This is a genomic window from Pedobacter psychrodurus, from assembly GCF_004331735.1.
Taxonomy (GTDB): domain Bacteria; phylum Bacteroidota; class Bacteroidia; order Sphingobacteriales; family Sphingobacteriaceae; genus Pedobacter; species Pedobacter psychrodurus.
Window position 1 is genome coordinate 1 of the sequence record NZ_SJSO01000024.1, and the last position, 57,671, is coordinate 57,671.

36 protein-coding genes (1 of these 36 running past the window's edge) are annotated in these 57,671 nt (G+C 38.9%); 3 read left to right on the forward strand and 33 right to left on the reverse strand.

The genetic code is table 11. The features are described 5' to 3' along the window. Positions 1-238, forward strand: a 238-nt coding sequence (locus tag EZ456_RS21160; RefSeq protein WP_165501332.1) for a transposase, incomplete at its 5' end; no start/stop codon positions are given. Between the two features lie 223 nt (positions 239-461). Here EZ456_RS21160 and EZ456_RS21165 read toward each other — a convergent pair. The 22 genes from EZ456_RS21165 to EZ456_RS21270 form a co-directional block, all read right to left on the reverse strand. Beyond that, positions 462-1,424: an acetyl-CoA carboxylase carboxyltransferase subunit alpha gene (locus EZ456_RS21165; protein WP_131533612.1), complete on the reverse strand. Its 963-nt coding sequence runs from the start codon at positions 1,422-1,424 to the stop codon at positions 462-464. A 605-nt stretch (positions 1,425-2,029) separates the two neighbouring features. Further along, positions 2,030-3,589 carry a S10 family peptidase gene (locus EZ456_RS21170; RefSeq protein WP_131533614.1) on the reverse strand — a complete coding sequence of 520 codons (1,560 nt, stop codon included), beginning with the start codon at positions 3,587-3,589 and terminating at the stop codon, positions 2,030-2,032. Positions 3,590-3,721: 132 nt separating this feature from the next. After that, a complete protein-coding gene (locus EZ456_RS21175) occupies positions 3,722-4,114 on the reverse strand; it encodes a hypothetical protein (protein WP_131533616.1) in 393 nt (130 codons plus the stop codon). A 26-nt stretch (positions 4,115-4,140) separates the two neighbouring features. Then, positions 4,141-5,202 (reverse strand): DUF5007 domain-containing protein, encoded by a 1,062-nt coding sequence (locus EZ456_RS21180; protein ID WP_131533618.1) that lies wholly within the window; start codon positions 5,200-5,202, stop codon positions 4,141-4,143. A gap of 10 nt (positions 5,203-5,212) precedes the next feature. After that, positions 5,213-5,914, reverse strand: coding sequence for a fasciclin domain-containing protein (locus tag EZ456_RS21185; protein WP_131533620.1), 702 nt, complete (start codon positions 5,912-5,914; stop codon positions 5,213-5,215). Between the two features lie 11 nt (positions 5,915-5,925). After that, a complete protein-coding gene (locus EZ456_RS21190; protein ID WP_131533622.1) occupies positions 5,926-7,377 on the reverse strand; it encodes a RagB/SusD family nutrient uptake outer membrane protein in 1,452 nt (483 codons plus the stop codon). Positions 7,378-7,388: 11 nt separating this feature from the next. Beyond that, the gene (locus tag EZ456_RS21195) at positions 7,389-10,538 is read right to left on the reverse strand and encodes a SusC/RagA family TonB-linked outer membrane protein (protein WP_131533624.1); all 3,150 of its coding nucleotides are present in this window, start codon (positions 10,536-10,538) and stop codon (positions 7,389-7,391) included. A gap of 406 nt (positions 10,539-10,944) precedes the next feature. Next, on the reverse strand, positions 10,945-13,284 hold the full coding sequence (locus EZ456_RS21200; protein WP_131533626.1) for a family 20 glycosylhydrolase: 2,340 nt from the start codon (positions 13,282-13,284) through the stop codon (positions 10,945-10,947). A 228-nt stretch (positions 13,285-13,512) separates the two neighbouring features. Further along, complete coding sequence (locus EZ456_RS21205) at positions 13,513-15,093, reverse strand: SusD/RagB family nutrient-binding outer membrane lipoprotein (RefSeq protein ID WP_131533629.1); 1,581 nt, start codon at positions 15,091-15,093, stop codon at positions 13,513-13,515. A 19-nt stretch (positions 15,094-15,112) separates the two neighbouring features. Further along, positions 15,113-18,388 (reverse strand): SusC/RagA family TonB-linked outer membrane protein, encoded by a 3,276-nt coding sequence (locus EZ456_RS21210; protein WP_225876590.1) that lies wholly within the window; start codon positions 18,386-18,388, stop codon positions 15,113-15,115. A gap of 186 nt (positions 18,389-18,574) precedes the next feature. Further along, the gene (locus tag EZ456_RS21215; protein ID WP_131533633.1) at positions 18,575-19,642 is read right to left on the reverse strand and encodes a FecR family protein; all 1,068 of its coding nucleotides are present in this window, start codon (positions 19,640-19,642) and stop codon (positions 18,575-18,577) included. A gap of 804 nt (positions 19,643-20,446) precedes the next feature. Then, positions 20,447-21,001, reverse strand: coding sequence for an RNA polymerase sigma factor (locus EZ456_RS21220; RefSeq protein ID WP_131533635.1), 555 nt, complete (start codon positions 20,999-21,001; stop codon positions 20,447-20,449). A gap of 61 nt (positions 21,002-21,062) precedes the next feature. Beyond that, entirely contained in the window at positions 21,063-22,997 is a 1,935-nt protein-coding gene (locus EZ456_RS21225; protein ID WP_131533637.1) for an alpha-amylase family glycosyl hydrolase, read from the reverse strand. A 175-nt stretch (positions 22,998-23,172) separates the two neighbouring features. Beyond that, entirely contained in the window at positions 23,173-24,549 is a 1,377-nt protein-coding gene (locus EZ456_RS21230; RefSeq protein ID WP_131533639.1) for an MFS transporter, read from the reverse strand. Positions 24,550-24,684: 135 nt separating this feature from the next. After that, positions 24,685-26,367, reverse strand: a complete 1,683-nt coding sequence (locus EZ456_RS21235) for an alpha-amylase family protein (protein WP_131533641.1) — start codon at positions 26,365-26,367, stop codon at positions 24,685-24,687. Positions 26,368-26,549: 182 nt separating this feature from the next. Further along, a complete protein-coding gene (locus tag EZ456_RS21240; RefSeq protein WP_131533713.1) occupies positions 26,550-28,868 on the reverse strand; it encodes a glycoside hydrolase family 65 protein in 2,319 nt (772 codons plus the stop codon). Between the two features lie 125 nt (positions 28,869-28,993). Further along, a complete protein-coding gene (gene pgmB / locus EZ456_RS21245) occupies positions 28,994-29,680 on the reverse strand; it encodes a beta-phosphoglucomutase (RefSeq protein ID WP_131533643.1) in 687 nt (228 codons plus the stop codon). Between the two features lie 93 nt (positions 29,681-29,773). Next, complete coding sequence (locus EZ456_RS21250; protein ID WP_131533645.1) at positions 29,774-31,708, reverse strand: glycoside hydrolase family 13 protein; 1,935 nt, start codon at positions 31,706-31,708, stop codon at positions 29,774-29,776. A gap of 72 nt (positions 31,709-31,780) precedes the next feature. Beyond that, a complete protein-coding gene (locus EZ456_RS21255; RefSeq protein ID WP_131533647.1) occupies positions 31,781-32,779 on the reverse strand; it encodes a SusE domain-containing protein in 999 nt (332 codons plus the stop codon). A 12-nt stretch (positions 32,780-32,791) separates the two neighbouring features. Next, positions 32,792-34,396, reverse strand: coding sequence for a RagB/SusD family nutrient uptake outer membrane protein (locus EZ456_RS21260; protein WP_131533649.1), 1,605 nt, complete (start codon positions 34,394-34,396; stop codon positions 32,792-32,794). Between the two features lie 12 nt (positions 34,397-34,408). Beyond that, a complete protein-coding gene (locus EZ456_RS21265; RefSeq protein WP_131533651.1) occupies positions 34,409-37,381 on the reverse strand; it encodes a SusC/RagA family TonB-linked outer membrane protein in 2,973 nt (990 codons plus the stop codon). Between the two features lie 432 nt (positions 37,382-37,813). After that, positions 37,814-38,827, reverse strand: coding sequence for a LacI family DNA-binding transcriptional regulator (locus EZ456_RS21270; RefSeq protein WP_131533653.1), 1,014 nt, complete (start codon positions 38,825-38,827; stop codon positions 37,814-37,816). A 298-nt stretch (positions 38,828-39,125) separates the two neighbouring features. On the opposite strand from EZ456_RS21270, the gene EZ456_RS21275 reads away from it, so the two are divergent. Continuing rightward, the gene (locus EZ456_RS21275; RefSeq protein WP_131533655.1) at positions 39,126-39,485 is read left to right on the forward strand and encodes a response regulator; all 360 of its coding nucleotides are present in this window, start codon (positions 39,126-39,128) and stop codon (positions 39,483-39,485) included. A gap of 342 nt (positions 39,486-39,827) precedes the next feature. Here the strand turns inward: EZ456_RS21275 and EZ456_RS21280 are convergent, their stop codons facing one another. Beyond that, positions 39,828-40,181 (reverse strand): DUF6717 family protein, encoded by a 354-nt coding sequence (locus tag EZ456_RS21280; protein ID WP_131533657.1) that lies wholly within the window; start codon positions 40,179-40,181, stop codon positions 39,828-39,830. Positions 40,182-40,294: 113 nt separating this feature from the next. Here EZ456_RS21280 and dinB point away from each other — a divergent pair, with 113 nt between their 5' ends. After that, on the forward strand, positions 40,295-41,347 hold the full coding sequence (dinB, locus tag EZ456_RS21285; protein ID WP_394343148.1) for a DNA polymerase IV: 1,053 nt from the start codon (positions 40,295-40,297) through the stop codon (positions 41,345-41,347). A gap of 662 nt (positions 41,348-42,009) precedes the next feature. Here the strand turns inward: dinB and EZ456_RS21290 are convergent. The 10 genes from EZ456_RS21290 to EZ456_RS21335 form a co-directional block, all read right to left on the reverse strand. After that, a complete protein-coding gene (locus tag EZ456_RS21290) occupies positions 42,010-44,484 on the reverse strand; it encodes a glutaminase family protein (protein WP_131533661.1) in 2,475 nt (824 codons plus the stop codon). Between the two features lie 210 nt (positions 44,485-44,694). After that, positions 44,695-45,540, reverse strand: coding sequence for a PKD domain-containing protein (locus tag EZ456_RS21295; RefSeq protein WP_131533663.1), 846 nt, complete (start codon positions 45,538-45,540; stop codon positions 44,695-44,697). A gap of 12 nt (positions 45,541-45,552) precedes the next feature. After that, positions 45,553-46,995 carry a PA14 domain-containing protein gene (locus tag EZ456_RS21300; RefSeq protein ID WP_131533665.1) on the reverse strand — a complete coding sequence of 481 codons (1,443 nt, stop codon included), beginning with the start codon at positions 46,993-46,995 and terminating at the stop codon, positions 45,553-45,555. A gap of 30 nt (positions 46,996-47,025) precedes the next feature. Further along, positions 47,026-48,729 carry an alkaline phosphatase family protein gene (locus EZ456_RS21305; RefSeq protein ID WP_131533667.1) on the reverse strand — a complete coding sequence of 568 codons (1,704 nt, stop codon included), beginning with the start codon at positions 48,727-48,729 and terminating at the stop codon, positions 47,026-47,028. A gap of 30 nt (positions 48,730-48,759) precedes the next feature. Continuing rightward, positions 48,760-50,379 (reverse strand): DUF5008 domain-containing protein, encoded by a 1,620-nt coding sequence (locus tag EZ456_RS21310; protein ID WP_131533669.1) that lies wholly within the window; start codon positions 50,377-50,379, stop codon positions 48,760-48,762. Positions 50,380-50,410: 31 nt separating this feature from the next. Further along, on the reverse strand, positions 50,411-51,160 hold the full coding sequence (locus tag EZ456_RS21315) for a hypothetical protein (protein WP_131533671.1): 750 nt from the start codon (positions 51,158-51,160) through the stop codon (positions 50,411-50,413). 24 nt (positions 51,161-51,184) lie between these two features. Next, complete coding sequence (locus EZ456_RS21320; protein WP_131533673.1) at positions 51,185-52,708, reverse strand: RagB/SusD family nutrient uptake outer membrane protein; 1,524 nt, start codon at positions 52,706-52,708, stop codon at positions 51,185-51,187. 11 nt (positions 52,709-52,719) lie between these two features. Then, the gene (locus EZ456_RS21325; protein ID WP_225876591.1) at positions 52,720-55,869 is read right to left on the reverse strand and encodes a SusC/RagA family TonB-linked outer membrane protein; all 3,150 of its coding nucleotides are present in this window, start codon (positions 55,867-55,869) and stop codon (positions 52,720-52,722) included. A 21-nt stretch (positions 55,870-55,890) separates the two neighbouring features. Beyond that, positions 55,891-56,979, reverse strand: coding sequence for a DUF5007 domain-containing protein (locus EZ456_RS21330; protein ID WP_131533675.1), 1,089 nt, complete (start codon positions 56,977-56,979; stop codon positions 55,891-55,893). A gap of 37 nt (positions 56,980-57,016) precedes the next feature. Next, positions 57,017-57,671: the 3' portion of a fasciclin domain-containing protein gene (locus EZ456_RS21335; RefSeq protein WP_131533677.1), read on the reverse strand. It continues 455 nt past the right edge of the window; only the last 655 of its 1,110 coding nucleotides appear in the window; its start codon lies off the right edge, out of view — the gene reads right to left on this strand; the stop codon is at positions 57,017-57,019.

Genomic DNA, 57,671 nt, shown 5'->3' on the forward strand with positions numbered 1-57,671 from the left:
AGGTAAAACCAGGGTACACCGGATGGCTAATAAAGAGCTTAAAAGATTGCTGCATATGTGTGCATTATCTCTAATTCAACATAATGCGGAATTCAAAACATATTATAATAGAAAAAAGGATGAAGGGAAGCATAGCATGAGCATAATTAATGCTGTTAGAAACAAGATAGCACTAAGAGTTGCTGCAGTTATAAAAAATCAAGCCAGCTATAAAAATAACTATAATATGGCTGCTTAAAATTTGTTTTTATCATAACAATCATGCTGATCCGATAGCTATCGGATTTATTTCAGCATCTATCATGCTACAAAGACCCTGAAATAAATTTACTCCGTAGCTTTCCGCTTCGCTACAGGTCAGGGTGACGAATCTGGTAGTATCCTTAAAAGCTGTGGGTTTATTCACAAAAAAATCCCGTTCAGCATTGCCAAACAGGATTCAAATTTATTTTAGTTAATGATTATTCGTTTACAACACCCATCGCACAGAATTTATCAATTCTTTGTTCGATCAGTTTATCCGTTTTTAGTTTGCCTAAAGCAGCTAAATCTTTAATAAGGTAGTCTTTTAAAGTTCTGCCCATTAACTCTGGATCTTGATGCGCACCTCCAAGTGGCTCTGGAATAATGCCATCGATTAGTTTGTTGCCAAACATATCATCAGAAGTTAATTTTAGGCACTCAGCAGCTTTCTCTTTAAAATCCCAGCTTCTCCATAAAATAGATGAACAAGATTCAGGAGAGATTACCGAGTACCAGGTGTGCTCTAACATATAAACTTTATCGCCGATACCAATACCCAAAGCTCCTCCGGAAGCACCTTCACCTATTACAATGCAGATAATAGGTACGCGTAGAATAGACATTTCCAATAAGTTTCTGGCAATAGCTTCACCTTGTCCACGTTCTTCTGCCTCTAAACCAGGGTAAGCACCCATAGTATCGATAAAAGAAACAACCGGTTTATTAAATTTTTCAGCCAAACGCATTAAACGTAATGCTTTGCGGTAACCTTCTGGGTTGGCCATACCGAAATTGCGGAACTGACGCTCTTTAGTATTTTTACCTTTTTGGTGACCAATAACCATTACCGTTTGACCATTTATAGAAGCAAAACCGCCAATAATTGCTTTATCGTCTTTAACCGTTCTATCGCCATGCATTTCAATAAAATCATCACAGATCATATTGATGTAATCGAGGGTTTGCGGGCGATCGGCATGACGGCTCATCTGAACCTTATTCCAACCGGTTAAATTTTTATATAAGTTATTGGTAGTTTCATCTAATTTACCATCAAGCTCGTCTAAAGTGGCAGACATATCTACCTTAGTTTTTTCGGCAACTTGCTTAACCTTTTCTATCTGCTGAACTAAATCGGCAATAGGTTTTTCAAAATCGAATGATGTTTTTATTTGCTGCATAATTGAACCACAAAAATAAGTAATTATTTTTAGTTTGTAGTGAACAGTTTTTTGTTTGCAATTTTGAAGGGAATAAATCTCTTTAGCGTATAGGCAAATCAGCATTGCAAATAAACCATTTATTCTTTCCCTTTTTTGATTTGGAAAGCAATTACAGTAGTTTTTCGGTTACGGCACCCCCGCCCCCGTTTCTGCCGATAGAAAAATCGGCATCTCACTCCGGTCGGGTTTAGATTACGTCTGTTCTTGCAACTATGAGGGGTTTCCGTGCCACCGTCCTAACCTATCTAGCCCTGATTGAAGCGGCATACTTTTTTATAGCACTAACTTCAAATATCCTGTCATGCTGAGGCACGAAGCATCTCTCTCCTATGAAAAAGATGCTTCGTGCCTCAGCATGACACCAACAATAAAAAAGATATAGCTGCAAAGCAGGACTAACGATAATCAATACACTGCAAAGCGCTCCAAACAAATCGAAAATTACTTTTAAGAGTTCGCAACTAACTAGCGCGGTGCGAAGAAATCTTTGAGCGATTTATTTGGATTCGATTCAAAGATTTCTCCATGTCGCTACGCTTCAGTCGAAATGACGTATGAATAAATTAAAATTTCGCAGCCTCGCCTGCTTTTGGTAAGGCTTTTTTGATAAACTCACGAATATGGTTATTCGCCGTTTTAAGATCATCTTTACGTAAATACATCATGTGCCCACTCCGGTAACCTTCCCAACTCATACGGTCTTGCAGTTTGCCTGCAGCATCTAACTGCCACATGCTGTATTTCGCGTTGAAATAATCGCAGGCACCATCGTAATAACCCGATTGCACCAATAAATGCAGATACGGATTTTGAGCCATGGCCTGACGCAAGTTATCGCCGGTCTGGTCGCCGGTTTTGTCCCATGGGTAAACGGAACCGAACATATTGTATTTTAAATCGGTTTTATAATTCAGCTCATTACGGATGTACATATTGATGGCTGGCGTAAAGGAATGCAACCAGGAAGTTAATTCTGCATTGTAATCTGGTCCTTCGCCAGCACTCATTTTATCGATGCCACGATAACGCGAATCTAACCTGCCAACAGTAAAGCCTTTATCTCTCAATAATTCTTTCCAAAAGAAATCGGTTGGTACGTTGAGGTTATAATCTAAAATTACTTTTTCTGAAAGACCAGAGTAACGGGCCATTTTTACGGCAATGGCTTTCTTTTTGTCAGCAGTTAACATCCCACCCTGCGAAATAGCAGGGATTAGCTCATTAATAGTAAAACTTTCAACTTCTGGAAGCATCGCCGTTAAATCTTTGCCTTGTAAATCGGCCGCCAGGGCTTTATGGTACCAGGCTGTAGCTGCAAAATACGGCAAACGCAAAGCTGCATCAACAGGACCGCTACGTTCAATGCCGAGCTCTGTTGGTGAAACCAATACCACACCGTTTAAATACATCCACTGGCTGTTCTGCAGCTCTAAAGCCAAGCCCGAAACGCGTGTGGTACCATAACTTTCGCCAATTAAAAATTTTGGAGAGGCCCATCGGTTATTGCGGGTTACAAAAGTATTAATCCACTCGGCCAGGTATTTAATATCGGCACGTACACCAAAAAACTTATTTGTAGGAATATCTTTACTCACCGCCCTCGAATAACCTGTATTAACCGGATCGATGTAGATAATATCGGCAACATCTAAAATAGAATATGGATTTTCTTTATAACCATAAGGCTGCACGGGATAACCTTCGTCATCAATATTCAAAACCACAGGACCGGTATAGGCGATGTGCATCCAAACTGAAGCTGAACCTGGGCCGCCGTTAAAAGAGATTACTAAAGGTCGCTTATCACGATTTTGCACATCGCTGCGTTCGTAATAAGTATAAAATAAGCCTGCAATTGGTTTTCCATCTTCATCCCAAACCGGTAATGTACCTGTAGTGGCCTTGTATGGAACTGCCTTGCCATCGATATTTACAGCATGATTGGTCACTACCGAACTCTCCACTTTAATGGTTCTTTCGTTTGCCGAAGATTTAGGTTCGTCTTTAACGGTAACCTGGGTAGTGGTTACGGTTTCTTTAGATTGGCTTTTTCTTGGTCCCTGTTGTGCATATGCAAAAACGCTTATGCTTAAAAATGTAGCAAGTATAAATCTGAATTTCATTGTTTTGGTTTGGTTTCTAAATATCAAACTATTGTGCCGTTTATCAAAAAGCGCATTAGAAATGTTACTATAAAAGAAAAAGTCTTGGCGTTTGCCAAGACTTTTTTATTCAATTTATATCGACGTTCAGGATTAACCAATTAGCGTTTCTGCCGAGGCACTATATATTTGCCAACCTATAGAAGTGTTCCCGGTAACGGTAACGTATATATAGTATTCGTATGTACCATCAGAAATGTACCCTTCAAATTTATCAACGTTAATAGTGCCTCCGGAATGAGAAACACTTGTTAAGTTAACCGTGCCAACACCTTGTATGGTAGCCACAATATTGGTATACAGCTGGCCTGTATTATACTGGATACTGGCAACTCCTGGCACACTATTATCTGCAGTAAAATCTTTTGTAACAACTATTGGTGGAAGATGCTTTTTTGTGCTTTTCGCTGCATCCGATTTAAAACTGCTAAATAAACAAATGGCGGTTGCCATTAAAAATACAAAATAACGCGTTGTTGTTTTCATGTTTTTAAGATTTATGGTTTTAGGATTTATTTTTTGGTTGCTGCTAAAATAATCTCGTATAGATATTTACCTGGTCTGTTTATCCTAGTATTAAACCTAACGTTTAACTTAACCGGTCTTTTGCTCCAAGTACCATAAGGCAATTGCGAAGGTGGGCCCCAAGTTGCAGCACTCGCTGTATCTATTGAAGCAATATTGTTGGCATTAAGCCTATAGTAACAATTTATACCATTGCTTTGCGTATCCCAGTAAAGTGCTGGGAAAGGGCTTGTTGCATAATCGTACAATACTGCAGTATCGGTAACTGTAGTTTTATAGGCAAAAGTAGCCAACGATTTAAGATAACTATTTCCACTTGGCCTTAGCTTATATTCGGAAGGTGTAAATAAGGCGCCATTTTTATCTTTAAACTTAAGTACCACCTGATTTGGAAAATCGGCAATCCGTTTAATTTTTAACCAAGCGGTGGTTGAACGGCCGATTGTAGCATCAATCCAATCAGCGTCATAGGCAAATCTTACTGCCGTCTCGCTATTTGCTTCAACGGCTAATGCATATGGTGCATTAATGTATTCATACTCAACTTGCGGAGCAAGAATTATTGTACAGATATTATTGTAAACTTTGGTACCATTTGGGTTTTCAACCTGAATATCTAATAGATATTCTCCCGGAGGGATATTGTTACTCCCCTCGTTAAAAACCATCTGACCACTCACTGGCGCAACTTCAAAAGGTGTTTTTTTAACCCTCGATCTTTTTGCATTGATTAAAGCAAGTGTAGTATCGGTTCTAGGATCATAGGGTAGTTTCCATATGTCTATTTCGTATTCCTTGAAAAATTCTTCTGCACGCTTACCTGTTGCTTTGTTACGAACATTTAGCAAGGTTACTTTAAATGGCGGTGTAGATGCATCAGGAATTAAACCTTGCGAAAGGTAAAATGAGCCTGCATTTACCCTTAAAGGATTTGAAGAATAACGCAGGTAATCGCTTAAAAAACCTTCTTTTACTTTTTTACAGGCATTAAAGCCTATCCCAGCAATGATAAGGCACAATATGCCTCCGAATAAATATATCTTTTTCATAAAAATTGCTTTAAAAATCTTTTACTTTAAATGTCCATGGATGTGAGTTGCTCAGTACATGAACAATACCGTTTGTGGTTTCGATACCTGATGTTTGGCAAACAGTACTTCTATCCAATAAGCTTTCATCACCGCTTGGATCTTCCATTTTACCATTAACCATAACATCTCTGTCGCCTAAAACTTTTATAAAATAAACCAGTTTGGCATCGTTGGTTATAATCCCATCTACCAGGTAGCCAGTTGTTTTGGTATAGGATATAATGAAACTTTCGGCAGGAGCAACAACAGAATGATGGATCTTACCTTCTTCGGTAAGCTGTGCGTACGAAATTTTACCTTTAAAAACGTAGATACCCAACGAATCGCGGAGCATTGCAGGTGTAAAATATTTAAATAGAGAATCCAATGTATATTTTTTGTTCTCATCAATCTGACGGGCTTCGTCGCGTTTAATGTTCAGAAAATTATTAATTGAATAATTGTTTGGAACAAAGAAAGTAACATTTCCATTTATTACGTCTTTTAAACCAGCCTTATCAATTACCATCAGGGTGGTATCGAAAACTTTTTTAGGATGTGATTTCAGGAAATCGTAGGTATTAAAATTCACCTTTGGGTTACTTAGTCCGCCATCAATAATGCCGTTTCCTTTTTTACAACTAATGAATACGGCCATAGCTGCAAAAATTATAAATATGTATTTTTTCATGTTGTATCTTATTAGTATTTACCTTTCCAGAATTCGGTTTGGTTAATGAGGTTATTGTTCTGAAGAATGCTGTTAGCAATCGGCCATCTCCAGCCTTTAAGTGCTTTTCGGGCATCAGTAAGCCAAATCGGACTACGATTCATCCTTACACCATCAAAGAAATTCTGACCTTCGCCGGCAAGTTCACGAACGCGTTCGTTCATAATATCGATTTTTAAAAGGTTGCCCACAGCACTGCTTCCACCTGTATTGGCTCTCACCCGAACAACATTTAGAGCTGTTTTTGCCTCAGTATCTCTTGTTAATGCATTTAATGCTTCTGCTTTTAACAGATACATATCTGCCAGGCGGTAAATGATCAGGTTACTTTCGATATAAGGTTCTGTAGGGGTTTTGTATCCAACATCGCTGTATTTTATTAAAAGATCGATATCGGCACTGCTGCTATAACCATAAAATTTCTCTAACCTTACATCTGCTGTATTAGGGTATATATTAAACAGGAAATCCGAATTGATGTAGTATAATGGCTTGCTGAAACTATTTGTATAAGGTTCCATTAAAGTCTGAAAACCGATACCACCATAGAAGTACGCTTCCTTTTTTGCATTAGAAGAAGGAATTACAAAAATATTCTCTTTCGAATTTGCATTTTTAAACGGCATTCTGATATTATCTGCTGTTTCCAGTCCATAGGCATCAACCCTGTTGATAATCGAATCGGTATAGGCTAGTGTTTTGGCATATTCATGACGCCAGGCAGTTACGTGGGCCAATAAGCCTAAAGCAGCTCCCTTATTTGCCCTTACCCTTTGGTATTGAGCTGTACCTTCAAAAGTCATCAATGCCGAAGCTTTACCCGCATCGCTAATGACCTGATCGGTAATTTTTTCTTCGGGCGATTGCGCCAGAAGCTTAATCTGTTCGGCAGTATAAATAGGTTCGTTTTGCAGGGGTACTTCTCCCCAAACCCTTGCCATATAGAAATAGCATAAACCACGTAAGAAATAGGCTTCGCCAACTATATAATTTTTGGCTTTGGCACCTCCTGCAAATGATGCATCTGGTATTGATGGTGTTTTATCGATCACCAAATTACAAACGTTTATTACCTTATACCAGTTGGTCCAGGTGTGTGCACCACCTTCGCGATAGTAAACCGCGTTTAAACCACCATTTACATAAGGGCCCTGCATGTTGGTATCATCTGTTTTAAACTCGCCATACGGTAAGTCGCCCCAAATAAAGAAGGCATTATCGGTATACAAACTTGTTCTTAAAAGTCCATATGCGCCGCTTATGGCACCCTGAGCATCTGCTTCAGTTTTCCAGAATTTATCATCATAAGTTGCATTATCCAATTCATTATCTAAAGCCTTTTTACAGGATGGGGCTATGAGTATGATCAGTAGTGTGGCCATTACCAGCAAACTACTTCTTGTTTTTTTATATTTCGTTTTCATCTGCTTAATTTTTAAAATTCTACCTGGATACCTAGTGTGTATTTTTTCGGGATGGGATATCCATCACCAAAATCGTAGCCCTGGGCATTTACAGCTTCGGCATCAATTCCAGAGAATTTCTGGAACATCACCAGATTATCTGCCATGGCGTAAAGTTTTAGGCGGTTAATGCTAAGTTTTTTCATCCACGGATTACTTTTTGGTACAAAATCATAACCCAGGTTTACGTTCTTTATCCTTACATACCAGCCTGGTTCTACATAAAAAGTTTGATTACTTCTGAATACATATAAGCCTGCAAAAGGATTTAAGGCAGGAAAAGTTGCATTATCACCTGCCGCTCTCCAGTAATTATATTGTTCATAATCGCCAATAGATGCTCTTGCCAGGTCTTCTGGATTACCATAAAACAATCCGTTCGATAATCTTTGTGCCAGGGTATTGTTCACAATAGTTCTGCCCAAAGTAAAAGTGGTGAAGATCGACAAAGAGAAGTTTTTATACCTGAAAGCATTGTTAATACCCCCTGTGGCTTTCGGATTTGGATCGCCATAAAAGGTAATATCGTTTTCACCATTATTATCAGATATTTTGTAATCTCCGCTAATGTCTCTCCATTTTGGCATCCCTAAAATCAATGTTCCCCATTTGGTACTTCCTACCTGCCCGGTATACGGATTTACCAACAGGTCGTTTATGGAATTAATTACCCCATCGGTAATATACATTTGATACATATTTAACGGCTTACCCACAACATAGATAGTACCGTTGCTGTACAAATCGCGGTTTCCGTTTGGAAGTGCGGTAACAATGTTTCTATTGAATGAGATGTTAATAGAAGGGCTCCATTGAAAAGCAGATTCAGGTTTAAAAACCCTACCAGAAATTTGAAATTCAAGTCCTGAGTTTCGAACACCAGCAGCATTACTCAATGATGTACTAAAGCCCGACGTTTCAGGAACCAATACTTTTAACATTTGCCCTGTTGTGTTTCTGATATAAGCATCAGCGGTTATACTTAGGCGGTGTTTGAAGAGATCTACATCAAGGCCGATGTTGGTTTGTGAAGATTCTTCCCATGTTAAGTTATTATTGGTTAACTTATTAAAGTTTGGATAAATTACAGGAACGCCATCGTATGTTCCGGCGCTACTACCGTTGTAACCTGCCCCACCCAGCGAAAAGCTGTTATAACGGTCGTTATCGCCAATACTGGCTTCATCACCACTCAAACCCCAGCTAAACCTAACTTTTGCCAAATCGATCCACGAAATATTTTTCATGAAATTTTCTTCTGTTGCTACCCAAGCTGCAGAAAAAGATGGAAAAACTGCCCATCTATTATCGCGCCCAAATCTTGATGAAGCATCAGCCCTGAGATACGAATCGAAAAGATATTTTTCTTTATAATCGTAATGCGCACTACCAAAGAAAGATAGTTTTGCATATGTAGAATGATCGGATCCTCCACTCAGATCACCTTGGGCCACACCCGATACAACTTTTATATTATCATTCGGGATGCCCTCACCAGCAACAGATAACGATTGGTTATCACGGCTCTCGAAAGCCTGACCAGCAAGAAAATTGATATTGTGGGTTTCGTTGATGCTAAAATTATATAACAGGGTATTGGTGATCAAATATTTTAACCCTTCACTAAAACCAGAATACGCATAGGCTCTGCCGTTGTATTCGCTTCTGGCCGGACTAAAAAAATCGCGTTTGGATGAACTATAGTTAATTGCACCTTCAGTATTAAAAGAGAGATTTTTAACAATATTGTAAGTGAGTTTGGTTACAATACTCACATTATTATCGGCATTGCTGTTCCGTACCGTTTCGTAGGGTGCCTCTATATCGGCCCTATCCTGATCGGACAAGTAAAATAAAGAAGAAGGCATACCAACAGGATTAATCTTGAAAGCATTGCGGTAGCCTTGTTCTTCTGGACGGACTCTGCCAACCATTCTTAATCCTCTACTTAACCTTAACGAGGTTTGCATCTGGAATTTCTCGCTAAAGTTTGCGCCTAAATTGGCGTTTATTGAATAACGTTCATAACCGGTGGCTTTAATAATTCCCTTTTCATTGTAATGGCCAACACCAACGCGGTAATTGAATTTTTCACTCCCTCCTGAAACGGCTAAATCCTGATTAGATACTGTTCCATTTTGATAAAATAAATCCTGCCAATTGTTATTGTTGTTAAATGATGGATTTAAACTGTCTGTCAACATAATCGGAACCTGGTTTCTGATCTGCGTTGGATTTCCATAATTGTAGATCAGGTCCAGCTTCCTCCTTCTCTCTTCAGCCCCGATAACCGTTTCCAAAAAATCTGGCTTTTTAACTATTCCATAATAGGTATTAAAGCTTACTTTTGGAACCCCTGCAATACCTCTTTTGGTTTTGATCAGGATAACTCCATTTGCACCCCTCGAGCCATAGATAGCTGCCGCCGATGCGTCTTTTAACACATCTATAGATTCTACGTCGTTTGGATTTAGAGAGGTTAGAAAGTTGGTTCCGGTTTGCGTAAAGGCTTCAACTTCATCTTCAGATATTGGTAAGCCATCTATCACATAAAGTGGATTACTAAAAGCCCGGTCGCCATCAAATTCTCCTGCAGACATAATCCTTGTATTTCCGCGCACCATTAAAGAGGTACTCACACCTGGCTGTCCAGTAAAATTCTGAACGTTTACACCCGGTAATTTACCTTGCAAAAGTACATCAACACTTGCTGCTGGTAGATTTTCAATATCCTTACTGGTTACTGTTGAGAGCGCAGCGGTAGAGTTTTTCCGTTTTATCTGTTGGTATCCCACCACAAGAACATCAGTTAGTGATTGTTGATCGGGATTAAGGCTGACGTTAATTTCGCTGCGCCCGTTTACCTGAACTTCTTTTAGCTTATAGCCTACGTAGCTAAAAATCAGTACAGCATCATTCCCCGCAGTAAGGTTGTAACGCCCGTTACCGTCGGTACTCACAGTTGTTGTTGCGTTTTTTACTCTTACTGATACGCCAGGTAATGATTGGCCATCATCGGCCCCCTTGACAATTCCGGTTATTTTTAACTGAGCAGCTACGGATGTAGCGGCCAGTAGAAAAACGACAAAAAAGCCGATTTTTCGGATGTAAAATTTGGTCATAGAAATTTATTTTGTTGAGATTAGTTGCTTTATAGTAATTGTTACAACAAGTGTAACAAGTGATTATTTGAGGACGTTTGTTTGTTAGTTACCTAAAGATAAGGTCAAAAAAATAACATTTTCCACCAAAAGAATGCGCAAACGTTTGATTTCTATTGAATAAAAACAGCCTAAAATACCACCTAAAAACATAGTAGAAAGCTATTTAAGGTATATTTTGAGGAATTACTACAAGATTCGAAACAGAATTTCTGGTGAGTTTTAAATTGACGCAAAATGCAGCACAAACGTTTGCTTAAAACATTAATTAAAAATGCGGAGAACAAAAAAGCCGACACTGCATATAACAATGTCGGCTGGTAAAAACTGATTTAATCGAGACGGGTTATAGTTTAATTTTTTTTTATCATTTTAAGGCCAAAATCTCTTTATCTGATAACACCTTGTTCCAAACTTGTAATTCATCTAACTTTCCTTTAAATCCACCGATTATTTGAAGTGGAAAAAACAAAGTTTCCGATTTGCGTACTTTCGTTTTGTCTTTATCTGTAAACACGATCCAGTTATCATACAATCGTTTTTCTAGTTTGCCATTTACGTAAAGACTAGTGCCTTTATTGGTTCCGGTTATAACTATATGTGTCCAACTGTTATCAGGCAAAGCATATCCAAAATCGATATCATAACCTTCTCTCGAAAATCCAAGTTTGCCTGTACCTGTTTGTTTTAATTTTACAGTTGCGTTAGGCGATTTGAATAGCACCGCACCATCCGAATTGTTATTGGCAGGATTTACCCAAAAAGAAACCGTATAATTATATCCTATTTCTGTGTAAGGTAACCTGGCATAACTATCTTTTCCTGAAAATGATAAAGCATTGTTTGAATATCCTTTTGCGTAAACAGCGCCAGTAGTTTTGATTTGATTGTCCTTTTTATCAAAATTAAATTGGGCTATAAATGGCGCATCGTTTTTAGAAAGTTTTCCACTGATGTTTAGCGATGGTCCCTCTCCTATCTTTTTGCTTAAAACATTAAAATCATCGAACTTTAAAGTTGGATTACTTCCTCCCCACATCTTTTGTGCTAATACCTGCATTGCTGGGAATACCCTGTCGTGTACATCCTTTTCCGTAATCCCATTGCCCACAATATCATTCCACACGGCAAAAGAACCACCTAATATAGTAGGATCGCCAGGTTGAAACTGAACGTTTCCAATCATCGAAGGTGTCCATTTATTATAAAGATTTTTAGTATTGAGGTAATCGTAATAATAGCCCGCTGCTGGTACAATATACAACCATCCATCAGGCGTACTAATTTGCTTATACCCCAATTTCTTCATTTCAATAGGATTGGCATAACCGTTATACCAGGTATTCATCACCACGTTTTCTACTTTTACAGGAGTAGTGCCCTTTGCATGTGTTAACGCTCCCCAAAGCCTAACATCTTTCCCAAAACCTTCTACATATTTAATCATGCGATCGGTAAAAGCCCTAAAAACTTCTGCATCTTTTTTAGCATATTCATCTGTACCAATGTGAACCGCTTTACCTGTAAACACTGGCGTGCTACCAGAAATATATTCTTTAAATACATTTTCCATAACCGTATAACTAAGTGGGTTATGGAGATCAAGATGGTCCATACCATATGCTTTACTGCCAATTTCGGGAACTACTTTGGTAAAGGCCAGCGCATGTGCGGGTGCATCAATTTCTGGAATAATTCGAACTGCATAGTCATTGGCTAACTCTTGTAAACCTATAAATTCCTTTTTGGTATAGGAACCATCTTTTGCTGTTAATCCTGGATAGGTTGTATTTTCTAAACGGAAAGCCGAATAGGTATCGGCCCAATTATCGTTGAAGTATTTTTTAAAGCCATTATCATTTAGGTGAATCTGAAAATCGTTCATTTTGTAATAAGACATGAATTTCACATAATCTCTTAAAAACTGCAGGCTAAAGAACTTACGGCCTACATCGAGCACAAATCCGCGCACCTTAAACTCTGGATAATCTCTTGCTAATCCTTTTGGAATGGCATTTTTCTGTTCCAGTAGTTGCAATAGCGTTCTCGTTCCCCAGAACAATCCCTGATATTTTACCGCACTAATGGTAACATATTCATCCGTATTAAAGTAATAACCTTCTTCGCCAATGCTTTTATCTTTTGCGTTTAAGGTTAAAAAAACATCCCCTTTCTTAGGCTTACCTTTCACAATCAACAGGTTAAAACCTAACAGATCTTTCAGCTCTTGTTTTAAAATATTTGCAGCGCTCTGCAACTGTTTTTCATTCTCGGCGTTTAAAACGATTCTGCTAGAGGCTGCTAAAAAGAATTCGCCTTTGGCACCGTGCCATTCGCGTAAAGCAGGAATTACAAAAGGTTGTGGGTTAATACCTCCATCAGGAAATTTGCCTGGAACAACGATCTGTTTAGCTACATCATACTTTATCGTATCACTTACCTGACTAATCAGCTCGAAGTACAAGTTCACATTTGTTGCAACCAATGGAGTAGTTATGCTTCCAGATTCATCAATAATTGGTGTGCGATTACTTCCTTTGAATACCAGCGAATAACCTTTCGGACTTTCGGGGAAAACAACTTTCTTATCGCCAGCTTTTATCTCTTTAACATTAGGCACCGATTGAATAACTGTGCTGTCGGTTTGACCGAATAAAAGACTTTGAGCAGTGATAATGAAACCAATAGTAAATAGAATGCTTTTCATGTGTAAATAATGAATTATTATAATTAGCGTTTAGCGTATTCCGTTAAGCACATTACAGTTTTAATACTGAAGATGATGCGCTTATGAGCTAAAGATAAACTAAACTTCTTTATACGCTCAAGTAAGCTTTGCGCAAACGTTTGATGAAAATGCAGTAGAAAACAATAGAACAAAAAAGCCGACACTGCATAAGCAATGTCGGCTGGTAAAAAACCGGGATGATAAAAATTATTTATCCCACCAAACTTTTCCCACTAGCTTATCGCCTCCGGGAACAGCGGCCGATGCAGCTTTATAGTTTACTGCATTAGTAACGCCTTCGAAAAGCGGATAAGGAAACCGACGTGGAATTGAACCGCCAGTATTGGTATTTGGATATACAATAGGTACTAGTGCCGGAATACCTGTTCTTCTCCAGTTCGACCAGGCTTCATAAAAATCGAGCATGGTAATGGTGTGCGCCCAATATTGAGTACCGATCATTTCTAAACCATTGGCCGCTACATATGGATGGGCCGTTAAATAAGCCGCAGCATCTGTTCCACTTACAGCCATTGATGCATCGTATTGAGAAAGATAGGTCATTGCAGACGTCACCCCAGCATTATAATGCGTAGCTGCCGAACCTCCAATACCATAACGTTGTGCCGCTTCTGCCCAAAGCAATTCGGTTTCTGCATAGGTAAGGATAAAAGTATTGCCATCTCTTTTTAACATACCTGGGTTTGGAGAAGAATAATCGGTAAAATCAGTGTAAGAAGCATCCTGACGAACATCTCTGCCTGCAATACCACTTAAATCTTTACCATTTGGCATCCCTTTTTGTACCGCAGGGTTTGTAACGAAAGCAGGGTTCTGAACCTTGGTTCCATCGGTTAAATATAATTTGGTTACCGCTACCTTGCCCAAACGAGGGTCGTTATTCGTTTTTAAATAATTGATGAAGGTACTGCTCCACCTGGTGTAATAGTTCTCCTGACCACCATCGCCCAATAAAACCTGTGCGTTTCTGTTCTGTGTTACACGGGCACCATTGCTATCATGTTTAAACAAAGCGTTATCCGCATCACCAGTCATGGTTTTACCAACTGCTTTGTTGATATAAGTTTGCGCTAAAGTGGCGTCGGCCTTGGTTAACCTCATTGCCATGCGTAACATTAAACTATTTCCAAAACGTTTCCATTTTGCAATGTCGCCAGCAAAAACAAGATCGCCTGTTACGTTATCACCACTGGCATTTAAGGCAGTACTAGCCTCATCAACCTCTTTTAACAAATCGGTATAAATAGCTTGTTGTGCATCGTATTTAGGATATAAATTTGCAGTATAGTATCCTCTTCCTGCATCAAAATAGGGTATATCGCCATATAAGTCCGTTAATCGCTCAAAAATAAGGGCTTTCCAGATCCTACCCATCTGGTAAACGTTATTATACTGGGTTTTTCCTTTGGTAAACTCAACTAAATCTGCAGCATATTTAACCTGATCGGGATAAGCTTTTTCCCAATATGCGGCCGTATAACCTTCATTAAGCATATATTTATCACCTGCCCAATAACCAATTACCGACGACATGCCTTGCATCATGGTAGATGCATAGATTAAATTCCCCCGCCAGGTTTCGTAAGCAAAATCGATGCTTCCGGTATAATTTAACTGAGCTGTAGATAAAAGAAAGTTTGGATTGTATTGCTCTTGTCCAACTGATGTTGGATCTGTATTAATTTTTTCAAAGTCTTTGGTACAACCAGCTATCAGGGCTAATCCAGATAATAAAAGTGGTACGTATAATTTTATGATCGTTTTCATTTTAAATTCGTTTAAAGGATTATAACTTAACACTTAAATTTAAACCGTAGGTGCGCACTGGTGGTACTCCACCCAGCTCCATACCCGGAATGGTTGCATTATAGCTCGATTCAGGATCGATGTTGTCTGTTTTCTTCATCAGGATGAATAAATTACGGCCAACAAAACTCACATTTAAACCTTTAATCTTATTATTGAATATTTTTCCAGGGAAATTATAGCCCAGAATAACTTGTCTGAATTTGATAAAACTTGCATCCTGAACAAACTGTTTTGATACATTATTGGCAAAAGTGCTGTAATAATTTGCTGCATTTATGCCTAAAGCATCGCGATTTTCTAAAGTAGCCTGGTGCAAACCAAACACATAACCATAATAATCCGTTGCAGAGAAAATTTTACCGCCCCATTTACCATCAATCAGGAATGAAAAGTTAACACCTTTATAGTTAAACTCGTTATTCCAACCGGCAGTCCACTTATTATAGGCCGAGCCATAAGGTTTCAACTCCCCTCTTTCAGGAATACCATTGGTGTCTTTTATAATATTACCGTTGGCATCGTATTTATAATCGTAAGCCATTACCTGTGCAATAGCCAATCCTTCTAAATTTTGTAAAAAACCTACGTTACTTCTTGAAGTTGCCAATGGTTGTGATGCAGTTCCTGGAGCTAATGTAATTACCTTGTTATCGTTATAAGATCCATTTACACTAGATGTCCAGCTGAAATCTTTATTCTTTAAAACAACGCCCGATACTAAGGCTTCAACACCACGGTTTTGCAACTTGCCAATATTTAAAAATGCCCCGTTATAACCGGTTGTGGTTGAAGTAGGAACGGCAAGGATTTCATCTTTCGATTTTTTGTTGTACCAGGTAAAATCAACACTAAGGCGATCACCAAAAAACCTCATCTCTGTACCGATTTCCAGCTCACTGGCACTTGAAGCTTTTAGTGTAGCGTTTGGGATTGCAGCATTCACAATATTTCCGAGCGAGCTACCATTAATGGTTTCACTGCGCAAATTATAGTAAAGCTGTGTTTGGAAAGGACTAGTTGCCTGACCAACGTTTGCATAACCTGCCCTTAATTTACCAAAACTCAAAAAAGACGGTTTCCATAATTCTGTAAAAACAAATGAACCACTTATGGATGGATAAATCGTATTTAATTTATTATCTCTTCCGGGTGTTGCCAAGGTAGAAAACCAATCGTTACGCGCGCTTCCTGTTAAATATAAAATATCTTTATAGGTTACTTCTAACGTTCCATAAACGGATTGTGTTTCCTGATCGGTCTGATAAACTCCAACTGCTTTCCCCCCGGTATTAGCTAAATTATAAACACCAAAAATCTGGAAAGATCCACCGGTATTGGTGGTTCCTGCACCTTTGGTGCGGCGGTAACTTGCACCAAAATTAGGGGTAATTGAAAAATCATCTATTTTAAAAGATTTACCAATTAATGCATCCACATTGATATCGGAGAATTTACTAATCTGTTCGGTATAACCTCCGTCGGCATCATAAGCTGTACCAGATGGCGTAACTGCAACGTAATTATCATTATAAGAATCTCTACCGGCACGTGCTTGTAAAAACAATCCATTATCGAAGGTATATTTTGCACTAATAGAACTCAATAAACGTTCTCTTTTGGTATTGTGAATAAAATCATAAGCAGCAAACCAAGGGTTGGTAGCGTAGGTATTACCTGTATTGTATGAAAGCTCAGTTCCATCAGGTTTTTTACCAGGCTTTAGCGTTTCAATATTTACACTGGTTGGTAAAAATGCTGCATTATAATTGGCATTACCTGCACCATCTGAAACCATTGGTCTATTTTTGGCCTGTTCTAAAATATAGTTGAAACGTGCATCGATAACTAAGTTCTTTATTGGATCGAAAGTACCCGATAGCGTAAAATTTTGTCTGTTTAAGCCAGAGTTAGGCACAACCGATCTATTGGTTAAATCACTTGCCGATAAGCGCATTACTCCACCAGTAAACGATTTGTTTAATGCCAGGGTATTTGTAAAAGTTCCTCCCGTTCTATAAAAATCTTCAATGTTATCCTCTTGGGCAGAATAAGGTCTGCTTACCCCATCAAACTGAACCACATTAGAACCATCTAATCTGGCACCCCAGCTCGAACTTCCGGTAGAAGCAGCAGCCAATTGCGTCGCCGGTTTCTGGCCATTTACCCCTTGCCCGTATATATATTGCCAGTTGGTTCTATCCATAACCTGTTCGGCAACATAATTACTGCTAAACTCAATATTGTTCCCTTTCCCGCTTTTTGTGGTGATTAGAATTACGCCTGCTTTTGCTCTATTACCATAAAGCGCTGAAGCTGCGGCACCTTTAAGTACCGAAATACTTTCAATATCATCAGGGTTTAAGTTACTAATCGCATCTCCTAAATCGGGTGCATTATCGTATTGACCTCCATTGTTGCCAATACCAATTGTGCTGCCAAAACCAACTGGCGCACTTTCCATCGGAATACCATTTACGACATATAATGGCTGACTTGATGGGCCTAAGCTGGATACACCACGAATAGTAACGTTTGTTGCGGCTCCGGCACCACCCGAAGTACCTGCAATATCTAAACCTGCTACCTTACCCACCAAAGAGTTGGTAATGTTATTTTCACGGGCCTGCGTTAAGGTTTCGCCACCAATTTGTGTAACCGAATAACCTAAGGCTCTTCTTTCTTTTTTAATACCTAGAGCCGTAACCACCACATCAGTAAGCTGTTTGGTATCTTCTGATAGTACAATATCGATATTGGTCTGCGAGCCGATAGCAATTTCCTTGGTTTGAAAACCAGCATAAGAAATTACCAGAATTGCATTTTCAGGTGCATTTAAAGCAAATTTACCGTTCACATCGGTAGAAGTACCTATACCTGTTCCTTTTACCCTAACTGTTGCTCCGGGCAAAGCACCTCCAAGTGCATCTTTCACCGTGCCCGCAATTGGGACTTCTTTATTTTTGCTAATCACAATCAAGCCACCATCAGAAACAGAATATTTTAGGTTCGTTCTGTTTAAAATGGCTGCCAATACATCAGTAACCAAAGTATTGGTTACAGTAATGCTTACATCCTTGTTTACCGGGACGTAAGAAGAGCTGTAAACAAAATGGTAACTGCTTTGCTGCTCAATAATCTGTAATACCCTGGCTAGCTTTGTTTTCTTAACATCTAAAGAAATTTTTTCCTGAGAAAAAACCGATGCCGAAACATTAAGACAGGTAATGAAAACCATAATACAGGCTAGTTTCATTAGCATAATGAATTTTAGAAGCGCTTTATATTTTGGGCGCCCTTGCAGTAAGTAATAATAAATCATATTTTTGTTTTTTTGGTTGCATAAAGTTCTTGGCAGCAATCTGTTTGCGCATAAACTGCCATTAATTAATCAAAAGAGAAATTTGTAAGGGCGGTGCTCCAACACCGTCCTTTTTTCTTTCTATTTCGAGATGGTTACCTGTTTTCCTTTTATCTCATATTTAAAATTATTTTCGGTTGCTTTTAAAGCGTGTAAAACTTCTTCAATGCTTTCGTTTGTTATGGTTGCCGTAAAACGGTATTTTTCTATTGAAGGATCTGTAAATTTGATTTCTACGTTATACCATTTTTCTAAAACATTCTTAATCTCATCAAAATCCTGATCATATATTTCGATCCGGTTCTGTGTCCATGCGGTTTCTACAATGGTACTATCTTTAATCTTTGTGTAATGATTGATCGTAATTTCGGGCGGTAAGGCCGTAGTTTTAAGCAATTTGCTTTTTTGTTGCGCCGGAACACTCTTGTAAAAAGTAACTTTCTGACTTGGTTTTAAAGTAATGGTTCCACCGTTTCCATTTACGGCCTCCATGGTAATTAGGCCACGGATTAAAGTGGCTTCTGATGTTATTTCATCAGGATACGCTTTCACATTAAAAGCAGTACCGAGTACATTGATGTTAAAATCGGTTGTGTGCACTTTAAAAGGTTTATTTTTATCATGGGTTACATCAAAAAAAGCCTCGCCTGTTAAGGTCACCTCCCTAAACTGATCGTTAAAACCTTTGGTAACGGATAAAGAGCTTTTAGCGTTTAATATTACCGATGTCCCATCCTGAAGCTTAATTTTTTTACGTTCACCACTTTTGGTAGTAAAAGTATAAACCTCTTGTACAGCGTTTTTTGTATTACTATCATTAAAGTATGTTTTATAAACGAACACCGAGCCAAGCACTAAAACTAATGCTGCTGCAATTTTAAACCATAAATAACGGTTCAGTTTAACTACTTCCGCCTCAGGAAACATAGTTTCCTTCAAACTTTCTGTCTGTTTATTTAATGGGCGTTTATTCCCGCTTAATATCACGTAAAGTTTTTTTGCTTCTGCAATTACTAAAGCCTGCTCAGGGTGGGCATTAATGTACTTTTCCCAATATCCAATGCAAAGCTTATCTGTTGCAGCGCAATACTGCTGAAAAGTGCTATCGACAAGAAAATCTTCTGCATTGAATTTACTTCTATCAACCATTCTAATTTGCCTTTTATATATCAGTGCCCAAAAGCTTTACTTTTTCCTAAGGAAATTTTAACTTTTTTTTAATATAGCGGAATATGTGCCCTGAATGAGAATACAATGAAGAAATTTAATTTGCAGGAATGCTAATTTTAAAGTTTATAAAGGGTCTGGTAAATATTTTATTGTTTAAATAATCTCTTTTTCTGGGAAAGCAATTGCAGAAGCTCTTCGGTAAATGTTAGCCCTGCCATCCACTTTATCTCACTACGTTCGATGCCCGCTGCTGTCAGGTTTAGGTGGCGTAGGCTGTTTTACTATTGAGGATTGCAAGGTGCAAAATAAATACCTTATTGTTTTTAAGTCGGTTACATTACCAAGAGCACCAACCCGTTGTTTCTAAACCCGGTAGTAACGGAAATCCTTTTTATTGCCTATAACCAAGATTAAAACTGTACATATTGCCGGCAGCGTTAAATTGCAATAAAAAGATTGGAGTGCATAACGGGGCTACAGCACCTACGGAGACTGGAATGTTTGTTTTCAAAATATAAAACCCACTATCTCAAACTGGCAGACTGTGAGAATAGAAAGACTTCAGAAGTTTTAAGTTATTAATTTTTTGGGCGTTTGAACACGCTATCCGCTGTATCTTTTGGCTCTCCTTGGACGGGCTCAGGATGACACCAAAAGGATGCCACTCCTATCGTTAACGCAAAGCACACCATAAACAACTTCAAAAACATAAAATAGAGACTTTTAACCTAATATTTCCGAAGTTTTGCCACCTCACACTCCAGCTAAACTTCGGAAATAATTTTACGCGTTAAATTCTTTCCTTAGGATTTTAAGTGCATCATAAATGGTGTTATAGGCCGTTTTAATGGTCTGATTGCTCTGCTCGGCAATCTGTTCGTAGCTTAATCCGTCGAAAAACTTTAAATGGATCAGCTGTTTTTGGCGAAAAGTTAGTTTTTCGAGGGCATTTTTAAGCTGATGTTGCACCAGTTCATCACTTTGCACCTTAACAATAAACTCTTCATAACTCATTTCCATCCAATCGCCATCGGCCCCAGCATTAAAAAGCGCATCGTTAATTTTGCGCTTTCTTTCTAATATCCTGAGCAGTTTGCGTTTAAGGAAGGTACGCAGGTAAGCCTCAATATTATCAACACGGGTTAGACTTTCATGTTTCTCCCAAATGGTGGTAAAAACAAGATCGGTAGCTTCACTGGAAGTATCGGCATCTGCACAAACCCTGATCCCGAAATTTACAAGCGGGTAATAAAGCTCCTTGTAGAGATCAAAAAACGCATCTTTATCGCCAACCCGTAATCGTTCCCATAATAAGTGATGCGCTAGTTTACTGTTCATTAACCTGTTAGTTGTTATCGCAATATTAACTAAAAACAACAAGATTATTACTTACAGATTTTTACTTTAAAGCTATTTTACTGAAAATGTGATATTCTCCCGGCGCTAAAGCTCTGTTATAGCTATTTGATAAAAGGTTAATGCTGCTTCCAACGGCATCGACCCAAGTGCCCGACGAACCAAAATCAATATTGGCCGTTTGGCTCACCACATCAAAATTCCCCACCACTACAACCGTATTTGCACCCTCTATTAGTTTAATATATTTGATTCCACCAGTCAGGTTATAAGTAGAATTGGTTGAATTAAAAATGCTGTTATTCTTTTTCAACCTGATAAACTTAGCATAAGCATCGTACAAAGCTTTACGGTTGGGATCGGTATAATAATCCCATTTAATTGGTTTTTCTCCCGTTCTTCCATTAAAATCGATGTTGATATCGTAACCAAGCTCACCAAACTGCCAAATCATTTTCGGGCCCGGGATGCTAAACAAGAAAGCCGCGACCAATTCTTCTCTTTTTAAAGAAGTAGCTAAGTTTCCTTTAATTATATAACTGCCTAACGCATTACCATAGCTAATGTTTTTAAAATTCAACCTTTCCTCATCATGACTTTCGCCATATCCAACCAAATTTTCAGACTTCGTAAACCCATGATTGGCATAAAAACCCCATTGAAAATTAGAATTATCTAACCAACCCATTGTTGCCTCATTCATGTTATAATTCATGTTGTTCCAGAGCATCATTCCGTCATCGGCCAAAACCTTTTCTTCTGATTCTTCTGCAAAATGCTCCAAAATCACATAAAAATTAGGATCTATAGTTTTAATGTAGCCATTGTAGTCTTTCCAGGTAGCAATCCTACCAGCATCATATAGTCTAAATTGGGCATCATCAGTTGACGATTTCTGTGTAAATCCTTTTGACAGATCGAAACGGAAGCCATCAATTTTATATTGTTGCATCCAAAACTTCATTACATCTTTAGAGAATTTTTTAGTGGCTGGGCTTTCATGATTAAAATCATAACCTACATTAAATGGATGTTTGGCATCAACATTAAACCATGGGCTATTTGTAGTGGGTTTTGAGCCATCAAAATACAATTGTACCATTGGTGACTGACCGAAAGAATGGTTCAACACCATATCCATAATTACGGCAATCCCCCTTCCATGGCATTCATCGATAAAGTTTTGCAGCGCGGTTTTAGTCCCATAATATTTATCTGGTGCAAAATAAAATGATGGATTATAACCCCAGCTTAAATTCCCTTCAAACTCATTTACCGGCATTAATTCAATTGCATTGATACCCAAACCAATTAAATAATCGAGTTTGGCCAATGTAGAGGCATAATTATGATCGGTGGTAAAATCGCGGATCAGCAATTCGTAAATCACCAAATCATTTTTATTTGGACGGGAAAAACTAGTATTTTTCCAAGTGTAAGTTGGCTGGTTAGCTTGCATAACACTTAGAATTCCTGTTGTTTTACCTGTAGGATAGGCTTTTAAATTTGGGTACGTTGCCGCAGTAATATATTTATCGTTGTCAGGATCAAGTATTTTCTCGCAATAAGGATCAGCCACCTTTAAGTTTCCATCTACAAAAAACTGATAGGCATATTCTGTATTCGGGTTTAAATTATCTACCTGAACCCACCAATAATTTCCATCGGGCGTATTTTTCATTGTTGCTGAAGTGGCAGACCAATCGTTAAATTCGCCAATTAGCACAACTGATTTTTTGCCAGGGGCATATAAGGTTACAATTGCTGATGTACCCTTATTAATAAATACCACACCATCTTTGGCCCCTACAGGTAAATCTGCTGTTTGGTTCGTTTGCGTTGGTTCTAGGCCGTCATCTGTTGATGCTTTTTTACAGGCGCTATTAAGCGTTATTACCAATAGCAATAGGTAGACAATCTTTTTTGCTTTATTCGTTTCGTGCAGACACGAACCGAGGCGGTAAATTATTTTTTTCATTTGGTTAAAAAATTTTAAGGTTTAATACAAAAAGTGCTTATTCTGGTTCGTGGAGACACAAACTAGGGAGATAGACATAACTTATCCGCCTCGGTCAGTGTTTCCACAGACCGAAATTATATCGTATTGGAATTATATCACATTGGTCTGTAAGGACACAGACCAAGGAATATCTTTAAACCGATCTATTTTCTTCTACTCCAAGCTTTGAAGCTAAAACTTCATCTGTTTTTTTAGTTTCCTTAATGAAAATATAACAGATAATAGCTGCTAAAACCATTAATCCCCCACCGATCTGAACAGCTAAAAGTCTATCGTTATTTAATACATTGCGCATTAACCAACCGAAACCTAACGAGGCAATAATCTCTGGCAGTACAATAAAAAAGTTGAAAATGCCCATGTAGATCCCGATTTTATCTTTGGGTAAAGATCCACTCAACATGGCGTAAGGCATAGAAAGAATGCTGGCCCAGGCAATCCCCACTCCCGTCATACAGAGATAAAGCATATTCTTATCATGCACCCATGCCACACTGATTAAACCGATTGCCCCACAGATTAAGCATAAAGCATGTGTGGTTTTTCGCCCTAATGCATCGGCAATTTTAGGTAGCACTAATGCAAACAGAAAAGTAATTACGCTGTAATAAGCAAGGGTTAAACTTCCAAAATCGGCACCTTGTGCATAAACCGGGTCGGCAGCATCTTTTCCACCAAAAACATTAACGGCAACGGCCGTGGTATAATAAAACCACATTAAAAATAAACCTGGCCAGGTAAAAAACTGAACCAAAGAAACAATCTGCATTCTTTTGGGCATATTCCTTAGGGCATGAAAAATTTCCCTCGCACCACCACCAAAACCTTTATTGCTTTCTTTTACTTTTTCTTTAAAATCTACATCCTGAGGTGGATATTCTTTAGTGGTAAAAACCGTCCATAATACGGCAGCGAAGAAGAAAAAAGCGCCGATATAAAAAGAGAACTTTACGTTTTCTGGAATACTCCCCTGTGCTGCGGTATTGGTTAAGTGGAATACATTGTTCATAATCCAAGGTAAGGCCGAGGCTACACTTCCGCCCAAACCGATCATCATACTCTGCATAATAAAACCTCTGTTCACCTGACTATCGGGTAATTTATCGGTAACAAATGCACGGAAAGGTTCCATTGCAATGTTCCCAAAAACATCCAGAATCCAAAGCAAACCAGCTGCCATCCAAAGCACACTGCTATGTGGCATAAAGATTAAGGCAATGCTACTCACAATGGCCCCGATCATAAAATATGGCCTTCTTCTACCCCATTTTGGGTGCCAGGTACGATCGCTTAAATATCCAATGATTGGCTGCACAAATAAACCAGTTAAGGGCGCGGCCAAAAACAATAATGGAACCTGATCGGGATTGGCACCCAGGTTTTCGTAAATACGGCCCATGTTTGCACGCTGTAAATCCCAACCGAACTGAATCCCAAAAAAACCAACGCTCATGTTAATGATCTGTACGAGTGTTAATTTTGGGTTCTCGAATATTGTTTTTAAGCTCATTGTATTTGGTTTAGTTTTTAACCGCAAAGGGCACAGAGTGAAGAAGCAAAGAGACGCAAAGCAGAAATTAAAATCAGATCTCTGCTTACTTTGAGAAGCACTTAGCGTTCTTTGCGGTTAATTCATTTTTTTATCTTAAAATTCAATCACCTGTGCACTAACTGGCGCAAGGGTTACGGGTATGCTTGTTCCCGCTGGGATATTTAACTTTCTGTCTGTTAACAGATCTGTAACCGGAGCTGAATGTTTAACTTTTAAAATCTGATCAGGGATTTCGATATTGGCAGTTAAGGTTTGTGTCCGATCAAAATTGGCCACTACCAATAAACGTTGTTTACCAGAGTAACGGATAAAAGCATACATGCGATTATTCATATTACCTGCAATAGGAACCTCATAAATTTCACCATTAATTACGGCATCGCTCGTTGAAGTAACCTTTAATAACTGTTGATAATAGGCGCGTAATTTCTGTTCATTTTCAGCTAATTGTTTGCCATCAAAAGCACCATGATTCATCCATTTCTGATGGTTGGGAACACCCCAATAATCGAAAATAGTGGTTCGGTTATCATCTCCCCCAAATCCTTCCATACCTTTTCCGGGTTCACCAACTTCCTGTCCGAAATAAAGCATCACGGCACCAGCGCCCAATGTTGCCGAAACAACCATTGCAGGTAAAGCCAGCTCGGCCTTGCCCGCAAATCCTGGTGATGCAATACGTTCTTCATCGTGGTTTTCTAAAAAGCGCAACATGTGTTTGCCAAAACCGGCACTCTCTACCTGCCACACCTGTTTAATAGCAGCTACATCTGCAGTTGGTTCATTTCTGATAAGTTTTTTAAGTCCATCATACAAACCCACTTTATCGTAGAGGTAATCGAATTTGCCTTCGTCTAAATATTGTTTGTAAACTTTTGGGTTGTAGGCTTCGCCCAGAAAAATTAAATCGGGATTAACTTTTTTCACTTGTGGAATTACCCAGTTCCAGAACGCAATAGGTACCATTTCAGCCATATCACATCTAAAACCATCAACCCCTTTATTGGTCCAGTAGGTTAAAATATCGCGCATTTTTAGCCAAACCGGTGGAATGGGATCGAAATATTGTTTTTCACTGTTCTGGTAATCTACACCATAGTTCAATTTAATGGTTTCGTACCAATCATCGTATTTAGGTTGTGCAGAAAACACATTGTTTCCTGTTGCTTTTGCTGGGTTCTCATCAAACTTACCATCCTGTAAAACCGAAATTGGTGTTTGCTTTGTTCCACTTGTTGGTGCTGCAAAGGGCTGACCAGGGTTATAGTAATAATCGTTCCTGGCACTAAAAGCCTTGGTTACATCATCCTCGGCTCCAAAATCGATTACATTTTTTGGTTTTGCATAGGAATGATAACTTCTGGCTACGTGATTGGGAACAAAATCGATCAGCACCTTTAAGTTTTTGGCATGTGTTCTTTTCACCAGCGCTTCAAACTCCTTCATCCTGTTTTTAACATCAACAGCCAGATCGGGATCTACATCGTAATAATCGCGGATGGCATAAGGAGATCCTGCTCTACCCTTTACCACATCGGCATCATCGACCTTAATTCCGTAGGCAGAATAATCTGTCAAGCTAGCATGGGCAAGTGCTCCGGTATACCAAACATAGTTGACATGGAGTTCTTTTATACCATCTAAAGCTTTGTCGGTAATATCGTTAAACTTACCAGAACCATTTTGTTCAATTGTTCCGTAAGGCGTATTAGTAGTATTTTTATTCCCAAATAAGCGGGGCAATAACTGATAAATAACGATCTGCTTATCGTTCATTTTTGTATGCTGTTTTTGTGCAAAGGATGATAGTGAAAATAGTAAAAAGAAAACATAAAATATGCAGGTCCTCCCCCTCCCCCCTCTAGAGGGGGACAAATGAGACGTTGAACTGCTCCTTCGTTTCGTTAAACCCAGTGGCTTTAACCTTCTACCTTCAACCTTTAAACCCTCAACCTTTCTCATACCAATTCTGCGTTATTTACTTCAATTTCGGTATTTCCGGCCAATTTATAAATATGGTTTCTGATGCCGATTTCTAAATCTATTGTCGCGTTGTTTTTAATATTAATACCATTTTCGGTAATATTGATCTTTAAGGTAGCTCCCCTGAAGCCGATGGTAAACGAAAAAGATTTCCATTTGCCAGGTAAGAAAGGATTAAACTGCAGTTTTCCGTCACGCACACGCATACCCGCAAAACCTTCTACCACACTCATCCAGGTTCCTGCCATCGAAGTGATGTGCAAACCATCTTCGGTATCGTTGTTGTAATCATCTAAATCTAAACGGGCGGTACGTAAATAGAATTCATAAGCACGTGCTTCATCATTTAATTTCGCAGCTAAAATACTGTGTACACAAGGTGATAATGAACTTTCGTGCACGGTACGGGGTTCATAAAAATCGAAGTTACGTTTCAAAGTATCCAGATCGTAATCTTCTTCAAAGAAATATAATCCCTGTAATACATCGGCCTGTTTAATGAAACATGATCGTAAAATCCTGTCCCAGCTCCATTTTTGGTTAATTGGTCGTTCGCTGGCTGGCAGGTCTTTAACCAAAGTTTGTTCTTTGTCTAAATAACCGTCCTGTTGTAAGAAAATGCCTAATTTTTCATCTTGTGGATAATACATTTTCTCGATGATATCTGCCCATTCGGCAAATTCCTTTTGGTCGAAATTTAAGCTTTTTAACAGGCTGTTATATTTTTCAGGTTGCTGCGCCTTCACTACTCCGGCAGCCTCGGTTGCATACTTCATACACCATGTAGCCAAAATATTGGTGTACCAGTTGTTGTTTACGTTGTTCTCGTACTCGTTTGGACCAGTTACGCCAAGCATTACATATTGCTGTTTATCGTTGCTCCAATTAACGCGTTGTTTCCAGAAACGGGCAATACCAATCAACACTTCTAAACCAAAATCAGAAAGATAACTTTCATCACCAGTGTAGCGAATGTAATTGAAAATGGCAAAAGCGATGGCGCCATTACGGTGGATTTCTTCGAAAGTAATTTCCCATTCGTTGTGGCATTCCTCACCGTTCATCGTTACCATTGGATACAGTGCGGCACCATCTTTAAAACCTAATTTCGCTGCATTTTCAATCGCTTTGCCTAATTGTTTATGGCGATACACCAACAGGTTTTTACTTACTTCCTGTGGAGCAGTTGCCAGGTAAAACGGCACACAATAAGCTTCGGTATCCCAATAGGTTGAGCCACCGTATTTTTCACCGGTGAAACCCTTCGGACCAATATTCAATCGATCATCTTTACCGGTATAGGTTTGAAAAAGCTGAAAAATATTGAAACGAATAGCCTGTTGGGCTGAAACATCACCTTCGATTATGATATCACTTTCTTCCCATTTGCTTGCCCAGGCTTCGGTTTGTTCTTTTAATAAAGTATCAAAACCCTTGGCAGATGCTTTGGCAATTACCGATTTTGTTTCTTTTAAAAGTGATTCTTTTGGGTAATTTTCTGAAGATAAATTCGCCACGATTTTAACCAGAGTGATCTCTTCGTTTGCTTTAACATCAAGAGAAAAAGTTTGTCCAACGAATTTCTCTTTGCGAACTGGCTCTGGATTAATATCTAATTTCTCCGCAATTTTATACAGTTCGATATTACTCCCTGTACAAACTTCAAATTCTGTTTTCTTTGTCCTTAATTTGATGTAGGCTTCCGTTCCCGAAATTTCATCTGTAATTTTATCCCAGAATTTTTCGTCGTAGTTACTGTCCTGATTTTTAACATCGCCATCAATAAAAGGCATTAATGTTAATTTACCATCGAAATTTAATGGGGTAATGCTATAGCGGATTGCTCCTACCTCATCATCTGCAATGCTGCAAAAACGGGTAGATTTAACTTTTAGGGTTTTGCCGCTTTTTAATTTCGCTGTAAAAGTACGCTCTAAATATCCTGCATGCATATTCAGCACACGTTTAAAATCACTTACCTCAGCGGTTGCCAGATCAAGAATTTCATCGTCTAGTTTTACTTCAATACCAACCCAGTTTGCCGCGTTTAGTACTTTGGCAAAATACTCCGGATACCCATTTTTCCACCAACCCACACGGGTTTTATCTGGATAATAAACGCCTGCAACATAGTTCCCAAGTAAGGTCTCTCCGGTATAAGTTTCTTCAAAATTGGCGCGCTGGCCCATACGGCCATTACCCAAGCTGAAAATACTTTCCGAAATTTTATTTAAATGTGGATCAAAGCCTTCTTCGATAATATTCCACTCATCTGCTTTAATGTAGTTCTTCATCCTTTTTACTTTCGTCATTGCGAGGCACGAAGCAATCTCCTTTCAGAGCTTTCATCCTCACAATTGATTTGAATTTCTTTCGTTTTAAGATTGCTTCGTGCCTCGCAATGACGGCTTCAGCGAACCTATAAATTCTCTAAATCTTTAACTGTTAATTTGTCTAATCCGCTTACAACCACATCTGCCTGGCTAAGCACACTTTTTTCGCCAATACCGATGGCTTTCATTCCGCCTCTTTTTGCAGCTTCTACACCTGCAACAGCATCTTCAAAAACTACACATTCATCAGGTTTAAAGCCTAAAAGTTCAGCCCCTTTTAAAAATACTTCTGGGTCGGGCTTTGATTTGGTGACCATGTTTCCGTCAACAATTTCATCGAAGAAATGGGCAAGGTCGGTTTTCTCTAAAATAATTCCTGAGTTTTTACTTGCCGAGCCTAAAGCCAGTTTATAACCGGCTTTGTGAATCGCTGTTAAGAAATCAACCGTTCCGGGCAAAACTTCGGCCGGTGTCATCTTAGTAATCATATCTACATACCAGCTATTTTTCAAACTAGCGAGTTCTTCCTTTTCAGTATCGGTTTTTTCTACTCCACCCCAGGCAAGGATTTTATTCAAACTTTCTACGCGACTAACGCCTTTCAACTGTTCGTTCTGCTCTTCTGTAAAATCGAAACCCATGGTATTGGCCAAACGTTTCCAGGCTTTGTAGTGATAAACTGCGGTATCTACCAGTACACCATCGAGGTCAAAAAGACAGGCTTTGATTTGAGATTTGAGATCTGAGATTTGAGATTTGAGATTTTCTTGCATCTTTATTATAATTTTTTAGTAAGTATCAGGTTTCAAGACGTAGCTTTATTTTTGGCAAATGGCAATTACCTTCCGCCTTAAACCTTCAACCTTTTACCTTAAATCAAACACCAGAGTGGTCTTAGCAGGTACTTTAATGTTTTTAAAATCGATGTTTTCGCCGGTAATTACATTTTTAGCAGCTGTAATGCCTGTTGTTCTTTCGGCAAAACGATCAGTATTTAATATTTTTTCTTTTTCGGTATTGTTTACAATAACCATTACAGTTCCCTTTGGTTCGGTATTGTAGCGGAAATAAACATAAATATCATCCTGCGGAACAAACTGCATCAATTTTCCTGTTTGTAAAGCCGGACTTTTTTTACGGAAATTTGCCAGGGTTTTAACAAAGTTGAAGGCTTCATTCTCTTTGTTAGTCCGGCCATCGGTAATAAATTTGTTTTTTTTATCACCTTCCCAGCCACCAGGAAAATCGGAACGGATTAAACCATCGGGATTAGAAAAGTTTTTCATCAGGATTTCAGTTCCGTAGTACATTTCCGGAATGCCCCGCATGGTTAACAGGATGCTCATTCCCATTTTATATTTATCAAAATCTTCGCCAACCATCGAATAGAATCGGCTCATATCGTGGTTATCTAAAAAGATGCAGTTGGTATTTGGGTTTTTATACAGGAAATCGTGGGCCAATGTTGCGTACAAACGATTAATTCCGTCTACCCAACCGTTTTTGCCGTTTATTCCTTCGTATATAGCATCTTTTAAAGTGGCATCGGTTATGCCCTGTAAGTGTGTATCAAAACCACGGTTAACGGTATTGCCACCAGTAAAAAAGGCCTGGTTAGCCACCGCGGTTACCAATGTTTCGCCAAAAACGGATAAATGCGGGAATTCTGCCTGAACTTTTAATGCCCAATCGGCCATATAAACCGGATCATTATATCCGTAAGTATCCAAACGTAAACCATCAATGCCAGCATATTCGATCCACCATATATGGTTTTGAGTTAGGTAGTTCTGCACATAAGGATTGGTCTGGTTTAAATCGGGCATTGAAGGCACAAACCAACCATCTAACATCTGTTTACGATCTGCCGCAGAGGCGTGTACATCCATCACGGTCTGATCGCGGTAACTCGTTTGGGTGTATTTTGGCCATTGGTTTAACCAGCTTTTCATCGGTAAATCTTTATAAAACCAATGCTGCGTACCAATATGGTTGTGTACGATATCTTTAATCACTTTTAATCCTTTGACATGGGCAATCTCTACATACTTTTTGTAAAGTGCATTCGTACCATAACGGGGATCTATTTTATAGTGATCGGTTACCGCATAGCCGTGATAAGAAGCTTGTGGCATATCATTTTCTACTTCTGGAGTCATCCAAACTGTAGTTACACCTAAATCTTTCAGGTAATCGAGATGGTTAATTACGCCTTGTATATCGCCACCATGACGGTAATACATGCTATCGCGGTTTAATGCCGTTTCAGTTAAACCCTGAACCACATCGTTGCTTTTATCGCCGTTCGAAAAACGATCGGGCATGAGCAGATAAATAAAATCTTTGTTGGTTACCCCTTGAATCCTACCCGCGCTTTTATTGCGGTTTTTTAATTCGTAAGTGTAACTGAATATCTTTTTGCCGTTTAGGGAGAAGTGGATTGGGAAACTTCCGGATTTTACGGTAGTGGTAAGTGTTAAATCGAGAAATAGATAATTGGGATTTTCTACTTTATTTACCTTAACGAGTTTAACCCCTGGATAAGTTAAGGTCACGGTGGTATTGGCAATGTTATCGCCGTGCACCAGCAATTGTAATTTAGGATTGTGCATCCCAACGTACCAGAACATCGGCTCTACACGCTCAAGCTTTTGGGCAAAGAGATTGCTACTGCTAAACAGTACGATAAGGATAATGAACATTTTTTTAAATCCCTGCGCATTTGCGTGGACTTTAGTTTGAGCATTAAAGGAAGAAGGAATAATGGAAAGAAAGGTAGCAGAGGTAAGCGATTTGATCATGCTAAAACTTTTTAATGATTTTAAAATCCTGCAGAAATCAAAAGATTTCTACAGGAATAGTTTAGTTAATGATTAATTTTTAACCATGGTGTATGATCCGGTTTTACCATCAGCATTAACGGTTAAGGTTAAAGTATAGGTTCCGGCATCGGTTACCATGATATCAGCGCCATTGTTGCCGATACTGGTTGTCCAATCGTGGTTTAATCTGAATTTAAAAGCACCAGCTGTTAAAGCAATTTTAGCTTGCCAGGTACCTTTTCCATCATTAATAAATTTTAAATCGGTATCTACCGCCCAATTACTGCCAGGAATTGCATTACCAATAACAGACCAATAATCAGCTTTTGCAATGGTATAAGTTTTCTTATTTAAATCAACTGTGAGTAGTTTGAACTCTGCAGATACTGAACTGATATCGCCGCCAGAGGTACTGATTGTACCGCCACCAGCATCGCCATAAGCTACATCCCATTTTTTTTCTGGGGTAATTTTGAATGGGCTACCGTCAAACTTAATGATCCCTGTATAAACGCCATTACTGGTTAAGGATACCAAACTGTCAGCTGTTGCCGGATTCCAGCCCTGATAATTACCAGGTACATAAATCCATGCAGATGCTAAATATGGTGTAGCGGTTAAAGTAATTACATTTGAATAGGTCATGGCATTTGCTGCAGCACCCGATTTCAACCTCACTTCTACCTGTGCTGGTGTACCGATGGTTGCACCAAGAGCTAACATCATGGTATTAAAATCGTTTACAGTTGGCGAATATGAAGTTGTACTCACTACATACTCTTTAGGCGAAGCAAAGTTTTTTCCTTTAATATCAAACTGAATGGTAGACGTTACCGGTACGGTGTAACCTGTTACCGTTGATGCCGGAAATGTTAAGGATAACGCTGGCTTGGTTCCGTTTGCCTGTACCAAGCTTAAGCTAGTAGCCGAAGCGGTAAGTGTACCCGCAGGGCTAACATTCGAAACAGTCTGCGTTTCGTCTTTTTTGCAAGACCAAAGCGATACCGCTAAACAGCATACCGCTAAGGATTTAAATAATATTGATTTCATATGCGATGAAGATTAATAACCAGTGTTTTGAACCAGATTCGGATTTGCAATTAAATCGGCATTTGGAATCGGATATAGATTACGGTAAGCAGGCAAACTAGTACCAGCTTTTACGCCACCTTTAAACGGCCATAAATAAGTAGCTCCGGCAAATTTGCCATAACGGATTAAATCTGTACGGCGGTGTCCTTCCCAATAAAGCTCGCGACCTCTTTCATCTAAATAAAAATCAGTTGTTAAAGCAGCAGCAACAAGATTACCGCTGGTATTGCCATAAGCACGTTGACGTAAGGCGTTCACATAAGTTAAAGCTTGTGCTACTGACCCCCCCGAGCCTCCTCTGGCAACGGCTTCTCCATAAATAAGATACTGCTCTGCCAAACGGAAAAGGGCAAAATCTAAAGAACTGAATGTTCCGTTTAATGATGCAGGGGTGGTACCGCCTGATGTTAAATTTTTAAACTTGGTAACCTTTAAACCATCATTAGGATCTGAAATGGCATCTATTGTTGCCTTTGGGCCAACAAAAATACCACGTTTATCAATAGATCCAGTGGTATTTGGAAATAAGGCTGGCAAATTCTGACGGGTACGGTTACCCGCCCATCCACCAAGTGGCACTCCATAATCACTAGCCAGCATGCCTGCCGCATCGGCCGAGGCATACACCGCTGCATTGATCAGAAAAGTAGTACCTCCAAAGTTTGTTCCACTCACACCATCATAATTAATGGTTAATATATTTTCGGTGTTTCCTATATTGTTATCTGCTTTGAACAGGTTGGCATAACTTGGGTTTAAAGCATAACTGGCTGCAATAACTTTGCTCGAATAAGTAATCGCTTCTGTATATTTTGCGGTACCGGCATAAACCTGGGCGTTTAAATATAATCTGGCCAATAATGCCCAATCTGCTCCTTTATCTGCACGGCCATACTCGTTAGCACGTGGCTCAGCAAGGTCGACTTCTATTGCTTTCAATTCTGATTCTACATAAGAAAACAATGCTGCACGCTGAATCTGTTTAGGGTTAACCTTTCCAATTTCATCGGCTTCAGTTACAAATGGCGGATTTCCAAATGCATCTAACAATACCCAATACTGGTAGGCACGTAAGAAACGGGCTTCTGCACGGTAACGTGCAACATTAGTTGCATCGGCTCCGGTAATATTACGGGAAGCCAATTTATCGGCAGTACTTTGGCGTAAATAATCGTTAACCAGGGTAATCTGCGAGATACTGCGTGAGTATAAACCTCTTAAAAACTGATTATCGGTAGACCAGGTAGCATTGTCTAATTCTGGAATGCCTGTATCGCCCCAATTACATACCGCCTCATCTGTTACCAGCTCTTGAGAGGTCCAAAATAACCTTAAAAAATCTGCGAAACCTGAGTTTAAGCCACCAACATCACTGTTATCTGAACCCGATGGACTTGTTAATCCATAATTTGCATATAACCTCACCAACTGTTGTTTGTAACCTGCAGGCGTAGCGTAAGCAATATCTGCTGTTACATCATTGGTTGGTGTTAGATTTAATGCTTCTTTTTTGCATGCGTTTAATGATAGCACTAAAACCGCCGATGCCAATATTATTTTAAATGAGTTTTTCATTGTCTTCTTCTATTAAAAACCAACGTTTAAACCTAGCGTGTATGTTCTTGGGCGTGGATACAGGTTATAATCGATACCTGTAGCTAATTCTGGATCAAGACCTTTGTATTTCGTTACAACGAAAACATTCTGGCAGTTTGCCGAAATTCTCATGGTTGTTGTTCCATCTTTAGATAGTTTGCCAATGTTATAGGCTAAACCTAAATTATCCATTTTCAGAAAGGATGCATTCTTGATATAGTAATCGCTTAGGTATTGTGTAGTGGTAAAACCCGTATTCAATAGATCGCTGCTGGCGTTATTAAGAATACCCACTGTACTCAATAGGTTTGATTTGATACCAAAGTTCGAACTCACGTTATCATAAACGTAATTACCTAAACTGGCTCTTAAAACCGTATTAATGCTCCATTTTTTGTAGGTAAACGAGGTATTAAAACCAAAAGTGAATTGAGGATCTGGCGATTTATAGAAATACTGATCATCAGTTGTGATGGTGCCATCGCCATTTAAATCCTGGAAAACACCTTCTAATGGTTTACCACTTACATCATAAACCTGTTTGTACACAAAATACATTTGAGGAATCTGATTAACCGCATTGTATTTTAAGTGGATTCCTGTTCCTCCTGTGATATCCCCAGCATCAATTTTGAATCCTGAGTTAGGGTTCAAAGTTAAATTGGTTACCTTTCTTTTGTTATAAGATGCGTTTATACCGAAATCCCAAATGGTATTTTCAGTTTTAATGGCCGTAAAATTTAAGCTTACTTCTGCGCCTCTTACATCCATATTACCTACGTTAGTAACCAGTTCATTGCTAAAGTTTGTTCCTACCGGGATAGTAATCTTACTTAATAAATCGGTAGTTTTTTTATAATAAACATCAATGCTACCATACAATCTTCCGCCTAAAAATCCATAATCTAAACCAGCATTATAAGTCGTGGTGCTTTCCCATCTCAAATCAGGATCATATCCGGCTGGGGCATAATAATTATAAAAAGTATTACCAATCTGATATTGACCTGTATTGCTGTTGGCGTAGTATTTAGCGATGTAATTATAGTTACCAATATCGCCACCATCCTTATTACCTGTTTCGCCATAACTTAATCTCAATTTCAGATCAGAAAGCACTTTGCTGTCTTTAAGGAAATTTTCTCCGATAATTCTCCAGGTAAAGCCTACTGAAGGGAAATATCCCCAACGGTTGCTTTCCGCAAATTTTGAAGAAGCATCAGCACGCATCGTGGCCGATAGGATATATTTTTCTGCTAGTGTATAGTTAAATCTTCCGTAGTAAGAAAGCATTTTATTACGTTCTACTGAAAATGGGAAAACTGGTGTAACAATTGGCGCACCTAAACCTGTGTAGTTAGTGAAATTATAACTAGTAGTTGCATTATCATAATAACCATAACCAGCAGTTACATCAAATCTACTTTTAATGCTTTCTACCGTATGTGCATAATTTAAATAGAACTCAGAAAATTTATCAGCTCCGGTTTTTAAAGCCCTTGAAAATGAGCCGTTTGTTGATGCAGCTTGTGCCGCGTAGGTTGGCACCGTGATGCTACCATAACCTTTAGATACATCGTAACCAAGATTTAAGTTCGCATGCAACTCAGGTAAAAAGTGAAATGAATAATCGAATTTAGCATTACCTACACTCCTTGCGGCGTTACCATTATTATCCTGTAACCTAATTAATGCAACAGGGTTACGAGGTGCATTCGGATTTGGAACCATTGCACTTCCTGTACCTTGTGTCCATTCGAAATAGTTACCGTATTTATTATCTGCGTAAATTGGTTGCGTTGGATCGAACTGAATGGCTGAATTGATTGCACCAGCATTTGCAAAATGCGAATCGGTTAACGATCCTTTTAAGTTTAAATCGATTTTTAAATGATCTTTAAACAATCTTGGCGACAAGGTAATTGAACCAGTTCCACGTTTTAACTTATCGGTAATCAATAAACCATCCTGATCTAAATAACCCGCAGAAACACGGTAAGGCACGCCTTTGAATGAACCTGCGATACTCAGATTATTATCGGAGGTAAATGCATGCTGATAAATAGCATCCTGCCAATCGGTATTTGCCGTTCCCAGCAAACTTTTTTGCGTTGCATTGCCGTTTGCATTAACATAAGCACGAACCTGGTCAGCAGAAAGTATATCTACTTTTCTGGCAACCGTTGCAATGGAATTATTGGTGCTGAAGTTTATTACAGGTGCACCAGAACCACCTTTTTTAGTGGTAATTAAAATTACCCCGTTCGATGCTCTTGAACCATAAATAGCTGTTGCATTTGCATCTTTCAGTACGGTAAAGGTTTCTATATCGTTCGGATTGATTAAACTTAACGGACTTGGTGCATTATCGATGGTATTACCGCTAAATGGCACACCATCAATTACGATTAATGGATCGTTACTGGCATTAAGTGATGCTCCGCCACGGATACGGATCTGGCTACCTACTCCAGGTTGACCGCTGTTAGAGATGATGTTCACCCCTGCTACCTTACCCTGAATTAATTGCTCAGGTGTTGTGATCGCGCCTTTTTGAAAATCTTTCGAATTTACAGTGGTAATAGATCCGGTTAGGTTTTTCTTTTCTGCAGTACCATAACCGATTACCACAACCTCGTTCAGTTTTTGTGCATCGGGTACCAATTGAAAATTAACAGTAGCATTTGCTGAAATGCTTACGGCTTTATCTAGGGTTTGATAACCGACAAAACTTGCAGATAAAGTTATCGAACCGTTCGATAAACCTGCTAGTTTATAATTACCATTCTCATCAGTCGATGTACTTCTTGTAGTTCCTTTTACAACTACAGAAGCACCGGGTAATGGTAGGCCGGTTTCATCAAGCACTTTACCAGATACCGATCCGGTTTGTGCTTTTACCATTAATGCTGAAAAAACCAACAGCACCAAAAGCCCCTGTTTTAACAGGTAAAATACTCTCATATTTGAAGCTCGTTTAAGTATAAAAATTTGGTTAAATATTATAGTGATTTACACATAGGCCTAATTTACAGCTGATAATGATATTTCAAAATTTATTTAAAAAATATATTTCGGGTCGAAATTGCAGCGGGAAAATCAACATAAAAATTAGCTTTTTGTTACTAGTAAAAAACTACATTAAATAATTGTTAATATTATAATTACTTAATAATCAGCATACTATAATTGTTAAATTTCAATTTAAAGTGTAACTATTACACTAAGTCATTTTTAAGGCTTTTTTCGGGAACGTTCCCGAAAAAATTAGATCAAATTTCAGTCATCTTTCGGGAACGTTCCCGAAAATCGATCGAAATTCTGCGTATTTTACACTAAGTGAAGAAATTTTTTGAAAATTTTAAGCTGAAAATGGTCCTGTGTTTAAGGGCTTTTTTACCCATTTATGGTCGAGTTCCGCTTGATAATTTTAGACTCCAAAACCACTTCGTTTGGCAGGTTCTTATCGGCATGATCATCTAGAATAGTAAACAATAATTTAGCCGCTTCCTCTCCTATTTCGGTAGCTGGTTGAGTGATGGTGGTTAGTGAGGGATTTAACAAAGGGGCAATTTCCAAACTGGAGAAACTGATTACCTTTAAATCTTTGGGAATGTTGATATTGAGATCGTAACAAGCATAGTAAGTGGCAAAGGCCAAACGCTCTACTGAGGTAAAAACACCATCGGGTTTTAATTGCGTTAAAGCTTGTTTGATGATAATGCTATTTTCTTCATAACTGTTGCTGCAATCCACTATCAGGTTTTCTTCAAAAGGAATCTGGTGTTTGGCCAGCGCATCCAGATAGCCCTGCATACGGGTTTTACCTATAGATAAACTTTTATTTACCACCAGGTAGGCAATTCTACTGCAGCCCTGCTCTATTAAATGTTCTGTTGCCAGAAAACTGCTGTTATAATCATTTGTAATTACCCTTGGGGTATCAATGTCTTCGTAAATCCGATCGAAAAATACCAACGGTAATCTTTTACTTCCAAATTTATTGAGGTAATTATGATCGTTGGCTTCTCCTGAAACCGACATTACAATACCATCGGCCCTACCGTTGTGTAAGTGGCGGATAAAAGTTACTTCTTTTTTATAATCATCATCCGTTACATAAATCAGAATATGGTAACCATTTTCTCTGGCTACGCGTTCAATACCGTGAATGGCCTGCGAGAAATAATTATTAGCCAATTCGGGTACAATAACCGCAATGGTTTTACTTTTTTGCTCCCTTAAATTACTGGCGTAATGGTTGGGCTGATAGTTTAATTCTTTTGCTTTGGCTAATATACGCGCTTTGGTAGCACCATTAATGTCACTATTATCCCTAAAAGCCCTAGAAATTGTAGAAGTAGATAAATTTAAAGCTTCTGCTAACTTCTTAATATTAATACTATCCATTTTTGGCTATTAAACCCAATTAATTTGAATTAATGCTGTAAATATAAACTTTAAATGTCCGAAATATTTTATAAGCTTTAAAATTATGCATTTCGTCTTCAATTTATATGCGGTTAGGCAATCGGCCCTGAAATCCTATCTCAAAAGTCTTTGATCGCCCTAATGGTAAAATTTTTTAAATAAATATTCATTTTTTTTAAAACAAAAAGCATCTTTACCGCTTTAATAATTATACGCTATTGATCATCTTCTCATTTTACCGATTGCAAAACAAAACCAGATGAAATAAAATTACAAAATGGGAAATAAGAAAATACTCATCGCCGATGATGATGAAGGAATTGTTGATGCTGTGACGATGATTTTGGAAGTGATGGGTTATGATGTTGAGTTTACGTATGATGGCGGAGCAGTAATAGATGCAGTAAAAAACAAGCCAGATTTGATTTTGCTCGATATCTGGATGAGTGGACACGATGGCAGAGATATATGCAAACAGCTTAAAAACGATCCGCAATACAAGCAAATCCCCATTTTAATGATCTCGGCGAGTAGAGACATCAGGCAATCTGCGCTGGATGCAGGTGCGAATGATTTTATGGAAAAACCATTTGAGATGGATTCGTTACTGAACAGGGTAGCAACTTTATTAAATTAGAAATAAAAAATTGGGAGAAGGGTTTAAGGTGTAAGGCTAGAACCACCACAAAACATTAATTTCTTAATTCTAAAACCTACACAGTTTTTTGACCACCTAAGACACCTCATTACATCAAAACGCTACAAATAGAGGTTTTATCTTAATGCCCTTAAATCCTTAATGATAAAAAAACATAAAACATGAAGGTAAGGTCAACTAAGTTTGATTTAATCTTATTTGCTAAAAGATCCTGAAACAAATCCGATAGCTATCGGATCAGGATGACGACAGTGTATAAAAGCAGTATTATCTAACCCTACCACACTAATCTTAAGCCATTCATCCTAAAACACTTAGCGTTTATTCAATTTCCTTAAAATAAATCCTTTCAGGCAATTGTTTAAAAACAAACTCCGTTACCTGGCAAAGCCAAAGTTTATGGTTTTTAAATTCCCCTCTAAAGTTTTCTAACAGGTAGTCTCCACCACCGCCCAAATTCTTTTCACGCACATAAACAAGATCTAAAATCTCGGCACTTTCAATAGGCGCATCAGCCATCAGTAATTTGCATTCGCTTTCGGCAGTGGCTATCCAGTTTAATAATTCATCGGCGCCTTCTACCATTTGCAAGTCGGCAATATCTCCACCCCATTCTGGTATATCGGCATACCATTCATGCTTTGCATTTTTATAAAAACGAATTGCTCTCTCCATATTTTGTAAAGAAAAAAAATCTAGATCAATTATCCTGATAAAAATAACGAAATTTAGATCATTGCATGCCTGATTCAACTCCACCGGTTTTAAGAAAAATAATTCATATTGATATGGATGCGTTTTATGCATCTGTAGAGCAACGCGATTTTCCCGAATACCGTGACAAACCCATAGTGGTTGGTGGCAAGCCCGATAGCCGCGGTGTGGTAGCTACGGCAAGTTACGAGGCACGCCAATATGGAATCCGCTCGGCAATGTCGTGCAGTAAAGCTTACCAGCTTTGTCCAACAGCAATTTTCGTATATCCACGTTTTGATGCTTATACTGCAGTTTCGAAAGCGATTAGGGAAATTTTTAGTCGGTACACTGATATTATAGAGCCTCTATCCTTGGATGAAGCCTATCTTGATGTCACTGAAGATAAGCTCGGAATTGGATCAGCTATTGATATTGCTCAATCCATTAAAGATGCCATTAAAAATGAGTTAAACTTAACCGCCTCGGCAGGCGTATCGATCAATAAATTTGTGGCAAAAGTAGCTTCAGACATGAACAAACCAGATGGTTTAACTTTTATTGGCCCTTCCAAAATTGAAACTTTTATGGAAAAACTCCCGGTAGAAAAATTCTTTGGGGTAGGCAAAGTTACCGGAGCCAAAATGAAGGCCATGCAGATTAATACAGGTGCCGATTTAAAAAAACTAACAGAAGCACAGCTTATTGCTCAATTCGGGAAATCGGGAAGATTTTATTATAAAATTGTCCGTGGTATTGATGATCGCCCCGTTCAGTCACACCGCGAAACCAAATCAGTGGGTGCAGAAGATACCTTTTCGGAAGATACCAATGAAGATTCGGTGATGCACGATCTGTTAAAACAGATCAGTGAAACGGTAGCCAAACGTTTGGAAAAATGTCAGCTAAGGGGAAAAACGGTAACCTTAAAAATTAAGTTTGCCGATTTTAAACTGATTACCCGCAGCCGCTCTTTCCCTGCACCGATTAACAAAGCGGAGGTAATTTATGCAGAAGCGATTAAACTTTTGGAAGAGGCAGCTATCGGCCTAACCCAGGTGAGGCTTTTGGGCATTACCTTATCTCGGTTTTATGATGATGTGGAAATCGAAAAGCCTGAAAGCAATCAGCTGGAATTTGAGTTTTGATGATTAATGTTTAATACATGAATTTCCTAATTTAAAAAGCCAATTTCCATTTGGAGCGCAATGCCTGTACAAAAATACTAAGTTTCTTCCTGTTTTGCGCTTATACGCTTCGCGGCCTCGTTCCTCGTCGCTGCAGGGTAACGCTTCAATCAGGGCTAGGTGGCCAAAACAGCATTTCATTTTTAAGGTTGCAGGGTGCATTAACCTTTGTTCTTAAACCTGACAGCAGCGGTTCTGATCCTTCATCGGAAGAGCGAATGGCGGGACCAAAGACCGCCAAGAATCACAGGCCAACCATTTCCTAATCATATCTTTCTTGCTTTACGGAATAACACTTTATTTCGGTCGGTGAGACACCAACCGATAGGATAACACTTTGCTGGGTGCAGAAACCTTTGTGCCTAAACCCGACAGGAGCGGTTCCGATCCTTCATCGGAAGTAGCGAATGGCGGGACTAAAAGCAGCCAAGAACCACAAGCCACTCATTTCCTAATCATACCTTTCTTACTTTATGGAATAACACATCATTTCGGTCGGTGAGACACCAACCGATAGGATAAGTTAACACCCCGTCCTACGGACACCCCTCTGAAGAGGGGAATAAAAAAGGTCCTACAATTTAATGTAGAACCTTTGATTGTTAATTTTAAGGGATAAGATTTTATTTACCGGCTAACTTATCAGCAAGCATTTTCATGTAAAAACCCCCCACCACACTGCGGGCTTTAAAGTTATCGCGGATACCGGTATTTGAATCATAAAAATCGTTCAAAGGCACTCTCGATTCGGTTTCAATAGCATGCTTGTAAACGGGATGAACCAAAGCCTCGAATTCTCTTTGTGTTGGTGCAAAAGTAGCGGTCCACAAAATCCAGTCATTTTTAGTGTAGGCCTTTCTGCTATCCAAGGGAATACCATATTTATTTTGTTTAGTCAGGTAATATTTGGTTTCTGTTTCATATATTTTTTGTGGAAACAGGTTTAACTTCAGCACCTTATCCCAAACCAGGTTATACTTTTGGCTCCAGGTATTTTTATTATCAAAAGTTAAGGCGTAGTGATCGCCAGCATCGGCCATTTCTATCCATTTTGGCACCATACTTTCGGCAATAGTCCTATATTTTTTAGCTACATCATCATAACCTAAGGTTTGCGCCATCTGCGCATAACAGGCAATACCTACAATCGCTTTTACCGATAAGTTGGCATTACGGGCCAGGTGACCAGCAAAATCATCGGTACATAATTGTGTTTTTGGATCTAATCCCTCTTTCGTTAAATAATCAACCCAGGTGGTTAAGGTTTTCCAATGTGCTTTGGCATAATCGGCATTTCCCTGTGCTTTGGCAATTGCAGCAGTTAAAATAATCATGTTACCCGATTCTTCAACCGGCATTGGCTCACCATAAGTTTGTCCGTTTGCTAATGGGTAAGTTCCCAGGTCATGAGCTGCCCAAGGGTGAGGATATTTTCCGCTTTCGCTGAAATAGAAAATACCGTTCAACATGCCCTGTAATAACTCGGGGTTATAAATCAGGTACAATGGTGCCGAAGGGTAAGTTACATCGACGGTGTTGATGAAACCACCACTGTTGTTTTCTTTAGATAACCATAAAATTTCACCTTGCGGGCTCTTTACCAAAGTATGTGCAGCAATGCTCTGGCGATAACCTAAAACACATAAATCGGCGTATTCTTTACCACCCGATTTTAAGGCATCGGAATATAAAGTTTTGTTAAAAGCCTCGCACTTTTGAATCACGGTTTTGTACTCGTCTGCAGCAGCAGTTAATTGACCTTCGATGGTTTCCTTACCTGAAGTATTCCACCACGGCCTTAAATTTTTGTTAAAGTATTGAACGGAATAAATTTCATCATAGCCTAGTTCAACGTATTTTTCTACCGCAGCTTTACCTACTGTTCCAAAAGGGATAACGGTATTTAATGCGAGCATTTTGCCCTGTTTAGCAGTTGAAGCCGAATTGCCTTTTCTAAAAGCATCGGCAGCGTCTTTTTCGGCCGTTACAAACTGGATGGCATTGCTTGTTTTTGGCGCAGCCACATAAAAGTAACCCCAATCGATCCGCATGTCATCACTTGCTTTTTGAAGAACTGGCTGTTCTACTGTGCCTGTTTTTAATACTGATAATTTAACAGTACTATATTTGCTTGCCGTAACTTCTTGTGTAGGACGATAAACCGCAATGTTTGATGATGCACTGAGGTATACTTTTACCTGGTGTGTTTTACCGTCATTTGCTTTTACCTGATAGGAAACATAAGAAACCGGACGTGCAAATAAACCCAAATCGTTCATTAACAAGGGAGAGGTAAAGGTTAATTTTAGATCTATTTTGCCGCAAGTGAAGTTGTAAATAGTCTGCGTAGCATTAATATCAACACTTTTTTGCCTGGCTACCTGTACTTTTTCGGCATTATCTTTTAACCGATCTACCAAACCAAAATCGAGGAAGCGACCACCAGCGGTATTAATGAGGTGGATGGCAATTACATTCGATCCGGCTTTTAAAGCACTTTTATCGCTATTACTTAGGGCAATATATTGGAAATTATTGGTCCAGCCTTCTTTGGTGTAAATTTTCTTCCCGTTTAAGTAAACCTCAATATTATCATCGTGATTGATCTTTAAAAACAATTCGTTTATTGATGCGGGGTTAGCTATGTTAAAGGTTCTTCTTACCCAGATATCGTGCGATTTCCATAATGTTTTTACATTTTTGGCATCATCTCCTATTGGTGCATTACCTGCTTGCCAGTTGCTGGCCGTGTAGTTTGCAGCTTTCCAATCGCCCTGAGGTTCGGTTTCTGTATATTTTACTTCGTAACCATTTTCATCTGAAGCAGGTACAACCGTTTTGTAGGTAGTGGTTTCTTTACCTAAAAAGCGATAAATACCACCATCAACATTAATCATTCCTAAAAGAGAATGATCGGCACCCGTCCAATGCTGGGTAGAAGATTCGTTTAATTTATCAGTATTAGACCAAATACTAAAATAGGTATTGTGCGTAATTAAGGGATAAGCCGGGGCTTTTCGCTCCTGGGCCTTTAGCAAACCGCCTACAAACATGCAGCCCAGTATGCCTAAGAATTTTAAAGTGTTGGTTTTGTTCATAATTTGTGTGTGTATTGAAATCTGATTTATATTCTGGTTAGATTTAACGCTAGTTAAACGTTTTACTAAAGTATAAATATAATTTACTTTTTGCAAGGGATGGCGGTTTTTTAATTGTCTAAATGACATTTAAAATTAAACCTTCAAAAAAATACATGAAGTGATTAAGCTCCATGTATCTTTCAAATTGTGCATAACACCTATAATAAACTAAGGTTGTTTTTTGTTGATTGTCCACTCGCCCAATTGAAACACGCGGCTTCCTCTGTTCGATTTGATGTAAAGGCGATAAAACTTATAAGCAACATAATTATCGAAGTGGAAAAGTTTAGTTTGTTTTCTACTCGGACCATCATTTGTATTCTCCCAAGGGCATACCGTAACCGTATGTAAATCGGTATACTGGATACCATCTAACGAGCCCTGCAAAATCCAGAACCTTGGATCGCGGTCTGCGGCATCATTACCAGAGGTTAATGTATACGCGCCCACTATCTGTGGAGTATTTAGCTCGAAGGTACATTTTTGTGTACCATCGAAACCAGCTTGTAGGAATTTTGTATTTATATCCTGATCAACCAGTTTTTTGGAGCCTTCGCCAGAATCGGCACCTGCGCCAGCCTCCAGGTTAACTGAAAATTTACCACCAATGGTTTTCATGTAATTTTCGCCACAAATGGAGTAATTTATTGTCGGATCGACCACACTAAGCATCACTTCTTTTGCTGCAGTATAACCCTGGCCATTTCTTGTAGTTAAGGTTACCTTATATTTTCCAGGGAAACGGTAAGTATGCTTTGGGTTTACCTCAACAGAGGTACTGTCATCGCCAAATTGCCACAATAAACCTTTATAATTTGTAGCGCTTCCGGTAAACTGGTACTCTAAAAATTTCAATGTATCGGGTTTTACAAAGGTAAAACCAGCCGTAGGCTTTGGTTCTTCCACCTCTGGAACAATCTCTACGGTTTCACTTTTTTTACATTTCACCATTAATACCACAATTAGTAGTAAAAGTGAGCATATACCCAATAATCTTTTCATATTACTTTTCATATCTATTCAAGTTTAAGGAGTTGGAAATAATTGTGTTCTTGGTACGGCACGTTTACCTGTTATACCTGCCGATGGAACTTCATATTCGAGATATGCTTGTTGCCCGCCAACATTTTCGCGGTGATGTGCTTCAATTTTATATCTGATACCACGTTCTAAACGGATGGTTGCTTTTCGCTCTGGTTTATCCCACTGTGTGGTATAATCGTCGATGATGGCTTTTCCATTAATAAATAATCGCGATCCATCATCCCAACGGGTTTGATAGAAAACATAATCGCCCCTTACTGGTGCCAGGAACTCGCCAACCCATTTGGTAGCGAAATTATCTCTACTCAAAGAAGCGCCAGCAGTGTTTTTTACATTATCTGGCCAACCATCGCCCCCGAATTCGATTGTACCATCTACGCGGGTTGCAAAAGGCTCACGCCCGTCATCTGGTGCCAATTGTGTATTGGTGTAATATTTAGCAATTAAACCTGTTCCTTTTCCAATAATTGGCGAATTGTTATCCAGGTTTACATTGGGATCAATCACCACAATTACTTTTCCTTTTGTAGGATGGATAACATGGTTGGTATTATCGCTAAGGCTTAAGGCAAAAGCGAATTTTTTATTGGCCACAATGTTTGCATCGAACACAGGCCAAGGAATAGATAACCTCACCGTGGCATTCGTCGCGCCTGTATTAAATCTCACCAAAGTATCGATGGTAAAATCTTTTGCAGCCAGGTGGATCACATTACTGAGTGTTCCTGCCGACAATAAAGTTGCAATGGTATCTATATTATCCTTAATTTTTACGTTAAAGGCTGTAGAAGGTGCATTATCTAAACTGATAATGAGTGGAATCGTAACCCCAGCAGGTCCAACCTGATAATTAGGTCCTTGAGTTACATTATAAATACCCCCACCCTCAAAATTTAAAAAATGGATGTCGGTAGATTTTAATAATTCTTCGGTATTGATGATGACCAGGATATTCGATTTACCATTGGCAATTTTATTGCCTTTACCCGGCGCTGAAAGTTTTAAGGCAAAAACCACTTTCTTACCAAAATAACGCTCCAATACCGAGCGGCGAACAATGGCTATTCCTTCTGCATTATCTGTTCCGTACGATACATTAATTACGTTTGGATATTCTACAGCCGATGAGGGCATAAGTACAGCATTGGTTAAACCACCAGTATTAATTAATTGTGTTACGGTATCATTATTTAAGGTTAACCCTACCTGAAAAGCTTCTTCAGCTGCTCCTGAGAGCGAAATTTTGAAGGGAACTTTAACAAACTGGTTATCTATTGATACATTGCCCACAACAATTCCTTCGCCAGTAATACTTTTGCTTGCCGTAGGTGGTAGATCCAAATCGTCTATTTGAGATTCTTTACAAGAATAGGCAACAATCATGATTGTTAAGCCCATTAATACGGTGTATATAATTTTTTTCATTTTCGATATTTAAATTATCAATATTCTTGTTTATTGGTCTAACCAAACCCTACCATCAAGGGCCCATTGCTGGTTATTGGCAATTTTTAGCCAGTTAACCATTTGCGCTGGTATATCTGCTGTTTGGGGAACCAAAAGCGCTAAAGAGCTGGTTGAAGGTGGACAGATTAAATCGTTAAAATTTTCCCAAACGTATGGTCCCTGTAATTTAAAATCGCGGGCCTGTGAAGAAAGATCGATCATCTTATCGCCATTGCCATCGGTAGCTGGCCAGTAACCTACCAAAAAGTTGTAAGAAGGATGACTTTGATCGATGGATGTTTCGCAAGAATATTGCTCAATTACACCATCTGGTACAGCTAGTTTAAAGAAACGGATATCAGTTACATAATAATCAGGCTCTCCATGCCCCTGGCCATTTAAATAACCCAGTTTCAGTGCGTTTGCATTGGCTAAAGAACCCGATCCGGTGATTTCTAACTCGTTGTTAAATTTTCCGTTGGTATAGGTGCGGATAAACCTTTGGTTACCGCGTTGTTCTAATTTAACCGAAAGATTTTCCCATCTGCCCTGAACAATATCTGCGCCTCTACATTGACGATAATCGCCATCTTTTGTGCCTCTCCATTCGAAATACCAATAACGGTCTTCTAAATAAATAACCCAACCCACACCTGGGTGCCCGCTAGACCACTCGTTTCTTTTACCCAAAATACTAGGGTATGAGATCTGCTCTCTGTTCTTTTTAACTTTAAGCTCGATGGTCATTTTAGTGGTATCGTCTATATTGTAAACAGTTGCATCTTCACTGGCCACTTCTGCCCTAATGGCTGTACCGGTCATTTTTACGGTTTTGCCCAAATACCTGTTACCGGTAAAAGGCTTTACCAGAATCCGTTTATTATAAGCATCGCTATAGTAAATGATAAAAGCATTGTTTGCCGGTTTACTAAAAATGGTTTGATCATCGGTATTGGGCGGAAGTGTAAATGCACCGCCATCGCTCGAAGCGATAATAACCAGCCAATCTTCGTTAACATAATTAGGCCGTTTTTTTAATGCAGCCATAATCTCACCCACTCCAGTATCAAATTTTTCTATTGCCAATTTATAGTTCGGGGATGAATTGTCGTAACCATATTGGACACCAGCTTTATCCACATCGGTAAAATGGCCTAAAATTACTGAGGCCGTATCGGTGTTTAAATCGTTAATTACCGCAGCTTTAACCAGATCATCGCTGCTTACCAAAGTGCTGATATCTGCACCTGTTGTTAATGATTTAAAAACGGTAGATGAGGTATGTGCCACAATTTTGGTCTGCGGCCTGCTCTCTTTAATTCTTTTGAATATTACAGGGTAATTCTGCAGGTTGTTATTGGTCAGGTTATCATCATTTACCAGGTGTTTCGCCTTTTTCACCCCAGTTAACATGCTTGCCCAGTTACTGGCATTCTGCGTGGCATCGGGTTCGTTTAAGCTTACCCAGCTGTAAACTGAATGTGGTAAAAGCGCCGTAATATTTGGGATATTAGCAGCTGCTACCGATTGTCCCCTTGCTCCATCAACAACCAAGTATAAAATCTTACGACTTCCGTACCTTACTTTTGTGGTATCGGTACCGTCTTTATCTATAAGTTTTCTATCGAAATCTTTATTGCAGGAAAATATGGCTGTTGTAATTACTGTGGCCATTAAACCCAGCAGTAATTTATATTTTTTCGTCATGCTCATCTTAATTTATATTTAATTGGCTTCTGGTTATTATTCGATAGTTACCCTAACGATGTTATAGAAAGGTTGGTTATCAAAGCGGCTAAAACCTCCGATTAATAACAGTGCTTTTTTGCCATCTGCAGATTTCGTTTCAATCACATCAGAAAGGCCTCCTGAAAATGGTCCGGTAGCATTATATCCAGGGGCAAGCAACCCTGCTGGTGTAAGCACCATAAAACCGTTTCTGGTTACGTTATTATACTTTTTAAAACCACCACTTACTACGATTAATCCTCCCGAAATCTGGCGAGCAAAATAAGGGTAGCCGCCTTCAAAGAATTTAGCAGTAAAAGATTCATCCAGGCTGCCATCTTCATTAATTAGTGCCATCCCATTTACCGGTTTACCGTTGTATTTTGTAAAGGCGCCCGTAATCAAGTATTTCCTGGTGGTAGCATTATAGGTAAGTGATGTTATTCCATTATCTACGCCACTACCCGGGTTAAAGCTTGCATCTTTAGTGCCATTGGCATTTAACCTTAAAATACGTACTGCTGGTTGATCATCGAAGGTGCTGAAGTTTCCAAATACCATCAATTTTTCGAGGTTGGCTGCATCGGTATGCATATAGGTATCAATAGGGCCATTTGCACTCACATTACCTTTATTGGTTGCGGTATTAAAACGATAGGTCTTATCTAATGAACCATCTAAATTGAACCTTAAAATCTGGCGGATTTCGGTACTATCCAGAATTACGGTATCTCTGCTAAAGTCGTAATTGTCTTTATCGTAAGTTCTTTTTACGTAATACCTAAAGTTACCCGTGGCTAAAATTTTGCCTTGATGTGGGTAAATTCGATTAATGTATTCGTTGGTACCGCCGTTAAATTTAGGGAACCATTTTTGGGTAACCGTATCGGTTAAGGTTGGTTTACGCTTGGTTTGGATTTTAATGGTATCAATAGCCCCGTTTGGATACAAACTGGTTATATTACTGATATTTTCTGAACGCTGATTATAACCGCTAAATCCACCGGCGATGATAAAACGGCCACCAATTTCTATTACTCTTGATAGCGAGCCATTTGCGCCTCTACCCGTTCTAAAAGTACGGTCGTAATCGCCATCTAAAGAGGTTCTGGCAATTCTATTAATTGGTGTGATTAACCCTTTATTATCGTAGTTATTAAAACCACCAAGTACAAGTGCCCTTCCATCAAGCATTTCGTAAAACTGACTTACGTAGCCATTTGTGCCGGCTGTTGCCTTAAAAGTGATATCGTTTTTGATCAGACCTGACACAATAAACTGCGGACCTAAAATCAACTGATCGCCAATAGCGATTGAGGTGATTCCAGTACTTCCGGCTTCTGGAACCTTAACCACAATAGTAGATTCGGTAACGCTAAGCACTTCTGCTTTTTCGCCGTTAAACATAAACGTTAACTTATCTTTAAAGGGCAGTAAACCTTTTACCTGTACGGTTACGGTGGTACCTACAATCCCTTCTGATGGAACAGGCAATAAAGTTTGGCTAATGGTTATACCCAGTGGTGCTTTACCATCTGCATATGGATCTGCGCCCAATTCTTCTTCTTGCTTACATCCCTGTATAACTAAGGAGCATAGAAAAAATACGATTAGCATGTATTTTATTTTTTTCATGATTCTATTCTTTTAAATTATAACAGGCTAATTATTTATTACTTGGTGTTAACCCAGTGTTATATACATCATTAAAAAACTCATATAAATTGAAACCCAGGTATGCGCCCTGGTGCCTTAACGAGTGCACCATTCCGTTGGTTGGTTTAATATCAGATGATGCTACATAATTTGGGTACCAGTTATCGTTAGGTTTTGATACATCGGGGATATAAGAGAGCACAAGCTGCCTGTAACCAATATATTTAATTCCGTTGGCATCATAAAAAACTACCCCAATGTTGGCTACGTCGTTATTGTAATCGTAGTGCAGGGCGCCTGGATAAATACTTCTCAGGTTCAGATCTATCTGTGGATAATCTTTTAACATGTTTACCCCTTTAAACATATAACGTTGCAGGTATTTCCGCCAAATGGCCGGACTGATCTGATCGAGGGTTTTTACTGTATCTCTTCCCGATTCATAAAGTAATTGATTTAACGATTCGAACTTTGGATTTCTATCTCTTTCGTTGGTGTGAATATTGCCGATCGTTTTTCTCACTACGTCATCATCAAAAGCAAAAAAAGTGAAATTCTCTGAACTAAACTGTTGTTCTATACCGGCCAGTTTTACAATTTGGGCCACCGTATCAAAAGGAACTTTTTTGGCCTGTAGGTACTGCATCATATTCCCGTCAAACTCTGCCTTCGCCTTACCTCCATCTATATAATACTCATCACGCTTACAGGCATTTAAAACAAGTAAAAGTGCTGCACATGCAATAATTAGCTTTTTCATATCTTGTATAATTTCTATTTAAAATTAATTACCACCATTAACCCAATAATCGTTTAACCGCATAAATGGATTGTTATTTAAAGCATTTCCGCTTATTGGCCAGGTCCACGCGCCACGACTAAATTTATCTGACGTGAGTACGTTGTACGACCATTGGCTGCTTAAAATTCTCTTGGTGCGCACCAAATCGAAATAATGGTGTCCTTCCCCTATTAATTCTCTAGATCTTTCGTAAAAAATAAAATCCTTTAATGTAGAGCCTCCGCCACCAGCATATTTCGATGCCTGTGCTCTATCTCTTATCATATTTACCAGCTTAATGGCTTCGGTATCTTCTCCTAAATTGGCAAGCGCTTCTGCCGCCAGTAAAATTTCGCCACCATACCTAAAAATCATAAACGTATTATCAGGGTTGGCATCTTCTTCACCTGTAGAGAAAGAATTCTGCGCAAATTTTAACATCATAAATTTCCCGTTATCGGCAAAAATATCTTCGTTAAACCAGGTCGTAATTCTCTTATCGCTACCATCCAGAAAAATTTTCTGCATATACTCACCTCTGAAATAGGCAAAACTTACACGGTGGGTATATTCTGGTCTTTTATATGGATAATGCAAAAACATATCGGCAACCGGCGCTGTATTGGTATTTTGATCGCCATAGTTTATACTGCGGTAAAATTCGAATAAGCTCTCGTCTGATCTTCCTTTAATTACAGTAGCCCATTCTGTAATCGGCAATAATCTGTATGCGCCGCTGGCAATCATTTCGCGTCCCAAATCGGCAGTTTCCTGGTAGTACTTTTTCGAATTGTTCGCATCAAAACCTGCATTCCACATGTTCATTTCCATAATTAAGGCAATAATGCTTCCGCGGCTGGCCCTAACACCTTTTAAAGATGGATCGGTATAGGTCCAGGGAATTTGATTTTTATAGGTTTTAAGATCAGCTATACATTTGTTTAATACTGAAACAAAGTTTTCGCGTGGCAAAGCTGTAGAATGGAAGGCATCGGTATAATACACTACATCGCCATATAACCTTACCATGATAAAATAGCTTAGCGAACGGATAAACGCAGCTTCGGCTTTATACTGATTTTTCTGTAAATCGGATAATCCGGGCACACCTTCGTCCAGCTTCGCAATTAAAATGTTGGCGCCTTGTATGGCACGATAATAATCGGTCCAATCGGTAATTCTGTTGAAGTTGTAAAAATCCCATGGACGACCGCCTGCCAATAAACCTAAGAGGTTGTTTTTACCCAAAATTTCAACAAACTCGCGGGCTGGGGCTAAATCAGACTGGCTTTCGTATAATACTTCGCCAGAGCGGTACTCGCCTGTTGCTCCTATAAAATGCGTTTCGTTAAACTTACCGAAAACAATACGCGATAAATCGTAAATATTTGCTTCTACATCTTCTTTAGATTGAAAGAAGTTATTTCCTGATAACTTATCTAAAGGTTGGATATCCAGAAACTTTTTACAAGCAGGCAATGAAAACGATGCTGCTAAAATCAAAGAATAAATGATAAACTTTTTCATAATAATATCTATTAATTGCCTGTATTAAGTTCTAACTGTACACCAAGGTTATAAGTACGCGGAACAGGATATCCTGTAGAAATATCGCGCCCCAATGTGGTTACGTTTTCAGGATTTGGCCCGGTGTACTTAGAGAAAGTAATTAAGTTATCTGTAGAGGCATATACTCTTAAACTGCTCATTCCGAAACGGGCGATAAACTTTTTATCGAACATGTAGGAAAGAGTTACATTACTTACTTTTAAATAGGTTCCGCTTTCTTGCCAAAGTGTTTGATCGGCCCTTAGTGGTTGAATCTGATCAAATCTTTTGTAATCATACGGATAAGGGTATTTTGCAACATCACCAGGTTTCGTCCAGATATTAAGGTCGTTTAATGGCACCACCGATTGTAGTGAATAAGGATCGCGCATAATGGCTATTCTATCGGCCAGGGCATTATTCAAAATAGTTCTGTCGGCCGTATAAGTAGCATAAACATTTAAGCCCCATTTTTTATACCTGATGTTGGTAGAAAGACCGCCCGTAATTAAAGGCTGAGAATTACCCGTAACTTCATAATCGCGGCCATCTAAAATATAATCTCCGTTTACGTCTTTCATCATCGGATCACCGCCTAAGAAAAACTGTCCGTTAGATTGATACCTCTTACCCGTTACAGGGTCGGTTGGCACATCGGCATCGGTTTGATAAACGCCCTGGTTTATCCTTAAGTAGTTAGACAGTGTGTTTCTACCTACCCGGTAAACGTTGTGCTGCAGGTAACCAGAACCATCAAATTTAATGAACTGCCCATTATACTCTGCCGGAAGTTTTAACAGCACATCGCGGTTAAGTGCACCATTTACCGAAACAGAAACATCAAAATCCTTGCTCGCTATTGGTCTCACGGTAATCATGATCTCCGATCCATAATTGGCAATACCTAAATCGTTACTCGCCAGTTTATTAAATCCGGTAGTATTCGATAAAAGCCTATCGAATAACAAATTATCAACCTTTTTAAAATAAGTATCGAAGTTTACCGAGATTTTATCGTTAAATAACCCCAAATCGAAACCTAAATTGTACTGGCTTGTTGTGGTTGGTTTTAAGTTAGGGTTTGGAATAATATTATAATCGATTCCAATGGTTGGGTTGTTGTTAAAGTTATTGTTCAGGTTATAAATACCATAAATACTTTGGAGATTACCTGTTGGTACAATATTTTGCCCCCAGGTTAACCTCAAGCTACCATACGATAACCATTTCATATCGGCCAGCCAGTTCTCTTTGTTAAAATTCCATCTTAAACCAATGGAAGGGTTTTTAGAATATGGATTTTCCAATCCACTGGATGAGGTACCATCTAAACGGTAAGAAAATTCGGCTACATATTTTTTATCATAATCGTACGATACTGAACCTGCGAACGATGCGATGGTTGCGTTTCTGTAGTTAGACAATACACCTCCACCACGCGAGTAATAGGCATCGTAACCTAATGGTCCCTGTAACTGATCGTTAGGTGTTCTTTCCTGGCGGGTAACACCAGCCTGGGCACCTTGTTTGTAAATTTCGTTAAAGGTATTTACGAAAAGACTGTGTTTTTCGCCAAAGGTTTTGGCGTAGGTAATCCCATTTCTATTGTACAACTGGAAATTTCTGCCTACATAATCGTATACTTTAGCAAACTGGCCATTTGCCGCCGCTGGCGTAAAGGTAGATTCGGTATCGGAAGTATAATCGTAACTTAAAGTAGAAGATACGGCCAAACCAGGAATAAACTCGTAACGTGCTTCTACGTTAGTTCTTAAGTTTCTGGAGTTGTTATCGTTTAATGTTTGTAATGCCGATAAAACCCCTCCCGATGCCTGATAGAAAGATGGTGGTGGCAATAAGGTAGATACCTGACCGTTTGCAGCTACACCCGATTGTAATAAACCAACACCATTTCCTTTATTCTGCTTTCCTACCGAGCCGTTAATAAAACCAAAAAATCTAAACTTATCGTTTGGCTTAAACTCCATATTCATGTTGAGGTTGTAACGGTTATAGCCTGTGTTTTTTATTACTCCTTTTTCGGTGTAATAACCTAGATTGGCTTTATAGTTAAACCTAGGATCGCCACCATCTAAAGCCAGGTTATGACTTTGGTTATAGGTATTTTGGAAAAATACATCCTGCCAATCGGTAGAGTTGTTCCAGTATGCGTTTAAACTATCGGCAAGGAATGAAGTATTAGAAATTCTCCTGATATCATCAACATTGGACGCATTTAAAATAATCTGCTGGATTTTTAATGATCTTTCCGAATTACCGCCCAAAGTTTCGCGAAGTTTTGGTGGGGTTTTAACAAAGAAATTGGATACATATCTAATCCTTGGCACTTTAGAGTTACCTCTTTTGGTCGTGATAATAATTACCCCGTATGCCCCTCGCGAACCATACATGGAGGTTGCTTGCGCATCTTTTAAAATCTGGATGTTTTCGATATCTTCCTGAGGGATTAATGAAAGTGGACTCACACCCGGCCCTTGACTCTGAAAACCAAACTCCGCAGCTTTATCTGCATCTAACGGAACGCCATCAATTATATACAATGGTGAAGTTGGCTGTAAAAATGATTCGTTACCACTGCCCGAGATACTTAAACTTGATAATCCACGAACCTGCACCGAACCCCTAAAACCTGGCGCACCGGTATTGTTCTGAATGTTTAATCCTGGCACTTTACCCTGTAAAAGTTGCTCTACGTTAGAAACCGGTATATCCTGAACCTCTTTTGCCTGAATTAAAACTGATGATCCTGTAGTGGTTTGTTTAGACCTTTTCTGGTAAGCCACAATAACAATCTGATCCAGCTCTTTGCGGTCTTCAGAAATGGTTACAGTGATGTTATTTTGATTGGTAATTTTTACACGCTGTGTATTGTAACCAATAAATTTGAATATTAAGGTAGAACCCTCGGGTACGTTAACTGAAAATTTTCCGCTGCCGTTGGTTTGGGTTAAACCTTTATTGGTGCTCTCTAAAATAATAGATACACCCGGAACACCTTGTTTTGTTTCTTTATCAACAACGGTACCATTCACAAGGTTAAATTTCTCCTGCGAAAAAGCACTGGTGCCAAGCATTATACACACCACAAGTAATGTATAAAAAAGTATATTTCTTTTCATAATATTAGCTTTAAATATTGCCTATTCGCTGATAAATTTTGGATTATCTGTTTTGAAGTGAAATACAATTTCCCAATCTCCAGCCTGGTAAATGGCAAAATCGACCCCGAAGTTGGCAATGATACGCCCACCACCAAAAGAGCCTCTGGAGTAACTCAACTGTGCCTTTGCTCTCGAGCCTCCTGGCGCGTAAAAGGTTGGAATTTCTACCAATGGAATTGGATAGGCTACATCGTACTGCACATACTTATCCGTTTTCTGCATGTTAAAACCATGTATCATTTTATCCCAAACGGTTTCGTTAAAAGACGATGGATTAATTTCAACCCCATCTTTATTTAATACTTTAATGCGGAGCGAATGTCCATTCCCACCTGTAAACGGACGGATATATACCACTACATCTTTTTGATCGTTGTTACTGATCAGATTTTTGTTGCTTGTAGCGCCAATTACATTGTTTAGGTATGGACGGATGTAATCTCTCAGATTTTTATCTAAAGGAAATTTAGGATCGGGAGCAGGCAAACCGGTGTAAGCATTAAAATCGTTAGAAGGTTCGTAAGGTCTTTCTCTAAAAGGTCTGATCTGTAAATCTCTGATCAAACGTTCTCCACCGGTATTTTTAATCTTCACATCAAAAAAGCGGGTATCCTGAGAGAAGTTTGTACTATCAATTGGTCTTGGTTTGATTAACTGGTTGGTAGATGAGCCCCAAAGTATAAACTCTCCTGAAGAACGTACCTCAAACAAAGGGTGCACTTCTATCTTTCTTTTAGCCTCTATTTCTGCCAGGCTTTTTTCTAACCCGGTATATGGAGCAATGAACACGTAAGTGGGTACTTTCTGAAAAATATCGGTAACCGGTTTACCATCGCCAAAGCGTGCATTTACAATTTCGAAGGTAATAGGCTGGGTAGAATTATCGCCATTAAAACCTCCCATTAGGTTGGTTCTGCCAATAATCGGTTCAAATACTTTATTACTAAAGTTTACATTATTACTCAGGTAATCTTTTTCTTCAGGCAGATCGTATAGTTTTTTGCATCCGCTAAAAGCAATTAATGCAAACAAAACCACAACCATTTCTATTTTTACGATTGACTTCATAAGTTTCGTTATTTTATTTTTTCTATGTCCCATCACCCTAGTTCGATTTGTTTATAGTCCATTCTGCAAGCTGGAAGGTACCACCACTTCTTAGCTCCGTAATATTTATGCGGTAGTATAGGTACGCAGTGGTATTGGTACATCTAAAAACTTTTTGCTGATACCTTTCTTCGAAAAAGAAATTAGTCACCCGGTGTAACTCGGTCCAGTTAACACCATCCTGCGAGCCTTCATAAGTCCAGGCTTTTGGATCTCTTTCTACCGCATCGTTTGCCGAAATTAAAGTGTAAACCGACGATACTTCCGGCGTTTTAAGTTTAAACTGCATGGTTAAAAATCCTTGCAGATCGCATAAAAACTTAGTATGATCGTCCCCATCGATAACTTTTTTAGAGTTTTCTCCACTGGTTGGTCCACCGCCATTTTCGCGGTTAGCAGAGAAAGTACCACCTACTGTAACCATTAAGTTTGGCGGAGGCGGAATAAAAGTTAAGCGGGTAACAAAACCATCGAAACCGAAAATATGATCGGGACTAATTACATGCACAATACCATTTTTGGTTTTGATATTGTTTGATGCAGTTGTACTTGTAGACCAGTTTCTGATAAATTTGCTCTTTTTGGTATTGCTAAACTGAATCACTTCCGGACCGGCTCCCACCTCGCCCGAGGCAGAGCCTCTCACCGATTTG

Coding starts and splice junctions, on each gene's coding strand:
- EZ456_RS21165 (WP_131533612.1), bottom strand. CDS start 1,424: ATGCAGCAAATAAAAACATCATTCGATTTTGAAAAACCTATTGCCGAT.
- EZ456_RS21170 (WP_131533614.1), bottom strand. CDS start 3,589: ATGAAATTCAGATTTATACTTGCTACATTTTTAAGCATAAGCGTTTTT.
- EZ456_RS21175 (WP_131533616.1), bottom strand. CDS start 4,114: ATGAAAACAACAACGCGTTATTTTGTATTTTTAATGGCAACCGCCATT.
- EZ456_RS21180 (WP_131533618.1), bottom strand. CDS start 5,202: ATGAAAAAGATATATTTATTCGGAGGCATATTGTGCCTTATCATTGCT.
- EZ456_RS21185 (WP_131533620.1), bottom strand. CDS start 5,914: ATGAAAAAATACATATTTATAATTTTTGCAGCTATGGCCGTATTCATT.
- EZ456_RS21190 (WP_131533622.1), bottom strand. CDS start 7,377: ATGAAAACGAAATATAAAAAAACAAGAAGTAGTTTGCTGGTAATGGCC.
- EZ456_RS21195 (WP_131533624.1), bottom strand. CDS start 10,538: ATGACCAAATTTTACATCCGAAAAATCGGCTTTTTTGTCGTTTTTCTA.
- EZ456_RS21200 (WP_131533626.1), bottom strand. CDS start 13,284: ATGAAAAGCATTCTATTTACTATTGGTTTCATTATCACTGCTCAAAGT.
- EZ456_RS21205 (WP_131533629.1), bottom strand. CDS start 15,093: ATGAAAACGATCATAAAATTATACGTACCACTTTTATTATCTGGATTA.
- EZ456_RS21210 (WP_225876590.1), bottom strand. CDS start 18,388: ATGAAACTAGCCTGTATTATGGTTTTCATTACCTGTCTTAATGTTTCG.
- EZ456_RS21215 (WP_131533633.1), bottom strand. CDS start 19,642: ATGGTTGATAGAAGTAAATTCAATGCAGAAGATTTTCTTGTCGATAGC.
- EZ456_RS21220 (WP_131533635.1), bottom strand. CDS start 21,001: ATGAACAGTAAACTAGCGCATCACTTATTATGGGAACGATTACGGGTT.
- EZ456_RS21225 (WP_131533637.1), bottom strand. CDS start 22,997: ATGAAAAAAATAATTTACCGCCTCGGTTCGTGTCTGCACGAAACGAAT.
- EZ456_RS21230 (WP_131533639.1), bottom strand. CDS start 24,549: ATGAGCTTAAAAACAATATTCGAGAACCCAAAATTAACACTCGTACAG.
- EZ456_RS21235 (WP_131533641.1), bottom strand. CDS start 26,367: ATGAACGATAAGCAGATCGTTATTTATCAGTTATTGCCCCGCTTATTT.
- EZ456_RS21240 (WP_131533713.1), bottom strand. CDS start 28,868: ATGAAGAACTACATTAAAGCAGATGAGTGGAATATTATCGAAGAAGGC.
- pgmB (WP_131533643.1), bottom strand. CDS start 29,680: ATGCAAGAAAATCTCAAATCTCAAATCTCAGATCTCAAATCTCAAATC.
- EZ456_RS21250 (WP_131533645.1), bottom strand. CDS start 31,708: ATGATCAAATCGCTTACCTCTGCTACCTTTCTTTCCATTATTCCTTCT.
- EZ456_RS21255 (WP_131533647.1), bottom strand. CDS start 32,779: ATGAAATCAATATTATTTAAATCCTTAGCGGTATGCTGTTTAGCGGTA.
- EZ456_RS21260 (WP_131533649.1), bottom strand. CDS start 34,396: ATGAAAAACTCATTTAAAATAATATTGGCATCGGCGGTTTTAGTGCTA.
- EZ456_RS21265 (WP_131533651.1), bottom strand. CDS start 37,381: ATGAGAGTATTTTACCTGTTAAAACAGGGGCTTTTGGTGCTGTTGGTT.
- EZ456_RS21270 (WP_131533653.1), bottom strand. CDS start 38,827: ATGGATAGTATTAATATTAAGAAGTTAGCAGAAGCTTTAAATTTATCT.
- EZ456_RS21275 (WP_131533655.1), top strand. CDS start 39,126: ATGGGAAATAAGAAAATACTCATCGCCGATGATGATGAAGGAATTGTT.
- EZ456_RS21280 (WP_131533657.1), bottom strand. CDS start 40,181: ATGGAGAGAGCAATTCGTTTTTATAAAAATGCAAAGCATGAATGGTAT.
- dinB (WP_394343148.1), top strand. CDS start 40,295: ATGGATGCGTTTTATGCATCTGTAGAGCAACGCGATTTTCCCGAATAC.
- EZ456_RS21290 (WP_131533661.1), bottom strand. CDS start 44,484: ATGAACAAAACCAACACTTTAAAATTCTTAGGCATACTGGGCTGCATG.
- EZ456_RS21295 (WP_131533663.1), bottom strand. CDS start 45,540: ATGAAAAGTAATATGAAAAGATTATTGGGTATATGCTCACTTTTACTA.
- EZ456_RS21300 (WP_131533665.1), bottom strand. CDS start 46,995: ATGAAAAAAATTATATACACCGTATTAATGGGCTTAACAATCATGATT.
- EZ456_RS21305 (WP_131533667.1), bottom strand. CDS start 48,729: ATGAGCATGACGAAAAAATATAAATTACTGCTGGGTTTAATGGCCACA.
- EZ456_RS21310 (WP_131533669.1), bottom strand. CDS start 50,379: ATGAAAAAAATAAAATACATGCTAATCGTATTTTTTCTATGCTCCTTA.
- EZ456_RS21315 (WP_131533671.1), bottom strand. CDS start 51,160: ATGAAAAAGCTAATTATTGCATGTGCAGCACTTTTACTTGTTTTAAAT.
- EZ456_RS21320 (WP_131533673.1), bottom strand. CDS start 52,708: ATGAAAAAGTTTATCATTTATTCTTTGATTTTAGCAGCATCGTTTTCA.
- EZ456_RS21325 (WP_225876591.1), bottom strand. CDS start 55,869: ATGAAAAGAAATATACTTTTTTATACATTACTTGTGGTGTGTATAATG.
- EZ456_RS21330 (WP_131533675.1), bottom strand. CDS start 56,979: ATGAAGTCAATCGTAAAAATAGAAATGGTTGTGGTTTTGTTTGCATTA.